This is a genomic window from Blastococcus saxobsidens (assembly GCF_002938435.1).
GTDB classification, from domain to species: Bacteria; Actinomycetota; Actinomycetes; order Mycobacteriales; family Geodermatophilaceae; genus Blastococcus; species Blastococcus saxobsidens.
This window is the reverse complement of record NZ_POQT01000029.1, coordinates 1-54,997: the sequence shown is the minus strand read 5'-3', so window position 1 is coordinate 54,997 and position 54,997 is coordinate 1. Positions and strand designations below refer to the sequence as shown.

At 72.3% G+C, this 54,997-nt stretch carries 67 protein-coding genes and 2 pseudogenes (1 of these 69 cut by a window edge); 59 read left to right on the top strand and 10 right to left on the bottom strand.

Annotated features, from left to right (window positions below; genetic code table 11):
- Positions 1-163, top strand: partial view of an RHS repeat domain-containing protein gene (locus C5507_RS16370; protein ID WP_104529576.1) — the final stretch only. 2,318 nt of this gene lie to the left of the window's left edge; 163 of the gene's 2,481 nt are visible here — the last part of the coding sequence; its start codon lies off the left edge, out of view; the stop codon is at positions 161-163.
- A gap of 1,299 nt (positions 164-1,462) precedes the next feature.
- Here the strand turns inward: C5507_RS16370 and C5507_RS16365 are convergent.
- Positions 1,463-3,132, bottom strand: a pseudogene (locus tag C5507_RS16365) (IS1634 family transposase).
- A gap of 209 nt (positions 3,133-3,341) precedes the next feature.
- Between C5507_RS16365 and C5507_RS16360 the strand changes: the two are divergent.
- The 35 genes from C5507_RS16360 to C5507_RS16185 all read left to right on the top strand — a co-directional run bounded on the left by C5507_RS16360 (position 3,342) and on the right by C5507_RS16185 (position 26,119).
- Entirely contained in the window at positions 3,342-5,078 is a 1,737-nt protein-coding gene (locus tag C5507_RS16360; RefSeq protein WP_242611110.1) for a proline--tRNA ligase, read from the top strand.
- Positions 5,079-5,082: 4 nt separating this feature from the next.
- Positions 5,083-5,424 carry a ribonuclease E inhibitor RraB gene (locus C5507_RS16355; protein WP_104529574.1) on the top strand — a complete coding sequence of 114 codons (342 nt, stop codon included), beginning with the start codon at positions 5,083-5,085 and terminating at the stop codon, positions 5,422-5,424.
- 204 nt (positions 5,425-5,628) lie between these two features.
- Positions 5,629-6,159, top strand: coding sequence for a 30S ribosomal protein S16 (gene rpsP / locus C5507_RS16350; protein ID WP_104529573.1), 531 nt, complete (start codon positions 5,629-5,631; stop codon positions 6,157-6,159).
- A gap of 3 nt (positions 6,160-6,162) precedes the next feature.
- Positions 6,163-6,399: an RNA-binding protein gene (locus C5507_RS16345; protein ID WP_104529572.1), complete on the top strand. Its 237-nt coding sequence runs from the start codon at positions 6,163-6,165 to the stop codon at positions 6,397-6,399.
- 11 nt (positions 6,400-6,410) lie between these two features.
- Complete coding sequence (rimM, locus tag C5507_RS16340) at positions 6,411-6,956, top strand: ribosome maturation factor RimM (RefSeq protein ID WP_104529571.1); 546 nt, start codon at positions 6,411-6,413, stop codon at positions 6,954-6,956.
- Complete coding sequence (gene trmD / locus C5507_RS16335) at positions 6,953-7,696, top strand: tRNA (guanosine(37)-N1)-methyltransferase TrmD (protein ID WP_104529570.1); 744 nt, start codon at positions 6,953-6,955, stop codon at positions 7,694-7,696. Before rimM ends, trmD begins: the two co-directional genes overlap by 4 nt.
- Complete coding sequence (locus C5507_RS16330) at positions 7,689-8,189, top strand: NUDIX hydrolase (protein WP_104529569.1); 501 nt, start codon at positions 7,689-7,691, stop codon at positions 8,187-8,189. Before trmD ends, C5507_RS16330 begins: the two co-directional genes overlap by 8 nt.
- Positions 8,190-8,335: 146 nt before the next feature.
- Positions 8,336-8,692 carry a 50S ribosomal protein L19 gene (gene rplS / locus C5507_RS16325; RefSeq protein WP_104529568.1) on the top strand — a complete coding sequence of 119 codons (357 nt, stop codon included), beginning with the start codon at positions 8,336-8,338 and terminating at the stop codon, positions 8,690-8,692.
- A gap of 81 nt (positions 8,693-8,773) precedes the next feature.
- Entirely contained in the window at positions 8,774-9,724 is a 951-nt protein-coding gene (gene lepB, locus C5507_RS16320; RefSeq protein ID WP_104529567.1) for a signal peptidase I, read from the top strand.
- 145 nt (positions 9,725-9,869) lie between these two features.
- On the top strand, positions 9,870-10,577 hold the full coding sequence (locus C5507_RS16315) for a LuxR C-terminal-related transcriptional regulator (protein WP_104529566.1): 708 nt from the start codon (positions 9,870-9,872) through the stop codon (positions 10,575-10,577).
- Between the two features lie 82 nt (positions 10,578-10,659).
- Positions 10,660-11,430: a ribonuclease HII gene (locus C5507_RS16310; protein WP_104529565.1), complete on the top strand. Its 771-nt coding sequence runs from the start codon at positions 10,660-10,662 to the stop codon at positions 11,428-11,430.
- The gene (locus C5507_RS16305) at positions 11,427-11,747 is read left to right on the top strand and encodes a DUF2469 domain-containing protein (protein ID WP_104529564.1); all 321 of its coding nucleotides are present in this window, start codon (positions 11,427-11,429) and stop codon (positions 11,745-11,747) included. Before C5507_RS16310 ends, C5507_RS16305 begins: the two co-directional genes overlap by 4 nt.
- Positions 11,748-11,751: 4 nt before the next feature.
- Entirely contained in the window at positions 11,752-12,900 is a 1,149-nt protein-coding gene (locus tag C5507_RS16300) for a hypothetical protein (protein ID WP_104529563.1), read from the top strand.
- Between the two features lie 102 nt (positions 12,901-13,002).
- The gene (locus C5507_RS16295; RefSeq protein ID WP_104529562.1) at positions 13,003-13,305 is read left to right on the top strand and encodes a hypothetical protein; all 303 of its coding nucleotides are present in this window, start codon (positions 13,003-13,005) and stop codon (positions 13,303-13,305) included.
- The gene (locus tag C5507_RS16290; RefSeq protein ID WP_104529561.1) at positions 13,302-14,714 is read left to right on the top strand and encodes a WXG100 family type VII secretion target; all 1,413 of its coding nucleotides are present in this window, start codon (positions 13,302-13,304) and stop codon (positions 14,712-14,714) included. Before C5507_RS16295 ends, C5507_RS16290 begins: the two co-directional genes overlap by 4 nt.
- A 17-nt stretch (positions 14,715-14,731) precedes the next feature.
- On the top strand, positions 14,732-15,319 hold the full coding sequence (locus tag C5507_RS16285; protein WP_130504241.1) for a hypothetical protein: 588 nt from the start codon (positions 14,732-14,734) through the stop codon (positions 15,317-15,319).
- Complete coding sequence (locus tag C5507_RS16280) at positions 15,304-15,891, top strand: hypothetical protein (protein WP_104529559.1); 588 nt, start codon at positions 15,304-15,306, stop codon at positions 15,889-15,891. Before C5507_RS16285 ends, C5507_RS16280 begins: the two co-directional genes overlap by 16 nt.
- 93 nt (positions 15,892-15,984) lie before the next feature.
- A complete protein-coding gene (locus tag C5507_RS16275) occupies positions 15,985-16,344 on the top strand; it encodes a YraN family protein (RefSeq protein WP_104529558.1) in 360 nt (119 codons plus the stop codon).
- Complete coding sequence (locus C5507_RS16270) at positions 16,341-16,718, top strand: magnesium chelatase domain-containing protein (protein WP_242611109.1); 378 nt, start codon at positions 16,341-16,343, stop codon at positions 16,716-16,718. The genes C5507_RS16275 and C5507_RS16270 overlap by 4 nt, the downstream gene beginning before the upstream one ends.
- Complete coding sequence (locus tag C5507_RS16265) at positions 16,648-18,027, top strand: recombinase family protein (protein WP_158657626.1); 1,380 nt, start codon at positions 16,648-16,650, stop codon at positions 18,025-18,027. The genes C5507_RS16270 and C5507_RS16265 overlap by 71 nt, the downstream gene beginning before the upstream one ends.
- 625 nt (positions 18,028-18,652) lie before the next feature.
- A complete protein-coding gene (locus C5507_RS22415) occupies positions 18,653-19,081 on the top strand; it encodes a hypothetical protein (protein WP_130504240.1) in 429 nt (142 codons plus the stop codon).
- Positions 19,078-19,719, top strand: a complete 642-nt coding sequence (locus tag C5507_RS16250; RefSeq protein WP_104529554.1) for a hypothetical protein — start codon at positions 19,078-19,080, stop codon at positions 19,717-19,719. Before C5507_RS22415 ends, C5507_RS16250 begins: the two co-directional genes overlap by 4 nt.
- Positions 19,716-19,898 carry a hypothetical protein gene (locus C5507_RS16245; protein ID WP_104529553.1) on the top strand — a complete coding sequence of 61 codons (183 nt, stop codon included), beginning with the start codon at positions 19,716-19,718 and terminating at the stop codon, positions 19,896-19,898. Before C5507_RS16250 ends, C5507_RS16245 begins: the two co-directional genes overlap by 4 nt.
- Positions 19,899-19,914: 16 nt before the next feature.
- Positions 19,915-20,154: a hypothetical protein gene (locus C5507_RS16240; RefSeq protein ID WP_104529552.1), complete on the top strand. Its 240-nt coding sequence runs from the start codon at positions 19,915-19,917 to the stop codon at positions 20,152-20,154.
- A 17-nt stretch (positions 20,155-20,171) separates the two neighbouring features.
- Positions 20,172-20,681 carry a hypothetical protein gene (locus C5507_RS16235; protein ID WP_104529551.1) on the top strand — a complete coding sequence of 170 codons (510 nt, stop codon included), beginning with the start codon at positions 20,172-20,174 and terminating at the stop codon, positions 20,679-20,681.
- A gap of 4 nt (positions 20,682-20,685) precedes the next feature.
- Positions 20,686-20,931 (top strand): hypothetical protein, encoded by a 246-nt coding sequence (locus C5507_RS16230; protein WP_104529550.1) that lies wholly within the window; start codon positions 20,686-20,688, stop codon positions 20,929-20,931.
- Between the two features lie 159 nt (positions 20,932-21,090).
- Positions 21,091-21,357 carry an HNH endonuclease gene (locus C5507_RS23540; protein WP_104529549.1) on the top strand — a complete coding sequence of 89 codons (267 nt, stop codon included), beginning with the start codon at positions 21,091-21,093 and terminating at the stop codon, positions 21,355-21,357.
- Positions 21,358-21,460: 103 nt separating this feature from the next.
- The gene (locus tag C5507_RS16220; RefSeq protein WP_104529548.1) at positions 21,461-21,754 is read left to right on the top strand and encodes a terminase small subunit; all 294 of its coding nucleotides are present in this window, start codon (positions 21,461-21,463) and stop codon (positions 21,752-21,754) included.
- 110 nt (positions 21,755-21,864) lie between these two features.
- Complete coding sequence (locus C5507_RS16215) at positions 21,865-23,259, top strand: hypothetical protein (protein WP_130504239.1); 1,395 nt, start codon at positions 21,865-21,867, stop codon at positions 23,257-23,259.
- Positions 23,260-23,304: 45 nt separating this feature from the next.
- Entirely contained in the window at positions 23,305-23,910 is a 606-nt protein-coding gene (locus C5507_RS16210; protein ID WP_104529546.1) for a hypothetical protein, read from the top strand.
- Positions 23,907-24,377 carry a hypothetical protein gene (locus C5507_RS16205; RefSeq protein ID WP_130504238.1) on the top strand — a complete coding sequence of 157 codons (471 nt, stop codon included), beginning with the start codon at positions 23,907-23,909 and terminating at the stop codon, positions 24,375-24,377. The genes C5507_RS16210 and C5507_RS16205 overlap by 4 nt, the downstream gene beginning before the upstream one ends.
- Positions 24,374-24,853, top strand: a complete 480-nt coding sequence (locus C5507_RS16200) for a GNAT family N-acetyltransferase (protein ID WP_104529544.1) — start codon at positions 24,374-24,376, stop codon at positions 24,851-24,853. Before C5507_RS16205 ends, C5507_RS16200 begins: the two co-directional genes overlap by 4 nt.
- Positions 24,850-25,155 (top strand): WhiB family transcriptional regulator, encoded by a 306-nt coding sequence (locus tag C5507_RS23535; RefSeq protein ID WP_423191794.1) that lies wholly within the window; start codon positions 24,850-24,852, stop codon positions 25,153-25,155. The genes C5507_RS16200 and C5507_RS23535 overlap by 4 nt, the downstream gene beginning before the upstream one ends.
- A 161-nt stretch (positions 25,156-25,316) precedes the next feature.
- Entirely contained in the window at positions 25,317-25,520 is a 204-nt protein-coding gene (locus tag C5507_RS16190) for a hypothetical protein (RefSeq protein WP_104529543.1), read from the top strand.
- Between the two features lie 203 nt (positions 25,521-25,723).
- The gene (locus tag C5507_RS16185; protein ID WP_104529542.1) at positions 25,724-26,119 is read left to right on the top strand and encodes a hypothetical protein; all 396 of its coding nucleotides are present in this window, start codon (positions 25,724-25,726) and stop codon (positions 26,117-26,119) included.
- A gap of 98 nt (positions 26,120-26,217) precedes the next feature.
- Here the strand turns inward: C5507_RS16185 and C5507_RS16180 are convergent, their stop codons facing one another.
- The gene (locus tag C5507_RS16180) at positions 26,218-26,508 is read right to left on the bottom strand and encodes a hypothetical protein (RefSeq protein ID WP_104529541.1); all 291 of its coding nucleotides are present in this window, start codon (positions 26,506-26,508) and stop codon (positions 26,218-26,220) included.
- A 19-nt stretch (positions 26,509-26,527) separates the two neighbouring features.
- Positions 26,528-26,836, bottom strand: a complete 309-nt coding sequence (locus C5507_RS16175) for a hypothetical protein (protein WP_104529540.1) — start codon at positions 26,834-26,836, stop codon at positions 26,528-26,530.
- Between the two features lie 71 nt (positions 26,837-26,907).
- On the opposite strand from C5507_RS16175, the gene C5507_RS16170 reads away from it, so the two are divergent.
- The 5 genes from C5507_RS16170 (at position 26,908) to C5507_RS16150 (ending at position 32,130) form a co-directional block, all read left to right on the top strand.
- Complete coding sequence (locus tag C5507_RS16170; protein ID WP_278044345.1) at positions 26,908-28,176, top strand: YifB family Mg chelatase-like AAA ATPase; 1,269 nt, start codon at positions 26,908-26,910, stop codon at positions 28,174-28,176.
- Positions 28,173-29,420, top strand: a complete 1,248-nt coding sequence (gene dprA / locus C5507_RS16165) for a DNA-processing protein DprA (protein ID WP_104529539.1) — start codon at positions 28,173-28,175, stop codon at positions 29,418-29,420. The genes C5507_RS16170 and dprA overlap by 4 nt, the downstream gene beginning before the upstream one ends.
- Positions 29,421-29,451: 31 nt before the next feature.
- Positions 29,452-30,390, top strand: coding sequence for a tyrosine recombinase XerC (locus tag C5507_RS16160; protein ID WP_104529538.1), 939 nt, complete (start codon positions 29,452-29,454; stop codon positions 30,388-30,390).
- Positions 30,391-30,482: 92 nt separating this feature from the next.
- Complete coding sequence (whiG, locus tag C5507_RS16155; protein WP_104529585.1) at positions 30,483-31,283, top strand: RNA polymerase sigma factor WhiG; 801 nt, start codon at positions 30,483-30,485, stop codon at positions 31,281-31,283.
- A gap of 70 nt (positions 31,284-31,353) precedes the next feature.
- A complete protein-coding gene (locus C5507_RS16150) occupies positions 31,354-32,130 on the top strand; it encodes a class I SAM-dependent methyltransferase (RefSeq protein ID WP_104529584.1) in 777 nt (258 codons plus the stop codon).
- A 64-nt stretch (positions 32,131-32,194) separates the two neighbouring features.
- Here the strand turns inward: C5507_RS16150 and C5507_RS23355 are convergent.
- Positions 32,195-32,509: pseudogene (locus C5507_RS23355) on the bottom strand (peptidoglycan DD-metalloendopeptidase family protein); the annotation flags it as partial.
- A 431-nt stretch (positions 32,510-32,940) separates the two neighbouring features.
- Here C5507_RS23355 and rpsB point away from each other — a divergent pair.
- The 5 genes from rpsB (at position 32,941) to C5507_RS16120 (ending at position 37,488) form a co-directional block, all read left to right on the top strand.
- Positions 32,941-33,858, top strand: a complete 918-nt coding sequence (gene rpsB / locus C5507_RS16140) for a 30S ribosomal protein S2 (RefSeq protein WP_104529537.1) — start codon at positions 32,941-32,943, stop codon at positions 33,856-33,858.
- Positions 33,859-33,948: 90 nt separating this feature from the next.
- Positions 33,949-34,764: a translation elongation factor Ts gene (tsf, locus tag C5507_RS16135; RefSeq protein ID WP_104529536.1), complete on the top strand. Its 816-nt coding sequence runs from the start codon at positions 33,949-33,951 to the stop codon at positions 34,762-34,764.
- 206 nt (positions 34,765-34,970) lie between these two features.
- Positions 34,971-35,741: a UMP kinase gene (pyrH, locus tag C5507_RS16130; protein WP_282957590.1), complete on the top strand. Its 771-nt coding sequence runs from the start codon at positions 34,971-34,973 to the stop codon at positions 35,739-35,741.
- 65 nt (positions 35,742-35,806) lie between these two features.
- Positions 35,807-36,364 (top strand): ribosome recycling factor, encoded by a 558-nt coding sequence (gene frr, locus C5507_RS16125; RefSeq protein ID WP_104529534.1) that lies wholly within the window; start codon positions 35,807-35,809, stop codon positions 36,362-36,364.
- Positions 36,365-36,390: 26 nt separating this feature from the next.
- A complete protein-coding gene (locus tag C5507_RS16120; RefSeq protein ID WP_104529533.1) occupies positions 36,391-37,488 on the top strand; it encodes a phosphatidate cytidylyltransferase in 1,098 nt (365 codons plus the stop codon).
- A 62-nt stretch (positions 37,489-37,550) separates the two neighbouring features.
- On the opposite strand, the gene C5507_RS16115 is transcribed toward C5507_RS16120, so the two are convergent.
- A complete protein-coding gene (locus C5507_RS16115) occupies positions 37,551-38,663 on the bottom strand; it encodes a GNAT family N-acetyltransferase (RefSeq protein ID WP_104529532.1) in 1,113 nt (370 codons plus the stop codon).
- A gap of 17 nt (positions 38,664-38,680) precedes the next feature.
- On the opposite strand from C5507_RS16115, the gene C5507_RS16110 reads away from it, so the two are divergent.
- Complete coding sequence (locus C5507_RS16110; protein ID WP_104529531.1) at positions 38,681-39,667, top strand: DUF2332 domain-containing protein; 987 nt, start codon at positions 38,681-38,683, stop codon at positions 39,665-39,667.
- Positions 39,664-40,314 (top strand): TrmH family RNA methyltransferase, encoded by a 651-nt coding sequence (locus C5507_RS16105; RefSeq protein WP_207225787.1) that lies wholly within the window; start codon positions 39,664-39,666, stop codon positions 40,312-40,314. The genes C5507_RS16110 and C5507_RS16105 overlap by 4 nt, the downstream gene beginning before the upstream one ends.
- Here the strand turns inward: C5507_RS16105 and C5507_RS16100 are convergent.
- Positions 40,311-41,180 (bottom strand): alpha/beta fold hydrolase, encoded by an 870-nt coding sequence (locus C5507_RS16100; protein ID WP_207225785.1) that lies wholly within the window; start codon positions 41,178-41,180, stop codon positions 40,311-40,313. The two genes, C5507_RS16105 and C5507_RS16100, sit on opposite strands and share 4 nt — an antisense overlap.
- Positions 41,181-41,242: 62 nt before the next feature.
- Positions 41,243-42,016, bottom strand: a complete 774-nt coding sequence (locus C5507_RS16095) for a polyphosphate kinase 2 family protein (RefSeq protein WP_104529581.1) — start codon at positions 42,014-42,016, stop codon at positions 41,243-41,245.
- Between the two features lie 93 nt (positions 42,017-42,109).
- Here C5507_RS16095 and rlmN point away from each other — a divergent pair, with 93 nt between their 5' ends.
- Together rlmN and C5507_RS16085 are read left to right on the top strand one after the other, a co-directional pair.
- Positions 42,110-43,297: a dual-specificity RNA methyltransferase RlmN gene (rlmN, locus tag C5507_RS16090; protein WP_104529580.1), complete on the top strand. Its 1,188-nt coding sequence runs from the start codon at positions 42,110-42,112 to the stop codon at positions 43,295-43,297.
- Positions 43,294-44,025: a VIT1/CCC1 transporter family protein gene (locus tag C5507_RS16085; RefSeq protein WP_104529530.1), complete on the top strand. Its 732-nt coding sequence runs from the start codon at positions 43,294-43,296 to the stop codon at positions 44,023-44,025. Before rlmN ends, C5507_RS16085 begins: the two co-directional genes overlap by 4 nt.
- A gap of 117 nt (positions 44,026-44,142) precedes the next feature.
- On the opposite strand, the gene C5507_RS16080 is transcribed toward C5507_RS16085, so the two are convergent.
- Complete coding sequence (locus tag C5507_RS16080) at positions 44,143-44,445, bottom strand: DUF2631 domain-containing protein (protein ID WP_104529529.1); 303 nt, start codon at positions 44,443-44,445, stop codon at positions 44,143-44,145.
- A 76-nt stretch (positions 44,446-44,521) separates the two neighbouring features.
- On the opposite strand from C5507_RS16080, the gene dxr reads away from it, so the two are divergent.
- From dxr to C5507_RS16055, 5 genes are all read left to right on the top strand, one after another.
- Positions 44,522-45,721 (top strand): 1-deoxy-D-xylulose-5-phosphate reductoisomerase, encoded by a 1,200-nt coding sequence (gene dxr / locus C5507_RS16075; protein WP_104529528.1) that lies wholly within the window; start codon positions 44,522-44,524, stop codon positions 45,719-45,721.
- 13 nt (positions 45,722-45,734) lie between these two features.
- Entirely contained in the window at positions 45,735-47,105 is a 1,371-nt protein-coding gene (locus C5507_RS16070; protein ID WP_341272918.1) for a M50 family metallopeptidase, read from the top strand.
- Positions 47,106-47,173: 68 nt separating this feature from the next.
- Positions 47,174-48,334 (top strand): flavodoxin-dependent (E)-4-hydroxy-3-methylbut-2-enyl-diphosphate synthase, encoded by a 1,161-nt coding sequence (ispG, locus tag C5507_RS16065; protein ID WP_104529526.1) that lies wholly within the window; start codon positions 47,174-47,176, stop codon positions 48,332-48,334.
- 3 nt (positions 48,335-48,337) lie between these two features.
- Positions 48,338-49,189 carry a GNAT family N-acetyltransferase gene (locus C5507_RS16060; RefSeq protein WP_104529525.1) on the top strand — a complete coding sequence of 284 codons (852 nt, stop codon included), beginning with the start codon at positions 48,338-48,340 and terminating at the stop codon, positions 49,187-49,189.
- A 77-nt stretch (positions 49,190-49,266) separates the two neighbouring features.
- Positions 49,267-51,159 carry a penicillin-binding transpeptidase domain-containing protein gene (locus C5507_RS16055; protein ID WP_242611107.1) on the top strand — a complete coding sequence of 631 codons (1,893 nt, stop codon included), beginning with the start codon at positions 49,267-49,269 and terminating at the stop codon, positions 51,157-51,159.
- A gap of 71 nt (positions 51,160-51,230) precedes the next feature.
- Here the strand turns inward: C5507_RS16055 and C5507_RS16050 are convergent, their stop codons facing one another.
- Together C5507_RS16050 and C5507_RS16045 are read right to left on the bottom strand one after the other, a co-directional pair.
- Positions 51,231-51,677, bottom strand: coding sequence for a ferritin-like domain-containing protein (locus tag C5507_RS16050; RefSeq protein ID WP_104529524.1), 447 nt, complete (start codon positions 51,675-51,677; stop codon positions 51,231-51,233).
- A 12-nt stretch (positions 51,678-51,689) separates the two neighbouring features.
- Positions 51,690-52,175, bottom strand: a complete 486-nt coding sequence (locus tag C5507_RS16045) for a hypothetical protein (RefSeq protein ID WP_104529523.1) — start codon at positions 52,173-52,175, stop codon at positions 51,690-51,692.
- A 290-nt stretch (positions 52,176-52,465) separates the two neighbouring features.
- Between C5507_RS16045 and rimP the strand changes: the two genes are divergently transcribed.
- The 4 genes from rimP to C5507_RS16025 all read left to right on the top strand — a co-directional run.
- Complete coding sequence (gene rimP / locus C5507_RS16040) at positions 52,466-53,122, top strand: ribosome maturation factor RimP (RefSeq protein ID WP_104529522.1); 657 nt, start codon at positions 52,466-52,468, stop codon at positions 53,120-53,122.
- Entirely contained in the window at positions 53,119-54,270 is a 1,152-nt protein-coding gene (nusA, locus tag C5507_RS16035; RefSeq protein ID WP_104529521.1) for a transcription termination factor NusA, read from the top strand. Before rimP ends, nusA begins: the two co-directional genes overlap by 4 nt.
- 8 nt (positions 54,271-54,278) lie before the next feature.
- Complete coding sequence (locus C5507_RS16030; protein WP_104529578.1) at positions 54,279-54,638, top strand: YlxR family protein; 360 nt, start codon at positions 54,279-54,281, stop codon at positions 54,636-54,638.
- 86 nt (positions 54,639-54,724) lie between these two features.
- Positions 54,725-54,997, top strand: a 273-nt coding sequence (locus tag C5507_RS16025; protein ID WP_211295530.1) for a translation initiation factor IF-2 N-terminal domain-containing protein, incomplete at its 3' end; no start/stop codon positions are given.

The following is a 54,997-nucleotide window of genomic DNA, read 5'->3' as shown; positions in this document are numbered from 1 at the left end:
GACCAGCGCCGGCGACCTGCGGGTCACCGAGACCACCGAGTACGGCCTCCCGTGGGTCAAGCCGGCCGCCGGCACCACTCAGGCCCGCTACGGCTGGCTGGGCACCCACCAACGCGATGCCAGCGCCATCGGCGGCCTCACCCTGATGGGCGTCCGCCTCTAAGCACCCACCCTCGGCCGGTTCCTGAGCGTCGACCCAGTCGAAGGCGGCGGCGCCAACGCCTACAGCTACCCCACCGACCCCATCAATCTCTTCGACATCAATGGTGAATTTTGGGGGAAGCTGTTCGATCGCGCCTCTACTGTCCTGGGGGTTGCAGCCATGTTCGGCTGCGCTGCTTGCGCAGCCGTCTCTGCTGGAATCTCCCTAGCGCGCGGACTCTACAAGGTCAGCCGAGGGGATCGGTCCGGCTATATGGATATAGTTGGCGCCGCTAGTTTCGGTCTCGGCAAGGGCCTGGTGCGCGCAGGGCAGGCCATCCGCGCCTCTAAGATCGGCAAGGCCCCCAAGGGCATACGCGGCATGACGGACAAGAATCGCAATAAGCGGTCGGCTGCTGCGGCATGGCACCGCAAGTACGAGCGCAACGTGATTCAACGACACAGTCGAATTGATAGGGCATATGGTCTCTTCGCCACCGGGCACGCCGCGTACGGCGAGTACAAAGACTACCGAAGAAGGTCCCGCTGATGTGGTCGTGGGTCGAGGCGACGGACAAGCTCTTATCGAGGGCGCTGGTGAGGGTCGCTGGCGGCGGTGACACATGCGCCGGAAGGAAATCGGAGCTCCGTCCGCCGCCCAGTTGGTGGTCGCGTGAGGTTCTTGCGCCAATTTACCTTGGTTTGGCTGGCATCGTAGGTGTATTGCACTTCGTTCCAGTTTCGCAGCCTTGGGGCATCGGTACCTACCTACTACTGTCGTACTTCTTCAGTCTCGCAGTCTTTCATTTGATCGCCGCCTCAAGACCTTTTGAGAGGGCTGCAGGAACTGCGCATAGGGCTTACGTCTCGCGATTGGTGCTTTCGCTTCTGGTGCTGGTCGCGTCCCTAGCTCTGTTCTCGTTCCTGCTTCCCCGAGAATTGAGTCTGCTCTATAAGTAGCGTTGACTGTGATGACTCGACCAGGTCTGCGCGGCCACCCTAAGCCTGCCGAGCTTATTTGTGATCCGTCGGAGGTCGCCGAAACCGCCCGCGCGCATAACGAGCTCTTCGAGCGGGGGGTGAGAGTTAGGACGTGGCGAGGAGCCACCGACATAGCTTTGGGTGAGTCGCGCTTTTCTGGCGTACGTCGCCCCCCGTCAACGACCAGCGATGATTGCATCCTGCAGTGGGTTGTTTGCTGGGCGGATGTGCTCGCCGACCGGTCGCATGGTCGAGCCACTCTCGGAGCCGGATTCCCTGATCGATCCGAACGAGCCCGCGCCCGACGACCGTGGCGGAGTCTCGGAACTCCCGACTTTGATCATTTGCTTAGTGCGTGACTTCGGCCTGCGGTAGCGCATCGAGGATGGCCCGCTGGGCTGCGGGGACGGCGGGGTGGAACGTCTGGGTGGCGCCATTGATCGCGACGGTGGCGGAGCGCAGTGGCCGCAGCTGGCGGATGACGTTGCCGATCGCCAGGCCGGTGCGGTTCTGGACCTCACGGGCCACGGCCAGGGCGGTGAAGACGACCGTGAGGTGGGCCTCGATGGCGTCGCGGGTGTGGTGGAACATCGGCCTGGCCCGCAGATCGGTCTTGCTCATCCGGAACGATTGCTCGACCCGCCACAGGTCGTGGTAGCTGCCGATCACCTCGGCCGCGGGCATCACGGCGGCGGGGATGTTGGTGACGTAGCCCTTCAGCCCGACCAGGCTCTGCGCTCTGGCCAGTGCGGTCGCGTCCAGAGAGCGGGCACCGTTGCTGGTCTTGACGAACCGCGGCGTGCGGGCCGCGCGTTCGCCGTCGACGACCTCCCGCGCGCGGGTCTCCTGCAGGGCGAGGGTCTTGCGGTCCCGGGCTGCGCGTTTGGCCGAGTACGCCTACACCGCCCGCCACGACCCGGTGTGCTGCGTGGGGTCCCACACGGGTTCGGCGCGGCGCGCGGTGTCGTTCTCCCCGACCTTCCCGCCCCTGGCGCGGCCGGTCTTGGGGGTGATCGTGTCGATGACCTGGCCGTCGGTGAAGGCGTCGCCGTGCCAGTGGAAGTGGGACTCCAGATCCGCCGGCGCCCGGGTCACCCGCGAGCCGACGATGAACCGCACGTGCGCCTCGTCCAGCGCCTTCAGGTTCGCCGCCGACAGCATCCCGGCGTCGGCGGTGACCGCGAGGTCGGCCAGGCCGTGCCGCTCCCGGAACTGGGTGATGATCGGGATCAGCGTGCTGGTCTCGGCCTTGTTGCCCTCGAAGCAGCCGATCTCCAGCGGGAAGCCCTGACGGTCGACCAGTAGCCCGACCACGACCTGCGGGTCGACTCGCCGTTCCTTGGAGCAGCCGACTTTCCGCAGGCCGTCCTCATGTTCGGCCTCGAAGTAGAGCGTCGTCACGTCGTAGAGGCACAAGGTCAGATCCCCGACCGTGCTGGCGCGGGCGAAGCACGCCGCTGCGACCCGGTCCCGGTAGTTGCTCTTCACCGCCTTCCGCAGGGTGCGGTTCATCGTCGGGTAGCTGGCCGGCCGACGCCCCAGGTCGGTGAGCACCCGCCCCGCGTCCAGCAGTGATGTCGGTTCCACGATCCGGGCGATGACCAAGTCGCAGAACACCTCATCGGTGGCCGCAGTGAACCCCAGCGCGGTGACCACCCCAAGCAGGGCGTCGTACAGCAGCCGCGACCCGGTCGCCAGCACCCGGCCGCTGCTGTCCCGCGCAGCCGCCGACCGGCGAGCGGGTGGGGCCGGCACCGCCGGCAACACGCCCTGCCCGCCCGGGGCCCCGGCCAGCGGCAACACCCGCGGCGTGGGCTCGACCCCCAGATCCAGCACGCCTTGGGCCGGGTCGCCCAGCAGCTCCCGGGCCCGCTGCATCAACACCCCGAGCTCGGCATCGGTGTGCGCCGAACCCACGTGCTTGACGATCTCCTGTCGCCCGGCCCGGTACGCCGCAATCTGCACGGCCGTGGCCCCAGATGCGGTCCGCACCCGCCGGATGAACGCCACACCCCGACCCTAGGCCGACCCCGTTAGTGCGTGAGACCGCGCCGAGTCCAGACCGTTCCCGCAGCTCAGCGAGCTGCAGCCGAAATGATCATGCAGCCCTGATCAAAGTCAGGTCGGAACTCGCCCCAGCGATCGGCGCTGGTCGGCTCTCCGAATCCCGTGGACGCACATCCGCAGACGCCTGGGAGACTCCTCCCGTGCTGTTGCGGATGTCTTCTCTGTTCCTGCGGACCCTTCGGGACGACCCGGCCGACGCTGAGGTCGCCAGTCACCGCCTCCTGGCCCGTGCCGGCTACATCCGGCGGGCCGCCCCCGGCGGGTTCACCTGGCTGCCGCTGGGCTTCCGCGTGTTCCGCAACGTCGAGCGCATCATCCGCGAGGAGATGGACGCGATGGGCGCGCAGGAGGTGCACTTCCCCTCGCTGCTGCCCAAGGAGCCCTACGAGGCCACCGGCCGCTGGACGGAGTACGGCGACAACCTGTTCCGCCTCAAGGACCGGCGCGGCGTCGACCACCTGCTCGGCCCCACGCACGAGGAGATGTTCACGCTCCTGGTGAAGGACCTGTACTCGTCGTACAAGGACCTGCCGCTGTCGCTCTACCAGATCCAGACCAAGTTCCGGGACGAGGCGCGTCCCCGTGCCGGGCTGCTGCGCGGCCGCGAGTTCACGATGAAGGACAGCTACTCCTTCGACGTCGACGACGCCGGCCTGGACAAGTCCTACGCCGCCCACCGTGACGCCTACATCAAGATCTTCGACCGGCTCGGCCTGGAGTACGCCATCGTCTCGGCGATGTCCGGCGCCATGGGTGGATCCAGGAGCGAGGAGTTCCTGCACCCGACCGCGATCGGTGAGGACACCTTCGTCCGCTCGCCCGGCGGCTACGCGGCCAACGTCGAGGCCGTCACCACCGTCGTCCCCGACGAGATCTCGCTCGAGGGCCTCCCCGAGGCGCACGTCGAGGACACCCCCGACACCCCGACCATCGAGACCTTGGTCGCCGTCGCCGAGCAGTTGTTCCCCGACGCTGGCTACACCGCCGCCTCGACGCTGAAGAACGTCGTCGTCACCCTGGTGCACCCCGACGGCACCCGGGAGCCGCTGGTCATCGGCCTGCCCGGCAACCGCGAGGTCGACGCCAAGCGCCTGGAGGCGCAGGTCGCGCCCGCCGAGGTGGAGCCGTTCACCGAGTTCGACAAGCACCCCGCACTGGTCAAGGGCTACATCGGCCCGCAGGTGCTCGGCAGCGAGAGCGAGTCGGGCATCCGCTTCCTGGTCGACCCGCGGGTGGTCAGCGGCAGCCGCTGGATCACCGGCGCCAACGCCCCGGGCAAGCACGTCTTCGACCTGGTGGCCGGCCGCGACTTCACCTGGGACGGCGTCATCGAGGCCGCCGAGGTGCTCGCCGGTGATCCCGCGCCCGACGGTTCCGGCCCGCTGGAGCTCGCGCGCGGCGTGGAGATGGGCCACATCTTCCAGCTGGGCCGCAAGTACGCCGAGGCGCTGGATCTCAAGGTGCTCGACGAGAACGGCAAGCTCGTCACCGTCACCATGGGCTCCTACGGCATCGGGGTCTCCCGCGCGGTCGCGGCGATCGCCGAGTCCACCCACGACGAGCTGGGCCTGGTCTGGCCCCGCGAGGTCGCCCCGGCCGACGTGCACGTCGTCGCCACCGGCAAGGACGCCGCGATCTTCGAAGCCGCCGAGTCGCTGGCGCAGGAGCTCGTGGGGCAGGGCCTCACCGTGCTCTACGACGACCGGCCGAAGGTGTCTCCCGGCGTGAAGTTCAAGGACGCCGAGCTGCTCGGGATGCCGACGATCGTCACGGTCGGCCGCGGCCTCGCCGACGGCGTCCTGGAGCTGCGCGACCGGAGGACCGGCGAGCGCGAGGAGATCCCGGTCGGCGACGCCGCCGCGCGGGTCGTCGCCGCGGTCCGGTGCTGAGGACGTGCCCCGGGACGTCGAGGAGCAGGTGGTACTGAGCGTCCAGCTGGTCGAGCAGCGCCTCAGCCTCGGCGACCGGGTGCACGAGCCGCGGCCGATCGACCAGCTCGCCGGGTTCCGCACGCGCAAGGCCGCCGAGGCAGCGGCCGACGAGCTCGTCGCCGCCGGCTACCGGATCGACGGTCTGTACCGCCGGTTGCTCACCGTGTGGCTTGAGTTCAGCGCCATGACCGCCGTCGACTCCGCCACGGCCGAGGCCTTCACCCGCGAGGTCGTCGGCATCGTGGAGCGGCACGGCGGCACCTACGACGGCTGGGGTGGCTTCCTGGTGGCCGCCGACGACTAGCTTTTCGGCCCCGTCCAGAGGCTCGCGCCCGAGCTCGCGAGGGCGGGAGGAGGACGGGGTCCTCTTTCTGGCACAATGGCTGGTCGAACACGTCGGGTGCGGCCCTCTCACCATGCCCGCGCGTGTCCATGGCTCCGCCCCGGCGTAACCCCACACGTCGCCCGGCGAGCAACCACACAGCTTTCGAGGAGAACACCACACACCGTGGCCACCAAGATCAAGCTCATGCGCCTGGGCAAGATGCGCGCGCCGTACTACCGCATCGTCGTCGCCGACGCCCGCACCAAGCGTGACGGCCGCTCGATCGAGACGATCGGCAAGTACCACCCCAAGGAGGACCCCTCCTACATCGAGGTCGACTCCGAGCGGGCGCAGTACTGGCTGGGTGTCGGCGCGCAGCCGACCGAGGCCGTCGCCGCCATCTTCCGCGTGACCGGCGACTGGCAGAAGTTCAAGGGCGAGGCCGCGCCGCCGCCCATGCGCGTCGCCGAGCCCAAGCCGGACAAGAAGGCCCTCTACGAGGCCGCCGTCCGAGCGGGCATGGACGAGCCGACCACCGAGGCGACCACCGCCAAGAAGAAGGCCGCCCCGAAGAAGGCCGCTGCCGAGGCGCCCGCCGAGACCCCGGCCGAGGCGCCCGCCGAGACCCCGGCCGAGGCTCCCGCTGAGGCTCCGGCCGCCGACGCCGCGCCCGAGGCTCCGGCCGCGGACGCCGCAGAGAAGCCGGCCGAGTAAGACGTGCTCGAAGAAGCGCTCGAGCACCTGGTCAGGGGCATCGTCGACAACCCCGACGACGTCACCGTCGACCTGCTCACCAACCGCCGCGGCAAGACCCTCGAGATCCGGGTGCACCCCGACGACCTCGGCAAGGTCATCGGCCGTGGCGGGCGCACCGCCAAGGCGCTGCGCCAGGTGATGACCGGCGTCGGCGGACGCGGCCTGCGGGTCGACGTCGTCGACACCGACGGGCGCTGAGCACGAGCTCTTTGAACGCACAGCACGAACCCACCGACACCGTGGTGGTCGGCCGTATCGGCCGGCCCCACGGTGTCCGTGGTCTGGCCACCGTCGAGGTCCGCACCGACGACCCCGACCTCCGCTTCGCCCCGGGCGCGGTGCTGCTCACCGATCCGCCCGAGCGCGGGCCGCTGACCGTCGTCGACAAGCGGTGGCACAGCGGCACCCTCCTGCTGCAGCTGGCCGGCCCGTCCGGCGAGGCCTACGAGCTCCGCGAGACGGTCGACGAGCTGCGCAACACCCTCCTGCTCGTCCCGATCGCGGACCTGCCGGAGATCGAGGAGCCCGACTCCTTCTACGACCACCAGCTGGTCGGCCTCACCGCCCGCCTGCCCGACGAGTCGGTCATCGGCGAGGTCACCGCCGTCCGGCACGAGGCGCAGGACCTGCTCGTCGTGCGCCGCAGCGAGGGCGGCGAGGCGCTGATCCCGTTCGTCTCCGCCATCGTCCCCACGGTCGACGTCGCCGGCGGCTTCCTGGTCGTGGACCCGCCCGAGGGGCTGCTCGACCTGTGAGCGGGCCGTTCCGCATCGACGTCGTCACGATCTTCCCCGAGTACCTGGCGCCGCTGCGCCAGTCGCTACTGGGCAAGGCCATCGAGCGCGGCCTGGTCAGCGTCGGCGTGCACGACCTGCGGCAGTGGACCGACGACGTGCACCGCACCGTCGACGACGCCCCCTACGGCGGCGGTCCCGGCATGGTCATGAAGCCCGAGCCGTGGGGCCAGGCGCTCGACGCCGTCCGCCCGCCCGGCACCCGGCTGGTCGTGCCCACGCCCGCCGGCCGGCCCTTCACCCACGCGATGGCCGTGGAGTGGGCCGCCGAGCCCGGCCTGGTCTTCGCCTGCGGCCGCTACGAGGGCATCGACCAGCGGGTCGCGGACTGGGCCGCCGAGGCCGGGCCGGTGTCGGAGGTGTCGATCGGCGACTACGTGCTCGCCGGCGGGGAGTCCGCGGTGCTGGTGATGACCGAGGCCGTCACCCGGCTCATCCCGGGCGTCCTGGGCAACCGGGAGTCCGCGGAGTTCGACTCGCACGCCGACGGCCTGCTCGAGGGCCCGTCCTACACCCGGCCGGTCACCTGGCGCGGCCACGAGGTGCCGCCGGTGCTGCTGTCGGGCAACCACGCCGCGATCGAGCGGTGGCGGCGCGCGGAGTCGCTGCGGCGCACCGCGACCCGGCGTCCCGACCTGCTCGCTGCCCTGCCCGAGGACGCGCTCACCGACGCCGACCGGGCGGTCCTCTCCGGTGACTGACCGGCCGGTCCAGCGGACGACGGCGCGGGTCGTCGTCCTCGACCCGGCCGGCCGCGTGGTGCTGCTCGGCGCCCGGCTGCCCGACCCGTCGGTCCCGCCGGGGGAGGTGCTGTTCTGGTACACGCCCGGCGGGGGAGTGGAGGACGGCGAGACGCTGCGCGGGGCGGGAGTCCGCGAGCTGGCCGAGGAGATCGGGCTCGTCGTGGACCCCGCCGCCCTGGAGGGGCCGGTCTGGCTGCGCCGGCACGTGGGCGCCTTCGGCGACCAGGTCTACGACACCCGCGAGACGTTCTTCGTCCTGCGCGACGTCGTCCACGAGGTCGTCCCCGGCGCGCTCACCGAGCTGGAGGTCCTCGCCGACGAGCCGCACCGCTGGTGGTCGGCCGAGGAGATCGCGGCCAGCGCCGAGGTCTTCGTGCCCGGCGACCTGCCGGCGCTGCTGGCCGAGCTGCAGGGCGGCCCGTGGACGGGGCCGCCGCGCGTCGTCGGCTGAGGATGTGGCACAGTAGAGAGCTGCTGCTGACCGACGGCCCGGCCGTCGGGAGCTCCGCACCGGAGCCGCAGCTCCCCGGAACGGACAGCCGGGGCGTTCCGCTGTCCGCACCGAGAACGACCACCTGAGACTTGAGGACTGCCGAGATGAACACCCTGGACGCACTCGACGCCGACTCGTTGCGTGACGACATCCCCTCGTTCCGCCCGGGTGACACCGTCAAGGTGCACGTCCGGGTCGTCGAGGGCAACCGCTCGCGCATCCAGGTCTTCCAGGGCGTCGTCATCCGCCGTCAGGGCGGCGGCATCCGCGAGACCTTCACCGTGCGCAAGGTGAGCTTCGGCGTCGGCGTGGAGCGCACCTTCCCGGTGCACACCCCGGTCGTGGAGAAGATCGAGGTGCTCACCCGCGGTGACGTGCGGCGCGCCAAGCTGTACTACCTGCGCGAGCTGCGCGGCAAGGCCGCCAAGATCAAGGAGAAGCGCGAGCCGGTCGCTCGCTGATCTCCCTGCGCGGACACGCGTGACAGCCGGTGCGGACCGGCTGGAACTCGGCGGGTCCCCTGCGCCGTACGCTGGCTCTCGATGAGCAGCGACCGGCCCGGGGGGCCCGCCGACGTCGTCCCGGGGGAACCGGGCGAGCCCGACCCGCAGCGAGCAGGGAACGCCGATGCCGAGTCGGCCCGCCGGCGTCGCCGTGAGGACAAGAAGAAGGGCTCGCTGCTGCGCGAGCTGCCGATCCTGCTGCTGATCGCCTTCGTCCTGGCCCTGGTGGTCAAGACCTTCTTCGTGCAGGCGTTCTTCATCCCGTCGGGGTCGATGGAGCAGACGCTGCACGGCTGCACCGGCTGCACCGGCGACCGGGTGCTGGTGAACAAGGTGCCCTACTGGTTCGGCGAGCCGGATCCGGGCGACATCGTCGTCTTCCGGGGGCCGGAGACCTGGACGCCGGAGATCACCGTCGAGGAGCCGTCCAACTGGTTCACCGGGGCCCTGCTCTGGGTCGGCCGCACGCTGGGCGTCGCGCCGCCGAGCGAGGACGACTTCGTCAAGCGGGTCATCGCCACCGAGGGCCAGACCGTGCAGTGCTGCGACGTCGAGGGCCGGGTCACGGTGGACGACCAGCCGCTGGACGAGTCCTACATCTTCGAGAACACCCCGATCGAGCAGCGCTCCTTCGGGCCCGTGACGGTTCCCGAGGGTCGGCTGTGGGTCATGGGTGACCACCGGTCGGCCTCGGCCGACTCCAAGGCCCACATGGGGGACGAGTACGCCGGCACCATCGCGGTGGACGACGTGATCGGCAAGGCGTCCCTGATCGTCTGGCCGATCGATCGCTTCGGCACCCTCGACGACCCCGACATCCAGGGGATGGAGGCGGCCGGCGCACCCGCGGCGCCGGTCGGTGGGCCGGGGTCACCGGTGGGTGCGGTCGCGGCCCTGCCGTACGCCGTCGGCCTGGCCGGTGCGGTCCCGCTGACCGCCTGGCGACGCCGGCGCCGCGAGCGCGACTGGGCAACGCATTCCCGGCAATGATTTCCCGGCGACTCCTGTGACTGGCAGAACGCTCAACCAGGTGTCGCCCTAACGGCAGAAGAAATTGCCGGAAAGCATTCAAGCAACCGTTTCACCCATCCGATGGAGACATTGCACGTTCCCGGAGAGTGAAACGGAGTTCATTGTGTCTGCACCTGTGGCGAGCACCGCCCGCGGGGTCACCCGCGTGCTCCTCCTCGCCGACGCGCCCGTCCTGCGTCGGGGGCTGGTCAGCATGATCAACGAGACCGCCGGCATGCAGTCCGTCGGCAGCCCCGGTGAACTGCGGCGTGCTCTCACGCTGGCCGAGTCCGCCCGCCCCGACGCCGTCGTGGTCGAGCTGGGCCCGGGCCGCGCGGCGACCCTCAACGCCTGCCGCGACCTGCGCCGCCGCTTCCCGCGCGTGGCGATCATCGCCCTGGCCACCTCGGAGGAACCGGCCGTGGTCAACGAGGCCCTGGCCGCCGGCATCCGCGGCTACCTGATGCTCAACACCTCGCCGACCCTGCTCGGGTGGGCGATCCTCGCCGCCCGCGCCGGCCGTACCGTCGTCGACCCGCAGATCCGCCGGGTCGAGCCGTCCGACGTCCCCGCCGCCAAGCCGTTCACGCCCGAGGTGCCGTTGACCCGGCGCGAGCAGGACGTCCTCGACGAGCTGCTGCAGGGCCAGTCCAACCGCCAGATCGGCCGCAACCTGTTCATCAGCGAGGACACCGTCAAGAGCCACGTCAAGGCCATCCTGCGCAAGCTGGGTGCCCGCGACCGGGCGCACGCGGTCTCCCTGGTGCTGTCCAACCGCGGCCCGGGCTGCACCTGCGGGGCGCACGCCCTCCAGGCGCCCGCCGACATCTGAGCCTGCTCTCCGGCACCTCGGGCCGGCCCCTCATCGGGGGCCGGCCCGTCGTGCGTCCGGGGCGTCGTACTGTCGTGCCGCCATGGCTGTTCGTCCCACCCACACCCGCTCGGCACCGGCCCGGCGCGTACCGGCCGTCGACAGGCCCGACGCGCTCTGGGACATGGAGCGCACGCTGCGCCGTCGCGGCTTCGAGTCGATCGCCGGCGCCGACGAGGCCGGGCGCGGTGCGTGCGCCGGGCCGCTCGTGGCCGCGGCCTGCATCCTCCCGGCCGGCAAGCGGGGGCGGGTCCCCGGGCTGGCCGACTCCAAGCTGCTCACCGCCGCCACCCGCGAGCGGGTCTACGACGAGATCGTGGCGCGCGCGGTCTCCTGGTCGGTCGTCGTGCTGCCGGTGGAGGACCTCGACGCGCGGGGCATGCACGTCACCAACATCGAGGCGCTGCGTCGCGCCGTCTCCATGCTGGACCCGGGGCCGGACTACGTGCTGACCGACGGCTTCCCCGTGCCGGGGCTCGCGCGACCGGGGCTCGCGGTGTGGAAGGGCGACCGGGTCGCCGCCTGCGTCGCCGCCGCGTCCGTGCTGGCCAAGGTGACGCGTGACCGGATCATGCTGGACGTGCACGAGCGCTGGCCCGAGTACGACTTCGCCGGGCACAAGGGCTACATCACCGACGTCCACACCGCGGCGCTGGAGCGGCACGGGCCCTGCCCCGAGCACCGGATGCGCTTCGTGAACGTGCGCAACGCCCGCGACTTGTACACAGCCCGGGTGACCGGTTCCGGGGTCATGGTCGATGATGGGGCCATGCGCCCTGAGTCCCGAGCCCTGACGAGCACCGAGGACCGATGAGCACCGAGGACCTCGAGAAGTACGAGACCGAGATGGAGCTGCAGCTCTATCGCGAGTACCGGGACATCGTCCGGCAGTTCACCTACGTGGTGGAGACCGAGCGCCGGTTCTACCTCGCCAACTCCGTCGACCTGCAGGTGCGGGAGGCCGGGGGCGAGATCTACTTCGAGCTGAAGCTCTCCGACGCCTGGGTGTGGGACATGTACCGCCCGGCCCGGTTCGTCCGCAACGTGCGGGTGCTGACGTTCAAGGACGTCAACGTGGAGGAGCTCGACAAGCCCGACCTCGAGCTGCCCGAAGGCCCTCGGCTCCCGTAGCCGGATGCGATCGTTCCCACCCGGCCTCGTCGTCGAGCACCCCGATTCCTGGGCCTACCTCCCCGCGGACTGGGAGCAGCAGGGTTCGTGGCGGGAGGCCATCCGCCACATCGACCGCTTCGCGACGGCCCGCGCTCGCGCCAGGGGCTTCACGAGGTGGTGGGTCCCGCTGCTGAGGGACACCGTCGACGTCGGGTGCGTGGGCGTCTTCCTCCGGGCGCCCTACGGACTGCTCGATCGGCCGCCGGCGGCCGTACGGCTCAGCCGGCACGAGCACGACCGGGCTCTGCCCTCGGCGCAGGCGATCGACGAGGTGCTGCGCGACCATCCTGGGTCGGACGGCGTGCAGCTGGCTCCTCCTCGGATCGAGCCGGTCCCGGGCTCCCGCCTCGGAGGGGTGCGCCTGCGGCAGCAGGTGGGCGTCGGGCGCCGGAGGAAGGTGCAGGAGCACGTCCGGTGGCTCGTACCCGTGACGGGCGTGGTGTGGGTCCTGTCCACCTCGTTCACCGACCCGTTCGAGGACGTGGATGGTCTGCTTCCGGAGATCGATGCGCTGGCGAACGGCATGCGCGATCCCATGCGGAACGCCGACGTGCCCTTCGTGGTCCTCCGCCCGGGTGTTCCGGAGATGAATGCCGGCAGCCGCTACGTCGCCAGGAACGTCGAAAACTGCTCCCTCGCGATCGACCGGCAGAACTCCCAGGTCACCTGGGTCGACGACGCCTTCCGGCAAGGTTGCGTCCAGCTGCCGCTGGGACCTGGTAGCGGAGAGGTGGCGGGGCTGCTGCGGGCGACCTTCCCGCCGATCAAGGCAGCACATCCGCGGTATCCCGATGTCTGGCGGTTGATGCTCGTCGACGGGGACGGCCACGTGCTCGCCCGCAGTGCGCCGCAGCGGCTGCAGTGGCGCGACACCATGTGGCCGGTCGAGTCGCTGGAGACCAGCGGCCTCCCCGTGCACGACCGGCGGTTCCGCAGCACGCGGCACATGCAGAAGGCGCACCCAGGGGCCGCACCGCTGTGGATGTTCACCGGCGGTATTCCGATGATGCTGTTCTGGGCGCTGGTCGCACACGTCCTGCTGCTCGTCGTCGGTGGCCTCGTGACCGGTGATCCCATCTGGTCGGACTGGTCGGGCTTCTTCGGTCGCTGACTCGCGCACCTGACGGTTGTCCACAGGCGGCCATCGCATGGCCGACTCCTCCTCCCGGAAACGATTACGTTCCGCCACGACGGACGAGGAGGTGGTACGGGCGTGGCGGACATCGAGGTCGATCTCCCCCTGCTCCGCGAGACCGCGGGTGGTCTCGGGATGCTCATGCACGAGTTCCAGCGGTCGGCGGACATCGTCGCGGACGCGGAGCCGGCGATCGGCCGGAACGCGCTGCTCGACGAGGTGCGCGAGTTCGTCGACGAGTGGACGTGCAACCGCGAGAAGCTCCTGGCGTCCCTGCAGGCGGTCTACGAGGCCGCGACACAGAGCCATGACGCCTACGTGCAGGTCGACAACGAGCTGGCTCACGCGATCCAGACCGCGACCGAGAGCTGTTCACCGTGACCGCCACCCCGGTGGCGCCGGCATCGTTCGAGCCGCTCGACCACCGCAACGGCGTGCCGGGCGATCCCGAAGAGCTCGCCACCCTGTCCCGACGCTACGCCGACACGGCGGCGGAGATCGAGGCGCAGGCGGCCAATCTGGCGCAGCTGACCTCCCGTTCCCAGGAGGCGTGGAAGAGCCAGGCGGGCGACAACTTCGTCGAGGTCGCGGGCGACCTCGCCGAGCGCATCGGCCGGGCCCGAGCCCGGTACGACGCCGCCGCGGACGCCCTGATGTTCTTCGCCACCGCTCTGGAGGGGGTGCAGACCGAGGCGTACGACGCGGTGCGCCGAGCGCAGGCGGCCGAGGACGCCCGGCGGGCTCTGCAGTACGGCGCGCCGGTCGCGCCCACGCCCGGCGCGACGCGCGAGCAGCTCCTCGCCGCCGACGAGGAGATGCGGGCCCACGACCGGGCGGTGGCCGCGGCGGCGGACGACCTGGCCGCCGCACGCCGGGACTACCTCGTCGCGGTCGAGGCGTACGGGCGGGCCGCGAGGACCGCGGCGGAGGTCCTGAGCGCTGGGCGCAGTGGGGACGAACTGGCCGACGACTGGTGGGACGAGAACGCCGGATGGATCGACGTCGTCCTCGATGCCGTCTCCGCCGTTGCGCTCGCGCTGGTGATCGTCGCCGTCATCATCGCCGTCGTCCTCGGTCCCGGGATCGCACTCGTCGGGATCCTCATGGCCACGAGCAGCCTCCTGAGCCTCCTGTCGGCGAGCGTGCGCCTCGACCTGTGGGCCAGTGGCAACGGTTCCTTCGAGGACGTCCTCTGGGACCTCGCGGGCGCGGCGACGTTCGGTCTCGGCAAGGGCGTCGCGGTGGGTGCGCAAGGGATGCTCGAGGTGACGTCGCGCGTCGGGGGACGCGTCGGGTCGGCCCGCGCGGGCCGGCAGGCGTTCACGGCCGCCGGCCGCTCGCCGCTGCTGTTCGACCTCGGACGACTGCCCGGCGTCCGTCCGCTGCTCGAGCTGTCGCCGGGTCTGCATGCGACCTTCGCGGCCGCGGACACAGCGGCCCTCAAGGCCCAAGCCCTGGTGACGAGTGCCTCGCAGACGTCCAGCACCGGCCTCACCCGCGCGGTCTCGTTCGCGGACGACGACATCGCGGAAGCCCTGTCCGCGATCCACCGCATCCGTCAGGCGGGCGGCGGAGGTGCTCAGCTCGGCGCGCTGACCCTCCTCGCCGACACGATGGTCGTCGGGACCGTGACCGTCCCCAACGCCGTGATCATCGGCAGGACCGGTTGGGGACTCCACGACAGCGTTCTCGTCGATCCGTCGTCAGCCATGGACCAGGTGGCGGTGGACCGGGCGAACCGGGCCCTCATCGTCGACCGGTGGTCCATGCCGCTGGGGCGTGTGCCGTGACGGCTCCCGTCGCCACGGTGACCGACTTCAGGATCCTGCTGCCACCGGGCTGGGCGCGCCTGCCCCTGGACTCACGAGCCCCGCTCCGGGTCAAGAACCTCGTCGCCGAACGGTTGCAGGCCGTGCCGGCGCACCGGCGAGCCGAGCTGCGGAGTCGGCTGACCCGGGAGCTCACCGCGGCGCTGGAGACGGCGGCGCGGCAGGGCGGGATCGACGTCCTGCTGAGCATCGACCCGGTCGCCGGCCGTCCGGTGCCGGCGTCCGGACTGGTCACGCACGTGCGCCGGCGAGCAGACGCCGGTTCCCTGGAGGGGCTGCTCCGCGCGCTGGGAAGCGCAGGGAGAGGCGTGCGCGAGCTCGGACTCGTGGACGTCGCAGGCGGCCCGGCCGCACGGCGCCTGACGTCCCGGGAGGAACGGGTGCCCGAGGAGGGTGGTTCGTCCGGCGGAGAGCTGACCGTGACGCAGGTGGACTACGTCGTGCCGGTGCCAGGAACCGACGGGCTGCTCCTGCTCACCTTCTGCACGCCCGTGGAGCAGCTGGCGCCGCCGCTGGTGAAGCTCTTCGACGTCATGGCCGGGAGCCTGCGGTGGGTGTTGACCTGACCGACGGGCCGCCGGACATCGTCGTGGACTTCTCCGCGGCGTGGACCCGAGTGCTCCCGGACGACGACATCGCGGGCTGGGCTCGCGCCGCGGCCGAGCGGACCTGGGCACTCTCCGGGGTGCAACCCTCTGCGCTCGACGCCGAGATGCTGGCAGCCGAATACACGGTCCTGGCGAGAGTGGCTCTCACGACGCCCTGCTTCGGTGCCTTCGTGTTCTGCCCCGAGCCGTCACGAGGCCCGCGCGCCTGCGTGCGCCTGATCGGGCTGCGCCACCCGGCGGGAGTGGAGGACAGGACCCTCATCGACCAGTTCCTGCTCCCGGCCGAGCGACAGCTGCTGTCGCCGCAGGTGGAGCAGGCGACCGACGCCGGGCTGCGCCGCATCCGCATCCGGCAGCGCGCCTGGTCGGCCGACACCGGCAAGGTGTCCGACCACATCGCCTACGTCTTCCCGGGCGACGAGGGCGCGTGGGCGTTGACCACGTCGCTGCCCGATCCGCGCGAAACCGAGTTGCTGCTCTCCGACCTCGACGAGCTCGCGGCGGGCGTCCGGCTGCAGGGCGCGCGATGAGGGTCGCGGCGTCCGTTCTCCACACGCATCATCACTGTCCACAGATGCCGGTGAAGCCTTCGCGGTGATCGTCCCAGGCGGCACGGTCGAGGGGTGCCTCCCACTTCTGAGCTCGGTGCCCACGGCGAACGCATCGCCGTCGCCTACCTGACCGACAGCGGACTCCGCGTCATCGACCGCAACTGGCGCTGCCGTGAGGGCGAGCTCGACGTCGTCGCGCGGGAGGGCGACGCCCTCGTCTTCTGCGAGGTCAAGACCCGCCGCGGGATCGGCTACGGCCACCCGGTGGAAGCGGTCACGGCCGCCAAGGCCGGGCGCATCCGGGTACTCGCGCAGCGTTGGCTGGCGGCGCACGACGAGCACGCGCGCGACGTGCGGTTCGACGTCGTCGGCGTGCTGGTCCGTCCCGAGCGCCCGGCCCTCGTGACGCACCTGCGCGGAGCCTTCTCGTGACGCTGGCGCGCACCTGGTCGGTCGGTCTGGCCGGTGTCCGTGGCGCGATGGTCGAGGTGGAGGTGGACATCGCTGCCGGGTTGCCCGGGGTCGCCCTGGTCGGCCTGCCGGACGCGGTGGTGCGGCAGTCGGTCGACCGGGTGCGCGCCGCGATCGCCAACGCCGGCGGCGAGTTCCCGGCCCGGCGCATCACCATCGGGTTGTCCCCGGCGTCGATGCCCAAGCAGGGGAGCGGTTTCGACCTGTCGGTCTGTCAAGTGGGACACTCTTGTCATGAGTCGTCGGGCGGTCATCTACACCCGCATGAGCAAGGATCGGGCGGGCGCAGGACTCGGCGTAGAGAGGCAGCGCCAGGACTGCGTCGAACTTGCTGACCGGCTTGGTTGGACCGTCATGGGGCATCACAGCGACAACGACCTGTCTGCGTACTCCGGCAAGCCTCGTCCTGGATACCGCGCCCTGCTGGACGACTTGGAGCAAGGCCGCGCTGACGCCGTGGTTGTGTGGCACACCGACCGCCTACACCGGCGTCCCGTCGAGCTGGAGCAGTACATCGACGTCTGTGATCCCCGCGGCGTCATCACACAGACCGTGAAGGCCGGACCAATCGACCTGGCGACGCCGTCGGGCCGAATGGTGGCTCGAATGCTCGGCAGCGCCGGACGGTACGAGGTCGAGCACATGATCGAGCGGCAGCAGGCAGCCAAGCTCCAGGCTGCCACGGCGGGCCGCTGGAAGGGTGGACGACGCCCGTTCGGTTACGAGTCCGACGGCGTGACCATCCACGAGAGCGAGGCCGTGGAGATCCGCCGGGCAACGGATGACCTGCTGGCCGGGATGAGTCTGCACGCCATCGCCCGGGACTGGAACGAGCGCGGCGTCACGACGTCGACCGGTGGGCCGTGGAAGCCGACCGAGGTCCGCAAGCTGCTGGCGCGGCCTCGGAACGCCGGGCTGATGGAACATCGGGGTGAGGTCGTCGGCAGCGCACAGTGGCCGGCGATCGTAGACGAGTCGCTGTGGCAGGCTGTCCGCGCCATGGTGTCGGACAAGAGCCGGCGCACGACGACCGGGAACGCTCGCCGGTGGCTCGGTGGGGGTCTGTACCTGTGCGGCGTCTGCCGTGCCCCCCTGAGGGCAACCACGGCCGGGACGGGCGGCAAGGGCCGCGGGTTCGCCCCGGCCTACCGCTGCCAGCATGGCGCGCACGTCGTCCGCCGCTGTGAACCGCTGGACGAGTTCGTGGAGGCCGTCACCGTGGAGCGGCTGTCCCGGCTGGACGCCGCTGACCTCATGCGCGAGCAGGCCACCGTCGACACGTCATCGCTGCAAGTTCAGAGGCTGGCACTGCAAGCGCGCCTTGACGAGCTGGTGGACCGCTTCGCGGCGGGGGAGATCACCGGCTCACAGATGGAGCGTGGCTCGAAAACGCTCCGGCGGCAGCTCGACGAGCTTGACCAGAAACTCGCCAACGCCGCAGGTGCCTCCGCCCTGGATGGTGTCGTGGGTGAGGGTGTCGCGGAGGTCTGGCCAACTCTGGATCTGTCGCGGCGCCGAGCGATCATCGAGGTTCTGATGACCGTGATCGTTCATAGGGCGCCGCGGGGACGTCCTATGGGGTGGCAGCCGGGGGGAACCTACTTTGACCCGCGGGCCATTGAGATCACTTGGAAGGCGTCGTGACGAACGTCAACGAGGAAACCCCTCCGCTCCTGGGCATCATGGCGGTCGTTTGCACTGACCGAGGGCAGCACAAGAGGACACGTTTGGGCGACGTGCGCTGGTACGCCGACGGCTGGCGTGTGACCTGGCCCGCATCGTCGAGGCATCAATCGTTCCTCCCTCCTGAGAACAAGGAGGGCGCGAACAGCAACTACATCTTCGACTGTCCTCGGTGCACTCGGACGCCCTACTTCAGCCGGGCAAAGTGGCTCGAGTTGATCGAAGGCCGCTTTCACCCCCGGAACTGGGGTGTCGGCGACCGTGCGGAATTCGACGTCAGTCTGATACCGTTCTAAGCGCGCTAGCGGTTGTAGCGTCCCTGGGGTCGTGCAGGGTTACTTCACGGCCACGCAGGCCCGCTCTTGGTGGGTGTCTTTGAGACGCCCATCGGAGTCGAAATGGCCCAAACTGCCCCCCGGCACGACGAACGCCGGGAGCACTTCCGTGAACTGCAGCGACGCTCTGCTAAGGCTCGCAGCGTTGCCTCTGTCGAACGTCGCATCCGCGAGCTCGTCGACACAGCCCCCCCGTTGTCCGACGAGCAGCGAGACCGACTTGCGGTCCTTCTCCGCGGCGGTGCTGCTGCGTGAGCGGAAGCAGAAGGCCGGCCCCTCCCCAGGTAGCCGGCCCCGCCGAAGTCGCCGCCAAGACGCTCTTCGACATTGATTCTACGGGTTCCCGCGAGAATCGCGCAGCGGCACAACTGCGCCGTCGTCGGCTCGCGTCCCTGCGATGCGAGCCGCTGGCAGACGGGCGCCGCGACCCCTTCAGCGGACGCCGGCCGCAGGTGGGGAAGCATCTCGTTGTCGAAGTGGGGAGGCGGACCGTCTGGCTGCGGGATGGCGACCGCGGTGACCGCGTCTTCGCTCTCCTTGACGCGGCCCAGATTGAGCGCCGTCAATGGGACTCCGACCGGCGCTGCTGGATGGTGCCGCTGAATCGCGCCGACGACGTACTGGCCTTCGCCGAATATTCGGACCGCTGGACGGTTGCCGTCGAGGCGGTGGATCGATGACCTGGTCGAAGTTCTCCGACGACTTCTCCGACGACTGCTGGACGTTGTCGGATCGCGCCTTCCGGCTGCACGTCGAAGGGCTCGTATGGAACGGCAGGAAGCTGCTCGACCTCCACATCCCGAAGGATGAGCTCCGTCGGTTCGCCAAGCATCCCGACGCTGTCGACGAGCTGCTCGCTGTCGGCTGGTGGAGCGAGGACGGCGATGTATACGTCATCCGCCATCACGGTGACTACCAGCGCACGCGGGAGCAGGTTCTCGCGCAGCAGTCCGCGAACGCCTCGAACGGCAAGAAGGGCGGTCGGCCGAGGAAGGTGCCGCGGGAGATCACCGAGATGCCGTCCTCGCCCTCAGAAACCCAGTCGGTTTCCCAGTCGGTTTTCGATTCGTCAACCCATCGTGGAAGCGACGGTCGCGGATCGGACGGCGGTGCCGCTGAAACCCACGCTCAGAAAACCCATTCGCTAAGCGAGTCGAGAACCGAAAGGGACAGGACAGGACAGGACAGGACAGGCAGTTACGGGAGTAGTGGGGACGACACCTGGCCGTCGGTGGTCTGCACGACCTCTGGTCACGGTGGCTGCGGTTGGCAGGTCGTCACCGAGTGCCCCGACTGCTGCGCGCTGGTCGCCCGATGACCGCGCACTACTGCCCCGACTGCGGCCTGTTCGAGGTGTCCATCCGCAAGCCCGGCAAGGACGGTCGCTGCGACTGGTGCCGCGCGCAGATCGGTCGCCGACGGCAGCCCCGCACTCACTGGCGCGACCAAGCCGACGAGCAGTTCCGCCACCTCGTCGCCGACCACAACCCCCACTGACCGAAGGAGAAGACCCATGCCCCTCAGCCACGACGAGAACCAGCGCGCCCGGCTCGAGACGAATGCTCGATCGTTCCGACCCGACCCAACGCTCGAACGCGCCTGCGAACTCTGGGACACCGACCGCGCCGCCTTCAACCGGCTGCCCCGATCGGTGATCTCCCAGCACGACATCTACCGAGACGTGCGCCAGGCCTGGCGCGACGCCCGGGCAGCCGGCGTCTACACCCCCTACACCGGCCCCGACGCCGCCTGAACCGAGGAGAAACCCACATGCCTGCGAACACCAAGACCGCCGCGACGCCTACCCGAGAGCAGATCGAGCGGGAGGTCGCCGAAGCCGAACAGCGCGCCGCGATGCTCCGGGAGCAGATCTGGCGCGAGGACGAAGCCAAGCGCCAACGCCGCGAAGACGCCGAGCGTGACTGGGACGAGCAGTTCCTCGCCAGCCACACCCTGACCAAGCTCGAGGACGGCGTCACCAAGGCCGCTCAGGCCCTCGACCAGGAGCTCGCCAGCAACCCGCTCGTGCTCGCCCTGGCCGGCTACTACGCCGCGCTGCGCCGCCGCTCGAACATCCGGCAGGAACTCAGCAGCGCACGTATGCGCGTTGGCCAGCAGCCCCTGCCCACGCAGACGATGCAGACCGAGATCACCGCGGCCGAAGTCCTCGAGCTGATTCTGCGGACCGCTGCCCGCATCGCCACCGACCAGGTGAGCGATGAGGTGGCAGGGCTGTACGCCGGCCGACAGGCAGCCGGCGCCGCCGCCGAGCAGGGCTGACCCCATGACCGTCGACGCCTACGACCCCGGACCGAACGGCGATTACCCGTACTGGCCGCGGGACGCCGCCGGGAAGCCGCTCAACACCGAGGCTGACGCCAAGGCCGCAGACAGCGGCACCCGCATGCCACACGGCACCGAGCGGTCATCCCGCCGGGACCGCGACGGCTACCGCAAGGTGCACGACCTCACCCCGCGCAAGCCCGACGGCACACCCATCGTGCCGCCCACCATCCCGCCAGCGGCTTGACCCCATGAACCGAGACAGCGCCGGCGTCAACGTCACCCCGATTGGGCGCCATGAGATCGACCGGGGATCGATGGCCGACCGAGATGCTGCGGCACTTTCTCTGCGGCAGTCGACCAGCGTCGGCGCTGTCTCACCTCGCGGGTCCGAAGCGAGACAGCCATGACGGCAACAACGCACGGCCGCAAGGGCAGACCGTGGCGACGGCTGCGTGAGCAGGTACTCCGAGAGGAACCGGTCTGCTACCTGTGCGGACGCCGGCCGAGCACGACCGTCGATCACGTTCTGCCGCTGTCACTGTTCCCGCACCTGGCGCACGTCCGGTCCAACCTGCGCGGCGCCTGTCGTCCGTGCAACGGCAGCAAGCACAACCGACTGGTGACCGCGCCACGTCGCCGACCCGCCGCGGTCACTCAGCTCAAGTGGTGAAGAACATCAAGATCACCCCCGGGGGGCGAGACCAAGGGGCAAGGCGGGGGACCCGCCAGCCCCCCGCCCCGTCCGTCCCCGCTACCCCACCCCTAGGAGAGACATGGGCACCGTTCACCCGCTGAGCCCGCCGGAGGGCGTCCTGGGGGCTGTCAGGGCCGCCGTTGATGCCATGCCGTGGCTCGGTCCTGCCGATCAGGCGATGGTCGCGCTGGCGCTGGACTACGCCCGCCGGATCGATGCCGCCGAGGACGACAAGGCCGCCGGCTACCTGGGGCAGAACCTGTCCGGGGTCCTGCGCGCTCTCGGCGGTGCCCCGGCCGAACGGAAGGCCCTCGGCGTGGAGGAGCAGGTCGCTGGGAAGCTCGCCGCGCTTCGTGGTCGGCGGTCCTCGTGACGACGGCGACCCTGCTCGGCTCGGAGGTTCCGCGGCTGGCGACGCCGCCGGCCCGTGAGCTGACCCCGGAGACGACCCGCGGGTTCGAGTGCATCGAGTTCGCCGAGGAAGTGCTCGGCCTGGAACTGATGCCATGGCAGAAGTGGGTGCTGCTGCACGGCCTGGAGCTGGCCGACGACGGGTCGTTCCGCTTCCGCACGCTGCTGGTGCTGACCAGCAGGCAGTGCGGGAAGTCGACGCTGCTGCAGGTGCTGGCGCTGTGGCGCATGTACGTCGATGGCGCCCCGCTGGTGCTCGGCACGGCGCAGAACCTCGGCCTGGCCGAGGAGACGTGGACCGGCGCCTTGCAGATGGCTGAGAGCGTCCCCGAGCTGGCCCGGGAGGTCGCGCACGTCTCCCGCACCAACGGGGACAAGTTCATGCGCCTGACCTCGGGTGAGCGTTACAAGGTGGCCGCCGCGACCCGCTCCGGTGGCCGCGGGCTGTCCTCAGACCTGGTGCTGCTCGACGAGCTCCGCGAACACCACAACTGGGAAGCGTGGTCGGCGATCACCAAGACCACACTTGCCCGCCCGGCGCCGCAGGTGCTCGGCTTCTCCAACGCTGGCGACAAGTCCTCGGTCGTGCTCGCCAGCCTCCGGGAGAAGGCGCTCGCGTCGGCCGCGGACCGCAACACGACGCTCGGCATCTTCGAGTGGTCAGCGCCGGACGGCTGCGCGCTGGACGACCGGGCCGCCTGGGCACAGGCGAACCCCGCGCTCGGTCACCGGATGAGTGAGCAGGCGATCGCGTCGGCCCTGGAGGTCGATCCGGAGGAGGTGTTCCGCACTGAGGTCCTGTGTCAGTGGGTGGAGGCAGTCGACGCGGCCATCGCCCCGGCTGCATGGGCCTCGCTCGCTGACGCCAATGCCGAACGCGGTACCGGTGCAGTGTTCGCCCTCGACGTCGCCCCCGACCACTCCAGTGCATCGCTCGCGGTCGCCTGGCGCCGCCCGGACGGTTCCTCGCACGTCGTGCTCGCCGATCACCGCGAGGGCGTGGAGTGGGTCATCGCCCGCTGCGCCGAGGTGCTGTCCACGTGGGGCGGAAAGCTGCTCGTGGAGCAGACCGGCACGGCCGCATTCCTGCTGCCACAACTTCAACAGGCCGCCCCGTCATCGTCCTCCCAGCTGTTCGCCCAGGACCGTTCCGAGATTGGCAGCTTCGGTTTTTTTCCCTCGGCCCAGGCATCGCAGGGAGGTGTCGAGGCGGTGTCGCGCCGGTTCTACGTCGACGCCTGCTCGGCGCTCGACGCGGCGGTCGCCGCCGGCCAGGTGCGGCACGGTAACCAGCCCGAGCTGAACAGCGCCGTCGCGGTGGCCCGCTGGTCGACCTCCGGTGACGCCGGGCAGCGGGTGCTTTCCCGGAAGGATTCGCGGGTGTCGCCGCTGGTGGCCGCCACGCTGGCGCTGCACGGACTGACGCTGCCGGTGCCCAGCAACGGCGGGCAATTCCTTTTCCTGTGACCGCGAAAAAACTGCTCTGCTTCGACTACTGAGAGACGAGGATCGATGTCCAAGGACGTCAAGCGCGCACCGGTGACGCCGTGTCACGAGTGCCCGTGGCGGGTGAGCAATCAGGGGCTTCCGGTTCCGCAGAAGTACGACGGCGCGTATGGCCGCACGGAGCGCGCCGCCCAGTGGTCCGCCGTACGTGACGGCAACTACGTGTCCACCTGCCATCTTTCCCTCGCCGACCGGGAGATGTTCCCGCATGGCGGCGACCCCGAGTGGATCGCCGCCGGCTACCAAGCGGTGCCCGAGCACGCTGAGAAGCGAGAGTGTGCGGGAGCGGTGGCCGCCGCCCTGCGGGAGATGCGGTTGCTGGCCGCTGCCGGCTCGTGGGATGAGTACCACCGCCAGCGCCCCCAAGGACTGTCCAAGGATGCGGCGACTCTGTGGGCGGCCCGCATCCAGGGCCATGCTGTGCCGGGCCGTCCGACGCTGCGGAAGGTTGTCGTGGACGACCGGGACATCATCGAGCCTGCGACCGATGATGGCTTCTCTGACCTCGATCTCGTGCCGCCCAAGCAGTACCGGCAGGTGGTCGAGCTCGTCGAGTGGGCAGCGCGGCAAGGCCTCCTCCCGTCAGCCGGCGCTGGGGGGCAGACGGCATGACCGGCCAGACTGTCGCTGCCTTCGACGCCGTCGGCTTCGTTGCGGGTATGAAGGCCTTACTGGCCTGCGACTGCCGGGTGTGCGTGCGGCACGGTGAGACGCACGCACAGGTGCCTCGCATGATGCTCGGGTCCACTGTGTACATCGACGTGGAGATGGCGCCGCTGATCGACGCGCTCCGCTCGGCCGGCGTCACCACGGTCGGGTCGTGCATCGACCTGGCCGACGCTGTGACCAAGCTGTGGCCCGAACACCTGCCGACCCTGCTGGCCTTCGACGGCCCTGGGGTGCACTACGGCCGGATCGTCGCCGAGCGGCTGACGTTCGTGCGGATGCTCAAGGGGCCGAACGCGGAGCCCTTCCTGGGCGCCGTCGAGGAAGCCGGCGGCAGCGTGGCTCGCGGTCGGTTCCTAGTCCAGGCAGCGTTCCCGCGGGACGTGCTCCCCGGACTGGCGGCCGTCGCGTGATCGTCAGCGCGAGATACGACAGCCCGGAGGTTCGCGGCCTACTGAACGCGCTCGCCGCCCACTACGTGACCGTGTACGGCGCCCACGATCTCGACGACGACGACCCGAACGACTACGCCTCACCGGACGGTGGCTGCCTGGTCGGCTACCAGGACGGGGTTCCCGTCGCGTTAGAGAACTGGCGCCGGTATGACGCCGACAGTTGCGAGCTGCGCCGGCTGTACGTCGAACCGGCGGTACGTGGCAGGGGCTGGGCTCGGCGGATGCTCACGGCGGCAGTGGAGGCCGCACATGCTGCTGGCTATGCGCGTGCGCTCTGCAGCACCGAGGCCGGGGAGGCGCTGGCCGCGGTCGCGGGCCTCGAGGTGCGCCCTGTCGCCCCGTTCGGCGCTGATGCAGACCTGACCGGAGTTCAGTTCTACGCGGTCAGCCTGACAACCGGGCGCCATTCCGCCTGTGACGGAACTGTCCTGTGACCGAGGGGGTGCCCGCCGGGCGGGCGGCATGGGCGATCCCACCCGGAGCGCGCACGGAGTGGCTGAGGCTGGCCGAGGTGCTGGCCGCAGCCGGCTCTGCGCCGTGCGAGGAGAACGACCCGGAGATGTGGTGGCCGGCGAGCAAGCGGGCGCCGGACCCGGTCGCCATCGCCGGCTGCGAGGTCTGCCCGGCCCGCGCTGAGTGTCTGGCCTACGCGGTAGCCGCGGATGAGCGAGAGGGGTTGTGGGGCGGGCTGAGTCGGGTGGAGCGGGTGGCTCTCCCTGACGCTGTAGCGGCGTGAAGTTGGCCCAGTTTGAGCTGCTGGCTAGCAGATGATGACGGCGTCTGTAGTCAGATCTGGTGAGCCTGCCCTCAGGGCATCCCCTCCACTAGCCGTTGTCACTGTGAGGCTGTAGACAGGTGAACGACGTACACGGACTTAGCGATGGTGAGGAGGAAGTGATGACCAGCAGTGTCTGCGACGGCGTGTCGGTCAAGGAAGTCGACCGGGAAGCCGTAATGCGCAACGTGGACAGGCTCGCCCGCCGCTTCCTCAAGATCAGCGGTGCAGAGTTCCTGCGGCGCAAGCAGCACGGGGAGCTCGACAGCTTCGGTGACTCAGCGAAGCTCCAGCGCGTGCTATCCGCCGCGACTCTCCTCGACTAGTGCCGGGCCGCACGCCTCACGACGCGGTCCGAGCCTTCTTGGAGCCCCTGCAGAGTGCACTAGCGTGCATAGCCAACGGCGTCATCAGTGCCCGCGGCGGGCTATCTCCGAAAGTTCGAGCACCTCAGCAGTGGTCACTAAACGACGGCGGCGGAGTTGAACTCCTAACGGAGCACCCGGAGGGCCTCACCCTTTACGCGTCGATGTACTGGGAAGTGATCGAAGACGACCGGGAGGGATACGGCCCGTTCCGCGTCACGACCCGCGGCTACGACTACTCCCTGGTGCGGGGCGAGGCTACCGAGCTGTGGGCCATCCACTGGCATCCCTCGGGCAACTCCTGGGAGCGACTTCCGCACGTGCACCTGGGCGATGTCTTGTTCGCCGATGGTGCGCCAGTGTCGTCCAAGAGTCACCTCCGGACGGGACGGATGACGTTCGAGAACGCAGTCCGATGGTGCATCGAGTTCGGCGGTGTACCGCTGCACGACGACTGGGACGAGCGACTCGCTCTCGCCGAGGCGCCTCACCTCCTGCACCGCACATGGAGTGCCAATCCCGACATATCGACGCCTCCAACCCCCGGCGTTTTCACCTAGCGGCCTGTCGAGGGGTCGTCCTGCCTGCGGCGACTAGCACTGAGCCCCCCGCCGATCCGTAGTCGGCGGGGGGCTCAGTGGTGTGCTGGACCCGGGCGTCAGGTGATGCGGGCACCTCCTCCGACGGCATCGGCGGCGGCGATCAGAGCTTCACCGAGCGCCCGGGCGTTGGCCGCGCTGAGCAGCGTGTCGTCCAGCATGATCTCCGTCCACGGCGGCTCGTCGTCGTCCCAGTCCAAGCGGTGAACGCGCAACTCGTACCTCGCCACCTCTCGCAAGGCCGCACGGTGAACCAAGGCGCGGTCCTCCGGGGTGCCGTCTTCGACTCGCTCGTGCTGGACACACCAAGCGGGGCAGGTGGTGGGCTGACGGTCTTCGGTAATGGTCATGGTGACGGCTCCCTCGTTCTCAGTGGATGGCGGACGTCGTAGCGGACGGGTCGGACAGTTCGGCGGCCAAAGGTGGGTAGATCAGCCGGCCGTTGACCATGCCGATCGGCACCCGGCACCCCCACTCGGGGCTGTCCTCGGCCGCCGTGAGGTGACTGGCTGGCTTGCCGCACTCGCAGCAGTCCTCGGCCGGGTCGACCGGCGGCCAGCCCGAGCCCATGCAGCGGTGCGAGGTGCTGGTCTCCCAGTGCTCGCGGACGGTGCCGTCCCGGCGCAGGGTGCGGGACGTGCCGCAGATCTGGCAGGCGCCTCGGGCGGTGGTGGACATGGGCGGTCACTCCCTTGGTTGAACGCCTGTCCTCGAACTAGGCGTGTCCCGATCGTGGCCTTGCCCTCGCCCTGGCCGCGGCCGTCCTGGCTGCGGCCGGCGCGGTGCGGCGGCGGGCCGTGGACCGGCTGGTCCTGCTGGGGGAGCTGGGCCTGGACGGCTCGGTGCGCGGCATCCGGGGCGTCCTGCCCGCCGTGCTGGCCGCTGCGCGGGCCGGGCACGACCAGGTCGTCGTCCCGGCGGCCAACGCAGCCGAGGCCGCCCTCGTCGACCGCGTCCAGGTGCTCGCGCTCGACAACCTCACCCAGCTGGTGGCCCACCTCGAGGGAACGACCCCTCTGGTGCCGTACGAGCGCGGTGCCCTGCCCGCCGAGCCCCCGGTGCCCGACCTCGGGGACGTCGTGGGGCAGACCGCCGGCCGCCGGGCCGTCGAGGTGGCCGCTGCCGGCGGGCACCACCTGTACCTGGCCGGCCCACCCGGCGCCGGGAAGACGATGCTGGCCGAGCGACTGCCCGGGCTGCTCCCGCCGCTCGACGAGGAGGCCGCCCTCGAGGTCACCGCCATCCACTCGATCGCCGGCACGCTGCCGCCGGAGGCGCCGCTGGTCACCCGGCCCACGTTCGAGGCGCCGCACCACTCGGCGACGATGGCGGCGCTCATCGGTGGCGGGTCCGGGCAGATCCGACCCGGCGCGCTGTGCCGGGCGCACCGAGGCGTCCTCTTCCTCGACGAGGCCCCGGAGTTCCCCCGCGCGGTCCTGGACACGCTGCGGCAGCCGCTGGAGCGCGGGCAGGTCACCATCCAGCGGGCGGCGGGTGCGGCGACCTTCCCGTGCCGCGCGCAGCTGGTGCTGGCCGCCAACCCGTGCCCGTGCGCCAGCGCGGCTGGGGACAGCGCCTGCACCTGCAGCCCGCTGGAACGACGGCGGTACCAGTCGCGGCTCTCCGGTCCGCTGCTCGATCGCGTCGACCTGCGCGTGGACCTGCCGCCGGTGACGCGGGCGGCATGGCTGGACGGGCTGGGGGCGCCGGAGTCCACGGCGGTCGTCGCCGAACGGGTGGCCCGGGCGCGGGCGGCTGCGGGGGAGCGGCTCGCCGGGACCGAGCTGCGGCTCAACAGCGAGGTGCCCGGACGGATGCTGCGGGAGCGGTTCGTCATCCCGCGGGCATCGCTCAGCCTGGCCGAGCGGGCGCTGGAGCGCGGCTCGCTGTCGGTGCGGGGATTCGACCGGGTCATCCGGGTCGCCTGGACGTTGAGCGACCTGGCCGGCCGGACCGTGCCCGGTCCCGACCAGGTGGCCGAGGCGCTGGGCATGCGGCTGCAGCGGGTGGCGGCATGACCACGCTCGAGGAGGACCTCGAGGACGCAGCCCGTCCCTCGGTGACCGGGGAGGTGCACCCCGGCCTGCGTCGGGCGCGGGCGTGGCTCAGCCGCGCGGTGGAGCCCGGCACCGTGGACTTCTGGCGGTACGTCGAGGACGTCGACCCGGTGGAGGCCGCCCGGCGGATCCGCACGGGTTCTGCCCCCGACCGCATCCGCGCACTGGTGGGTGCCCGCGCCGGGCAGGACGAGACCCTGGCCGACCTGCGGCGCGCCGAGCGGTGCGGTGCCCGCCTCGTCGTGCCCGAGGATGACGAGTGGCCGGCGTTCGCGCTGCACGCGCTGACCCGGGCGACCGCCGACCAGCCGCACGACCCGGAACACCAGGCCAAGCGCACCAAGGCGCTGGTGCCACCGCTGGCGCTGTGGGTGCGTGGGCGGGCACGGCTGGACGAGCTGACCGACCGCTCGGTGGCGGTCGTCGGCTCGCGCGCCTCCACCGCCTACGGCGAGCACGTGGCGGGCGAGCTCGGCCACCAGCTCGCCGGGCGCGGGTGGACCGTCGTCTCCGGCGGCGCGTACGGGATCGATGCCGCCGCCCACCGCGGCGCCCTCGCGGCCGATGGGCCGACGGTCGCAGTTCTCGCGTGCGGTGTCGACCGCCCGTACCCGGCGGGCAACGGGGCGCTGCTCCACCGCATCGCCGACGCGGGCCTGCTGGTGAGCGAGTGGCCACCGGGCGCCGCTCCGCACCAGCACCGCTTCCTGGTCCGCAACCGGCTCATCGCCGCGCTGACCCGGGGCACGGTCGTGGTGGAGGCGGCGGCCCGGTCGGGTGCGCAGGCGACGGCGAAGCGGGCGCGCGACCTCGGGCGGCCGGTGCTGGTGGTCCCCGGCCCCGTGACGTCGGCCATGAGCGTGGGCTGCCACGAGCTGCTGCGGGACCAGGAGGGCGGCGCCCGGCTGGTGACGAGCGCGGCGCAGGTCATCGAGGAGGTCGGTGGGATCGGCACCGACCTGGCACCTCCGGTCGAGCGCCCGACGTCGCCGCGGGACGGGCTCTCCGACCTCGCCGCCCGCGTGCTCGACGCGTGCCCGGTGCGCATCGGCGTGAGCCCCGAGCGGCTGGCGAGCGTCGCCGGTTGCGACGTCCTGGAGGTGCTGCGCGTGCTGCCGGCCCTGGAGCTGGCCGACCTCGTGCAGTGGACCGGAACCGGGTGGCGGCTCACACCGCCACCCCGGCCCCCCGGCGCGGCGGCTTGACCAGGGCGGATCGCCGACGGACCGTGCCCCCGTGGCCACGCCCAGCACCGCCGAGGTCCGCGCCGGGCTGCCGCTCGCGCTGGGCGAGGCGCTCGCCGGCTACGAGGAGCACCTGACGGCGCAGCGGGACCTGTCCGGGAACACCGTGCGCGGCTACGTCGGTGACGCCGTGCGGCTGCTGGACCACCTCGCCCGCCGTGGAGGGCAGCAGCCGCACGACCTCGACCTGGCCACCCTGCGCAGCTGGCTGGCGCAGGGGCGCACCCGCGGGCACAGCCGCTCGACGACGGCCCGCAACGCCGCGAGCGCCCGATCCTTCACCGCATGGCTGCGCCGAGCCGGGCTCCTCCTCGAGGACGTCGGCCAGCGCCTGGTGAGCCCGCGTCCACGGCGGACCCTGCCCGACGTGCTGGCCCCCGCCCAGGCCCGCGACCTGGTGGACTCCGCGGCCGGGGCCGAGGAACCGGTGGGCTTACGCGACGCCGTGGTCCTCGAGCTCCTGTACGCCTCGGGCATCCGCGTCAGCGAGCTCGTCGGCCTGGACGTCGACGACGTCGACCGCGGCCGGCGCCTGCTGCGGGTGCTGGGCAAGGGCAGCAAGGAGCGCAGCGTCCCCTACGGCATCCCCGCCGAACGGGCGCTGGACACCTGGCTCACCCGGGGGCGGCCCGCCCTGGCCACCCCGAACTCCGGGCCGGCGCTGCTGCTGGGCATCCGCGGCCGCCGGCTCGACGCCCGGGAGGCGCGGCGGGTGGTGCACGCCGCCACGGCCCGCGTACCGGGAGCCCCGGACATCGGTCCGCACGGGCTGCGGCACTCCGCTGCCACCCACGTGCTCGAGGGGGGCGCGGACCTGCGTTCCGTACAGGAGCTGCTCGGCCACGCTAGCCTCGCGACGACGCAGATCTACACGCACGTGACGGTCGAACGGCTCCGTGCGGTCCACGCCCAGGCGCACCCCCGTGCCTGAGGCAGGCGGCCGGGCGGCGATCCGGGCAGGCGGCAGTCATGACCACGCGGGACCACGGACTCCGAACCCGCAGCAGCACCGAGGAGCGCGACGTGTCTGAGGCAACGATCCACCGGCTCGACGAGTCCGGCGAGGACACCGACGCCATGCTGTTGGAGCTCTGGAACCGGTACGTCGAGGGCCGTGACGCCGGGCTGCGCGACCGGCTGATCCTCCACTACGCGCCGCTGGTCAAGTACGTCGCCGGCCGGGTCGGCAGCGGTCTGCCCGCGCACGTGGAGCAGGCCGACCTCATCTCCTACGGCACCTTCGGACTCATCGACGCGATCACCCGCTACGAGCCGACGCGCGAGGTCAAGTTCGAGAGCTACGCGATGGCCCGGATCCGCGGCGCGATCATCGACGAGCTGCGCAACACCGACTGGATCCCGCGGTCGGTCCGCGTCAAGGCCCGCGCCTTCGAGCGCACCGTCGCCGAGTTGGAGGCCAAGCTCCACCGGACGCCGACCGACGAAGAGGTCGCCGACGTCATGGGCATGGACGTCGAGGACATCCGCAAGTTCCTCGGCCAGCTGTCCCTGGTCAACGTCGTCGCCCTCGACGAGCTGCTCACCGACGACGACGGCGGCTCGCCGCGTCTCGGTGACACGCTCCAGGACACCAGCGCGCTCGACCCGCAGGCGATGGCCGAGCACGGCGAGGCCCGCCAGCTGCTGGCCCGCGCCGTCGAGCAGCTCCCCGAGCGGGAGAAGGTCGTCGTCTCCCTCTACTACTTCGAGGGCCTCACCCTCGCCGACATCGGCCGCGTGCTCGGGGTGACCGAGAGCCGCATCTGCCAGCTGCACACGAAGGCCGTCCTGCACCTGCGCACCAAGCTCGCCGACATCGCCTGACCGCAGCGCCTCGCCTCCGGTTGCGGAACGGGCTAGGTTCGGCTCCTCGGCTGGACACCCGGAGGTGCTCGTGGCCATCGACTTCCACGCGGAGGCCAACCGTCGCACCTACGCGGGTCGGCAGGCAGACGGCTCCTGGCGCGACGCGGTCCGCCGGCTGGTGGAGCCGCGGAACGCCGTGGTCGTGGACGTGGGCTGCGGCGGGGGCAGCTACACGCGGGCGTGGCACGAGCTCGGCGCCGCCATGGTGCTCGGCGTCGACTCCAGCGCGCAGATGCTCGACGCGGCCCGCGAGGCGAACGACGGTCTGCCCGGCCTGGACTTCCGCCTGGGGGATGCGACCGCGACCGCTCTGGCCGACGGGTGCGCCGACGTCGTCTTCGCCCGTGCTCTGGTGCACCACACGCCCGATCTGGCGGCCGTCGTGGCGGAGGCCTTCCGCCTTCTCCACGCCGGCGGCACGTACCTGGTCCAGGACCGCACCGCCGACGACGTCGCCCAGGCCGGATCGCCGACCCACCCGCGCGGCTGGATGTTCGAGGTCCACCCGCGACTGCTGGAGGTGGAGAGCCGGCGCCGGCCCGACCCTGCGGCGCTCGAGTCCGAGCTGACCGCGGCCGGCTTCGACGGCGTGGCCGCGGCCTCGCTGTGGGAGGTGCGCCGCCGCTACGAGGACCGCGAGGACTACCTGGCGGAGATCGGGGCCCGCACGGGCCGCTCGATCCTGCACGAGCTCGACGATGCGGAGCTGGCGACGCTGGTCCACGAACTGCGGGACCGGCTCCCGGAGGGGCCGCTGACCGAGACCGACCGCTGGACGATCTGGCGGGCGACGCGCCCCGCGTAGGAACGCCCTCCAGCGGGAGGAGCCGGACGCGCGGCGGCCGCAGGAGGGCCATCGGGTCGAGGTAGTCCTCCCCGCGGCGCAGGCCCCAGTGCAGGCAGGCAGCGGCCGGGCACCCCTCGTGGCCGGCGACCAGCGTGCCGATCTCCGCGCCGCGAGCCACGGACCGGCCCGCGCCGACCGACGGGTCGACCGGCTCGTACGTCGTCCGCAGACCGCCGGCGTGGTCGAGGCTGATCACCGGACGCCCGGCCACCATGCCCGCGAACACCACCACCCCGTCGCCCGCGGCCACCACCGCGAGCCCCGGTGCCCCGGCGAGGTCGGCGCCCCGGTGCCCGGGGCCGTACCGGTGCGGCGGCGCCTCGAACGGCCGGGTCACCGTCGGACCGGGCAGGGGAGCGGTCCAGAAGGGACCGGCCACCACGGGCCTTCCCGGCGCGACGTCGGCCGCCGCAGGGACCGCGCCGGCGAGCGCCACCGACAGCAGCGCGACGAGGAGAGGGCGGGAGCGCACGTCCGCCACCCTCCCGGCGGATCGCGGCGGGCAGGCCGGACGAGCGGCGGCTGTGGATCCGCGTCGCCCTGTGGACAGAGCACCGCTAAACACCACGTATGCTGTGGGACGCGGCCCGTCTCGACGGGTCGACTTCGCGCGTCCTTCTCCCGCCCATCGGCGGGACAGTCGCCACCTCGGTCCCGGCCTCGCCGGGGGAGTGGCGCAGCCAGGGCGCCAGGGCGGAGCGCCACCCGGCGTCTCCGCGACAACCGAGGAGCGCGGCCGGTGGCCGCGCGCAGATCAGAGAGGCTGCAATGGCAGTCGTCGGCATGAAGCAGCTGCTCGATAGCGGCGTCCACTTCGGGCACCAGACCCGCCGCTGGAACCCGAAGATGAAGCGATTCATCTTCACCGAGCGCAACGGCATCTACATCATCGACCTCCAGCAGACGCTGGGTTACATCGACAACGCCTACGAGTTCGTCAAGCAGACGGTCGCCCACGGCGGCTCGATCCTGTTCGTCGGCACCAAGCGCCAGGCGCAGGAGGTCGTGGCCGAGCAGGCCACGCGCGTGGGCATGCCCTACGTCAACCAGCGCTGGCTGGGCGGCATGCTCACCAACTTCCAGACGGTCTTCAAGCGCCTCGAGCGCCTCAAGGAGATCGAGGACATGGAGCAGACCGGCGTGCTGGTCAGCCTGTCCAAGAAGGAGCAGCTGGTCCTCAGCCGCGAGAAGGCGAAGCTCGACCGCTCCCTCGGCGGCATCCGCGACATGAAGAAGGTGCCCAGCGCCATCTGGATCGTGGACACCAAGAAGGAGCACATCGCCGTCGGCGAGGCGCGCAAGCTCAACATCCCCGTCGTCGCGATCCTGGACACCAACTGCGACCCCGACGAGGTCGACTACAAGATCCCGGGCAACGACGACGCGATCCGCAGCATCGCCGTGCTGACCCGCGTGATCGCCGACGCGGTCGCCGAGGGCCTCATGGCCCGCTCGGCCGCGCAGGCCAACGCCGGCCGTGAGGACGGCGGCGAGCCCGCCGTCGCCGCCGGCGAGCCGCTGGCCGACTGGGAGCGCGAGCTGCTGACCGGTGGCACCGCCGCCGACCAGGCCGCCACCCCGCTGCCCGAGACCCCGGCCGCGCCGCCCGCGGTCACCGCGAACGAGGTCGCCCCGGTCGAGGGCGTGCCCGCCACCTCCGGTGGCAAGGAGACCCTCGAGTCCTGACGGTCGCGCGCCGTCCCCCCGGGAACGGGGGGACGGCGCCACCGCCCGACCTTCGCCGACCGCACCACCGACAAGCCAAGAGGAAGAGACATGCCTGCCTTCACCGCAGCCGACGTCAAGCGTCTCCGCGACGCCACCGGCGCCGGCATGATGGACGCCAAGAAGGCCCTGACCGAGGCCGACGGCGAGTACGACAAGGCCGTCGAGCTGCTCCGCGTCAAGGGCGCCAAGGACGTCGGCAAGCGCCTCGAGCGCTCGACGACCAACGGCATCGTCGTCAGCAAGGACGGCGCCCTGCTCGAGCTCGACTGCGAGACCGACTTCGTCGCCAAGAACGCCGACTTCGTCGCCCTCGCCGAGCGCCTGCTCGAGATCGGCCTGCAGTCCAAGCCGGCCGACGCCGCCGGGCTGCTGGCGACGGACGTCGACGGCCAGACCGTCGAGAAGCTGATCGAGGGCGAGTCCGCCCGCATCGGCGAGAAGCTGGTCCTCTCCCGCTTCGCCGCCTTCGAGGGCGCCACCGCCGTCTACCTGCACAAGCGGGCCACCGACCTGCCCCCGGCCATCGGTGTCGCGGTGCAGTACTCCGGTGGCAGCGAGGACGCCGCGCGCAGCCTGGCGATGCACATCGCCGCCGCTCGCCCGCGGTACCTCACCCGCGAGGAGGTCCCGGCCGAGGCGGTCGAGACCGAGCGTCGCGTCGCCGAGCAGACGGCCAAGGAGGAGGGCAAGCCCGAGCAGGCGATCAGCAAGATCGTCGAGGGTCGGGTCAACGCCTACTACAAGGACTTCGTCCTGCTCGAGCAGCCGTCGATCACCGAGCCCAAGCGCACGGTCAAGCAGATCGTCGACGAGGCCGGTCTGACCGTGGAGCGGTTCGCCCGCTTCGAGGTCGGCCAGGCGTAGCAGAACCACCGCAGAGGACCCCGCGTCCCCCATCAGGCCCCGCTTCAGGGGCCCGCGCCGAGCGTGCGAGGCGTGGGGGGAAGTGGGGTCCTTCTGCTGTCCGGCCCCGGTCGCGACCGCGCACTCGGCAGGATCCGGGTGCCACCATGCGGCAGGATCACCCCGATCGACTCCCACCGCATCGACACGACTCCAGGGATGACGCGTTGACCGACACCACTCCGCCGCTGTCCGCTCCCAGTGCCTTCGAGCCCGCCGACGGGCACGGCTACAAGCGCGTGCTGCTGAAGCTCTCCGGCGAGGCGTTCGGCGGCGGCAGCGTCGGTGTGGACTCCGGCATCGTGCACAGCATCGCCCGGCAGCTCGCCGAGGTCGTGCACGGCGGCACCCAGGTCGCCGTCGTGGTCGGCGGCGGCAACTTCTTCCGCGGGGCCGAGCTGGCGCAGGCGGGCATGGACCGCCGGCACGCCGACTACATGGGCATGCTGGGGACGGTCATGAACGCGCTGGCGCTGCAGGCGTTCTGCGAGCAGGTCGGCCTGGAGACCCGGGTCCAGACGGCGATCGAGATGGGCCAGGTCGCCGAGCCCTACATCCCGCGCAAGGCGGTCCGGCACCTGGAGAAGGGGCGGCTGGTCATCTTCGGCGCGGGTGCCGGCATGCCGTACTTCTCCACCGACACCGTCGCCGCCCAGCGCGCCCTGGAAATCGGTTGCCAGGTGTTGCTGATGGCCAAGAACGGCGTCGACGGCGTCTACGACGACGACCCGCGCACCAACCCGGCCGCGCAGATGTACACCGATCTGGACTACGCGAAGGTCCTGGCCGACGAGCTCAAGGTCGCCGACGCGACGGCGATCAGCCTGTCGATGGAGAACCGCATGCCGATCGTCGTGTTCAACCTGCTGACGGACGGCAACATCGCGCGCGCCGCCTCAGGTGAGAAGATCGGAACGCTGATCAGCCAGCCCGCCTGACGGCGACAGCAGACAGCCCGCAGCCGAGGACGACGGCAGACGCCGTCGCGATGGAGGAGAGACCCGTGATCGACGACACCCTGCTCGACGCCGAGGAGAGGCTGGACAAGGCCCTGTCGGTCGCTCGGGAGGACCTGGGGTCGGTCCGCACCGGCCGGGCCGCCCCGTCGATGTTCGCCAAGATCTTCGTGGACTACTACGGCGCGATGACCCCGGTACCGCAGATGGCCTCCATCACCGTGCCGGAGGCGCGCATGGCGGTCATCAAGCCCTACGACATGGGCCAGCTCTCGGCCATCGAGAAGGCCGTCCGCGACAGCGACCTGGGCGTCAACCCGACCAACGACGGCCAGATCATCCGCGTGGTCTTCCCGCAGCTCACCGAGGAGCGCCGCCGCGACCTGGTGAAGATGGCCCGCTCCAAGGGCGAGGACGCCAAGGTCGCGATGCGCAACATCCGCCGCCGGGCCAAGGACGAGCTGGACCGCATCGTGAAGGACGGCGAGGCCGGCGAGGACGAGGTGCGCCGCGCCGAGAAGGACCTCGACGACCTGACCAGCAAGCACGTCGCCCAGATCGACGACGCCGTCAAGAACAAGGAAACCGAGCTGCTCGAGGTCTGACCTCGCACCCCGGCCCACCAACGCCCATGACGCCTCCCTCCGCCGACCGCCCGGGCTCCGTCCGCCCGGGTGCCGAGCCGTTCCCGCGCGTCGGTGGGCGCACGGGGGCGTCGCGGCCGGCCGGCCACGACACCGGGCCGGTGCGGGCCTCCCGTCCGGTGCCGCCATTGCCGCCGCTGCCCGCCCGTGCTCCGGTCCCCGTCCCTGACGACACCGCGGTCTTCCCGCAGGCCCAACCGCCGAGCGAGGGCGCCCCGACGTCGACGGCGATGCCCCAGGCCGAGGACGTCCAGGCGTTGCCCACTACCGAGAAGCCGGTCGGGCGGGCCGGGCGCGACCTGCGGGCCGCCATCGGTGTCGGGGTCAGCCTGGTGGCGGTCATCGTGGCCTCCCTGCTGGTGTGGCGGCCGGCGTTCCTGGCCGTGCTCACCGCGGCGATCCTGGTCGCCGTCGTGGAGCTGACCCGGGCACTGCGGACCGGCGGTTTCCACGCCCCGCTGGTGCCGCTGCTCGTGGGGACCTTGGCCATGGAGGCGCTGGCCTGGACCCGCGGACCCACCGGCCTCATCACCGCCTTCTTCCTGACCGCCCTGGCCGTCCTGCTGTGGCGGCTGGCGCCCGGACCGGCCGGCTACCGGCGGGACGCCGCGGCCGGCGTCCTCGTGGCCCTCTACGTGCCGCTGCTGGCCGGGTTCGCGGTGCTGCTGCTCGTCCCCGAGGACGGCGCCGCGCGGGTGCTGGCCTTCATCGCCACCGTGGTGGCCAGCGACGTCGGCGGCTACGTGGCGGGCGTGCTGTTCGGCAAGCACCCGATGGCGCCGTCGATCAGCCCCAAGAAGTCCTGGGAGGGGCTCGGCGGCTCGGTGCTCGCCTGCATGCTGGTCGCCACCCCGATCATCGTGTTCGCCCTCGACGGACCCTGGTGGGGCGGGCTGCTCTTCGGCGCCGCCCTCGCCGTCTCCGCGACCGTCGGTGACCTCGCCGAGTCGCTGATCAAGCGCGACCTCGGCATCAAGGACATGGGGAACCTGCTCCCCGGCCACGGCGGGATCATGGACCGGCTGGACTCGCTGCTGCCTTCGGCGGCCGCCGCCTACCTGCTGCTGTCGGTACTCGCGCCGTAGAAGGACCCCGTCCTTCCCACCCCTCGCCAGCTCGGGGCGGTGCCCTGGACGGAGCCGTTCCCTCAGCTTTCTCGGTCGGCGCCCCACATCGAGCCGACCTGCTCGAACCCGCGGCGGGCGTACCAGTGCTGCGGCCAGTCGTCGCCGGCCGCCTCGAGCACCACCAGGTCACAGCCCGCATCGCTGGCCAGCTCCAGCGCCCTGGCCAGCAGCGCATCGCCGTGCCCGCGGCCGCGGTGGCCGGGGTCGGTGAGCACCGAGTCCACCGCCGCGGTGGCGCCGTCGACCCGCAGCTGCGCCGACGCCACGACGCGGTCGCCCTCGCGGACGACGAGATCGGTGACCGCCACGACGCGGTCGTTGAGGTGCTCACGGCCCACCAGGTCGGCCACGGTGCGCTCCAGGTCGGCGCCGAGGTGCGCCAGGTTCTCCCGCCACGACCGCGCCCAGAACTCGTGCACCTGCTCCTGCGCCACGGTCTCCACCCGGGCGGCGTCGCCGGTCGGAGGAGGGCCGGAGGCCCGGCTCATGAGGACCAGCTCCTCGACGTCCCACCCCCTCCCGCGCAGCTCGGCCGCGACCGGCGACGCCCCGGCCCACGCCAGCAGCACCGCCCGGTGCGGCCAACCGGCGTTGCCGCCCACCTCGTCCGCGGCCGCTGCCACCGTGGCGGCGTCCACCGGCTCGGTGAACAGCAGCCGGTTGTTGTCGTGCGAGCGGACGTGGTCGGGATCGAGCACCGCGACCCCGCCCGGGACGTCGCCGACCCCGACCGCCCGCCGCACCGGCAGCGACGTGAAGAAGGCCCGGGCGCGTGCCCCGGCGTCGCCGGGTGCGGGCAGCCGCACCGGTGCCGGCGGCCGGTAGGGGACGACGGCGACGACCGCGGACACCGGCAGCGGTCCGTACAGGTGGGGGAACAGCATCCCGGCCGGGTCCTCGGGGCGTCCGGGCTCGAAGCGCACCGGATCGGGGAGGCGGGCGGGGTCGACGACGAGCAGCGCCAGGTCCCGGCGGCCGGGGAACAGCGCCTGCGCCGGCAGGTGCACCTGTTCCGGCGTGGAGAGGTGCACGAACCCGGCCGCGGCCGGCGACGGCGGGCGGACAACACCTGCGCGCAGGGCCTCGCGCCACTCGGCCGGCTCGATCAGGTGGAGGAGGACGTCGGGCTGCACCCTGCGATCCTGCCCGCATGACGGAGGAAGACCTCACCCGCATCGCCCGCGGATATCGCTCCTTCACCGCCGGGGCCCGGTACTCCTCGCCGCTCTACGCCGAGCTGGCCGAGCACGTCGCCGGCTCGGCGACGGTGCTGCGGTTCCTCGCGGCGCTGCCGACCGGCAAGCGCCAGCCCAACCTGCTGTTCGCCGCGCTGCAGTTCCTCGGCGGCGCCCCCGTCGACGGCGCCGAGCTGGACCGGCGGGTGGCCGACGACGCCGAACGGCTGCGCGCCACCATGCTGGCCCGCGCCACCCAGACCAACGAACCGGCGCGGTGCGGAGCGCTCCTGCCGGTGCTCGCCCAGCTGGACGCGCCGCTGACCCTCGTCGAGGTGGGCGCCTCGGCCGGCCTGTGCCTCTACCCCGACCGGTACGGCTACGACTACGACGGCGTCCGGGTCGGGCCGGCGGACACGGTCCGGATCGCCGTCACGACCTCCGGGGGCGTGCCGGTCCCGCGGCGGCTGCCCACCGTGGTGGCCAGGATCGGGGTCGACCTGAACCCGCTCGACCCGGCCGACCCCGACGACCGCGCGTGGCTGCGCGCCCTCGTCTGGCCCGGTCCGGCCGCCGACGAGCGGCTGCACCGGCTGGACGCGGCGGCGGACGTGGCGGCGGACGAGCCGGCCACGCTCCTGCACGGGGACCTGGTCGACCGGCTGCCCGACGCGCTCGGGTTCGCCGCCCCGGGCAGCACCGTCGTCGTCATGCACACCGCGGTGCTGCCCTACGTGCCCGAGGAGGTGCGCGGCCGGTTCGCCGACGCCGTCCGGGACCTGCCGGTGCGGTGGCTGGCGCAGGAACCGCCGGGCATGGTGCCGGGCACCGGGGAGCGGCCGGACGACGCCTGGGGTGCGCACTTCGTCGTCTCCCTGGACCGCCGGCCGCTGGCCCGGTCCGCACCGCACGGCGGCCGGCTGGAGTGGCTCGGCGGCGGGCTGGAAACATCCCCGGCGTGAGCGACGACGCCCTGCCCGGCCCCACCGACTGGGGGACGACGGTCGGCGTCGGCCCCTGGGCGGGCCCGTGGCCGGCGGACCAGCGCTACGACCGACAGCTGCTCGCCGAGGGGGACCGGCGCAACGTCGTCGACCGGTACCGCTACTGGACGGTCGAGGCGATCGTGGCAGACCTCGACCGGCGGCGGCACCCGTTCCACGTCGCCATCGAGAACTTCGGGCACGACCTCAACATCGGGACGGTGGTGCGCACGGCCAACGCCTTCCTCGCTGCCGAGGTGCACGTGGTCGGCAGGCGACGGTGGAACCGCCGCGGGGCGATGGTCACCGACCGCTACCAGCACCTGCGCCACCACCCCGACGTCGGTGGGCTGCTCGCCTTCGCCGCGCAGGAGGGCCTGGCGGTCGTGGCGGTCGACAACGGGCCGGGCGCCGTGCCGATCGAGACGGCCGAGCTGCCGGAGCGGTCCGTGCTGCTGTTCGGCCAGGAAGGGCCCGGGCTCACCGAGGAGGCCCGGAAGGGTGCGGCGATCACCGTCTCCATCGCCCAGTTCGGCTCCACCCGCTCCATCAACGCAGGCGTGGCCGCGGGCATCGCGATGCACGCGTGGATCCGGCAGCACGCCGACCTGGGCGCGAGCCGCTAGCCCTCGCCGAGCACCTCGCGCAGCCGTGCCGCGAAGGCCTCGGGCTGGCCGGCGTAGCCGTGCTCGCCGCCCAGGAACCCGCCGTGATGGCTGGGGAAGACCGTCAGCTCCTGACCGAGCAGCGCGGCGAGCGCCTCGCTGGTGCGCCAGGTGACCGTGCCGCGCGACTCCGTCCCGGCCGCGACGACCACGCGGGTGGATGCGGCGGTCAGCGCCTCGACGTCCGGGCGGAAGCCGGTGACCGGTGCGGAGGCGCCGGAGAGCAGGGGGTCGTCCCGCGCGCCGTCGTCCTCGGCGGGCAGGCCGAACGAGGCCGGGTCGGGCACCTCGAAGGAGTCGGGGAACTCGCCCTGCCACGAGGTGAAGGCGAGAAAGCCGGCCATGCCGGCGCCGAAACCCGAGCGCTGGTAGGCCGCGAGGAACGCGCGCTCGCCGGCGAAGGCCCGCTCCGCGTCGGGGAGCACGCCCAGCACCGGCGGTTCGTGCGCCACGAGCGTGCGCACGTCGCCGGGGTGCGCGGCCACGAGCGCCAGTGCCGTGACGGCGCCGCCGCTGCTCGCGAACAGGTCCACCGGCCCGGCGCCGAGGCTGCCGATGAGCCGGTGCAGGTCGTCGGCCTGCTGCTCTGGGTCGTGGTCGGTGCGGCCGTCGGTGCGCTCGCTGCGGGCGAGGCCCCGGGGGTCGTAGGTGACGACGGTGCGGTCGGCGACGAGGCCGGCGAGGGTGCCGAAGCCGCCGGCGTCCATCGGCTGGCCCACCATGAGCAGCGGTGGGCGGCCGTCGGCCGGGGGAAGCGGCCCGCGGACGTCGTAGGCGAGAGCGGCGCCGGGCACCTCGAGGGTGTGCGTCGACAGCATGGCGGTCATGGTCGGTCTCCTGGTCGGCTCGTCGGTCGGTCTGCCCTACAGACCCGGCAGCCACCCGGAACTCATCGGTCGTCGGTCAGCGGCGGGTCGGGGTCGATGCCCCGGGCGTGCAGCGCGGCCTCGATCGCCTCGCACACCGTGCGGACGACGGCGACCCGCGCCCACCGCTTGTCGTCGCCGGCGATCACGTGCCACGGCGCCACCGCGGTGTCGGTCTGCTCGAGCATCTCCTCGACCGCGGCCTCGTAGGCGCCGCGCTTCTCCCGGTTGCGCCAGTCCTCGTCGGTCAGCTTCCACGCCTTGTACGGGTCGGCGCGGCGCTTCTCGAACCGGCGCAGCTGCTCCTCGGGCGAGACGTGCAGCCAGAACTTGACGACGACCGTGCCCTCGGCGGCCAGCGAGGTCTCCAGGTCGACGATTTCCCCGTAGGCCCGGCGCCAGGCCTCCTCGGGAGCGAAGCCCTCCACCCGCTCGACCAGCACCCGGCCGTACCAGGTGCGGTCCAGCACGGCCATGCCGCCCCAGCCGGGCAGCACCGGCCAGAACCGCCACAGGAAGTGGTGCCGCTTCTCGTCGCGGGTGGGTGCGGCGAACTGGGCCACCCGCACGTGCCGCGGGTCCAGCTCGCCCACCAGCCGCTGGATCGCCCCGCCCTTGCCCGAGGCGTCCCAGCCCTCGAACAGCACCAGGAGCGGCGGACCGAGCTCACCGGGCCCGATCTGCCCGCCCAGCAGCAGCCGCAGGTGGACCAGCCGGTCCTGCGCCTCCTGCAGCTGCTGCTTGCCGTCCTTCTTGGACAGGCTGGCGGACAGATCGACGTCGGCGAGCCGGCTCATGCCTGCGACGATGCCAGGGTCCGGGCCCGCCCGGGTGAGTTCGGTCTCCGGACCGGCCACGGACGGCGGGGGAGTGGGACGATGGAGCACGCCATGACTGCCCTGCCCCTGGTCTTCGCCGCCCCCCGCCGCGGCACGCCGCCCCGCCACCTCGCCGATCTCACCCGCGAGGAGGCCCGCGCGGCCGTGTCCGAGCTCGGCCAGCCGGCGTTCCGGGCCGATCAGCTGGCCCGCCACTTCTACCGCGGCGTCACCGACCCCGAGCAGATGACCGACCTGCCGGCCGCGGCCCGCGAGACCCTCGTCGAGGCGCTGCTGCCGGGCCTGCTCACGCCCGTGCGGCACCAGGAGGCCGACGGCGGCCGCACCCGCAAGACCCTGTGGCGCCTGCACGACGGCGCCCTGGTCGAGAGCGTGCTCATGCGCTACCCCGACCGCGCCACCGTGTGCATCTCCAGCCAGGCCGGCTGCGGCATGGCCTGCCCGTTCTGCGCCACCGGTCAGCAGGGCCTGACCCGCAACCTGTCGGCCGCCGAGATCATCGGCCAGGCCGTGGCCGCGGCCGCCGCCATGGCGGACGGGGAGATCCCCGGCGGGCCGGGCCGGCTCTCCAACGTGGTGTTCATGGGCATGGGCGAGCCGCTGGCCAACTACGCCCGCGTGCGCAAGACGCTCGACGCGCTGCTGACCGCTGCCCCGCACGGCCTGGGGCTGTCGCAGCGCTCGGTCACCGTGTCCACCGTCGGCCTGGTCCCGGCGATCCGCCGCCTGACCGAGGAGGGGCGCAACGTCACCCTCGCCGTCAGCCTGCACGCGCCCGATGACGAGCTGCGCAACACCCTCGTGCCGATCAACACCCGCTGGAACGTGGCCGAGGTCGTCGAGGCCGCGGACGCGTACGCGAGGAAGACCGGCCGCCGGTACTCCATCGAGTACGCGCTCATCCGCGACGTCAACGACCAGCCCTTCCGTGCCGACCTGCTGGGGAAGCTGCTGGCCGGCAAGCTCGCGCACGTCAACCTCATCCCGCTCAACCCCACGCCGGGCAGCCAGTGGGACGCCAGCCCGCTGCCGGCGCAGCGGGAGTTCGTCGCCCGGCTGCGCGCGGCCGGGGTGTCGACGACGGTCCGCGACACCCGCGGCCAGGACATCGACGGCGCCTGCGGCCAGCTGGCCGCCTCCGACCAGGTCGACGGCGTGCCCAGCGTCGCCGTGGCCACCCCCACGGTCGAGCCGGCCGAGCCGCTGGTGCCACTGGGGGCCGAGGCGGACCAGGCGTGACCGCCGGCGCCCCGACCCCGCCCCCTGCCGCGGCCGAGGCGCACGAGCACGGCCACGCCGACGTCTCCGGCGGCTGGCTGCGGGCCGCCGTCTTCGGGGCCATGGACGGGCTGGTCACCAACACCGCCCTGGTCGCCGGCGTCGGTGGCGGGGGAGCGGCGCCCCGGGGCATCGTGCTGGCCGGTGTCGCCAGCCTCGTGGCCGGAGCCGTCTCGATGGCGCTGGGCGAGTACACCTCGGTGAAGACCCAGAACGAGCAGCTCGACCTCGAGGTGGAGAAGGAACGCCGCGAGCTCGAGCGCAACCCCGAGGGGGAGCTGGCCGAGCTCGCCGAGATGCTGCGGGTGCGCGGTGTCGACGACCGCCTCGCCCGGCAGGTCGCCGTCCAGCTCTCCCGCGACCCGGAGACCGCGCTGCGCCTGCACGTGCTGGCCGAGCTCGGCGTGAGCGCCGAGGACCGGCCGTCGCCCGTGGTCGCCGCCGTCTCCTCGTTCCTCACCTTCGGTACCGGCGCGCTGCTGCCGCTGCTGCCGTACTTCTTCGGCGTCTCGCTGCTGTGGGTGGCGCTGCTGTGCGGCGGCATCGGTCTGCTGACCGCCGGGGCCATCTCCGCGCGATTCACGCCGCGGCCGTGGTGGTACGCCGGCCTGCGCCAGCTGCTCTTCGGAGCCGCGGCGGCCGCGATCACCTACCTGATCGGATCGGCGATCGGCGTCGTGGTCAGCTGACCCGGCCGCCGCAGGACATCCCGGCGTCGGCGAGCGCCTCGGCGCTTCCGCCGGGGCTCTGGACGACGACGGCCGGGCCCCGTGCGGGGACCCGGCCGTCGTGTAGGTGCTGGGGCGTCAGCGACGCCAGGCGGTCTTCTTCCGGCGCAGGTCCCAGATCAGGGTCAGGGCCATGAGGCCGGCGATGCCGTAGAGCCACAGGTCCTCGACGCGGCCCTCGTGGTTGCCGATGAGGTAGGTCAGGATCACGATCGTGGCGAGCCAGCCACCGATCTGACCCCACCTGCCGGTCTCGCCGTGCCAGCCCCAGTCCTGCGGGCTCTCGTGCTCGACGGGGTGGGAGCCGGCGCGGACGACGGCCTCCTCACGTCCGGGCTGGCTGACCCGCTGGGTCGACGGGGAGTGGAATGCCTCGGTCACGCCGCCATTCTGGCAGGAGCCCGGCGGTCGCACCCTCCGAGGTGGGGCGACACGGCGGGTCGGGAAGGATGGGCGTGTGCGCGAACCCCGCGAGGTCACCCTCCTCGGCTCCACCGGCTCCATCGGCCGGCAGGCCGTCGCCGTCGCCCAGCAGAATCCCGACCGGCTGCGGATCACCGGGCTGGCCGCCGGCGGCGGGGACGTCGCCACGCTGGCCGAGCAGGCGCTCTCCCTCGGTGTGCGCACCGTGGCCGTCGCCCGGGCCACCGCCGCGCAGGACCTGCAGCTGGCCTTCTACGCCGCGGCGTCGCAGCGCGGCTGGGCCAAGGGCGAGTACGCCCTGCCCGAGATCCTCGCCGGTCCGCGGGCGGCCGAGGAGCTCGCTGCCCGCCCGGCCGACGTCGTGCTGAACGGGATCACCGGCTCGATCGGCCTCGGGCCCACCCTCGCGGCGCTGCGCGCCGGCCGCACGGTGGCGCTGGCCAACAAGGAGTCGCTGATCGCCGGCGGGGACCTCGTCCTGGCCGCCGCCGCACCGGGCCAGCTGGTGCCCGTCGACTCCGAGCACTCCGCCATCGTCCAGTGCCTGCGGGGTGGGACCCGCGGCGAGGTGGCCCGCCTGGTGCTGACCGCCAGCGGGGGCCCGTTCCGCGGGCGCACCCGGGAGGAGCTCTCCGCCGTCACCGTCGAGCAGGCGATGGCCCACCCCACCTGGGACATGGGCCCCGTCATCACCATCAACTCGGCGACGCTGGTCAACAAGGGTCTGGAGCTGATCGAGGCGCACCTGCTCTTCGGCGTCCCGTTCGCCGACATCGACGTCGTCGTGCACCCGCAGTCGATCGTCCACTCGATGGTGACCTTCGCCGACGGCGCCACCATCGCCCAGGCCAGCCCGCCGGACATGCGGCTGCCGATCGCGCTGGCCCTCGCCTGGCCCGACCGGCTGCCCGACGTGCAGCCGGCCCTGGACTGGACGGCCGCGAGCACCTGGGAGTTCGCCCCGCTGGACTCCGAGGCCTTCCCCGCGGTGCGGCTGGCGCGCGCGGCCGGGGAGGCCGGCGGCGTGATCCCGGCGATGTACAACGCGACCAACGAGGAGGCCGTCGCGGCGTTCGTGGCGGGTCGGCTCTCGTTTCCGGGGATCGTCGACCTCGTCGCGCGTACCCTCGACGCCGCGCCGGATCTCGGCGCGCCCACCTGCGTCGACGACGTCCTCGCGGCGGAGCGGTGGGCCCGGGAGCACGCCCGGGGCGTGATCGGGCGCGGCATGTGACGGAGGGGCTGAGCTGAGCGAGATCCTGCTGACGATCCTGGGGATCGTCCTCTTCGCGCTCGGCCTGATGTTCTCCATCGCCTTCCACGAGGCCGGCCACTTCTGGTGGGCCCGTCGGTTCGGCATGCGGGTCCCGCAGTTCATGGTCGGCTTCGGGCCCACGGTGTTCTCCCGGCGCCGCGGTGAGACCGAGTACGGCGTCAAGGCGATCCCGCTGGGCGGCTACATCCGCATCGTCGGGATGATCCCGCCGGCCGAGGAGGGCGAGAGCAAGCGCGCCACCCGGATGCGCAGCTTCATCGCCGAGGTCCGCGGGCAGTCGCTCAACGACGTGCTGCCCTCCGACGGCGACCGGGTCTTCTACAAGAAGCCCTGGTGGCAGCGGGTCATCGTCATGTTCGCCGGGCCGTTCCACAACCTGGTGCTGGCCGTCGTCTTCTTCACGGTCGTGCTCGTCGGCTTCGGCATCCCGGAGATCACGACGACCATCGCCCGGGTGCCCGAGTGCGTGCTGCCCGCCGGTGCGGCGTCGGCCGGCGCTGAGGACCCGTGCTCGGTCCCGATCACGCCGGAGGGCCGGTTCTGCGAGGCCGGGGCCGCCGGCTGCGCGCTGCCGCCCCGTAGCCCCGCCACCGAGGCCGGGCTCGCGCCGGGCGACACGATCGTCGCCCTGGACGGCGAGCCGGTGTCCCGCGAGACCGACGTCGGCTGGGAGCAGGTGCAGGAGGCGATCCGGGTCAGTGCCGACGAACCCGTCGTCTTCACCGTCGAGCGGGACGGCGAGCGGCTCGACCTCACCGTGACACCCACCGAGAACCGGGTCTACGCCGACGACGAGGGCGAACGGACCGAGACCGTCGGCTTCGTCGGGATCAGCCCGGCGCCGCGCGACGTGCGGCAGTCGATCACCGACGTCCCGGGCCACCTCGGCACCATCGTCGTCCGGTCGGTGGACCGGCTGATCGAGATCCCGGAGCGCGTGCCGCAGCTGTTCCGCGCGACGTTCCTGGGCGAGGAACGCGACCCGCTGGGGCCCATCGGCGTGGTCGGGGTCAGCCGGATCTCCGGCGAGGTGTTCGCGTTCGAGAAGTTCTCCGGGACGCAGAAGATCAGCTACTTCGTCCAGCTGCTGGCCGGGATGAACATGGTGCTGTTCCTCTTCAACATGCTGCCGGTCTACCCGCTCGACGGGGGCCACATCGCCGGTGCGCTCTACGAACGGGTGCGAGCCGGGGTGGCCCGGTTGCGCGGTCGGCCCGACCCGGGCCCGTTCGACATCGCCCGGCTCATGCCGGTCGCCTACGCCGTCGCCGGTCTCTTCCTGGCGCTGTCGGTCCTGCTCCTGATCGCCGACGTGGTCAACCCGGTCCGCCTGAATCTCTGACGCGGCGTCCGGGCGCAGGTCACAGCGCCGTCGGCGGCACTGTGGCGAGCGCGGGGGATACTGGGCGCATGGCGATCCCCGTCGGCCTCGGCATGCCCGCTGCGCCCCCGCCCGTACTCGCTCCCCGGCGGAAGACCCGCCAGCTCGACGTGGGCGGCGTCGGCGTCGGCAGCGACCACCCCGTCAGCGTGCAGTCCATGTGCACCACCAAGACGGCGGACATCAACGCGACCCTCCAGCAGATCGCGGAGCTGACCGCGTCGGGCTGCCAGATCGTGCGCGTCGCGGTACCCGACACCGACGACGTCGAGGCGCTGCCGATCATCGCGAAGAAGTCGCAGATCCCGGTCATCGCCGACATCCACTTCCAGCCCCGCTACGTGTTCGCCGCGATCGACGCCGGGTGCGCCGCCGTCCGCGTCAACCCCGGCAACATCAAGAAGTTCGACGACAAGGTCGGCGAGATCGCGAAGGCGGCCAAGGACGCCGGCATCCCGATCCGCATCGGCGTGAACGCCGGCTCCCTGGACAAACGCCTGCTCGCCAAGTACGGCAAGGCCACGCCCGAGGCACTGGTCGAGTCGGCGCTGTGGGAGTGCTCGCTGTTCGAGGAGCACGACTTCCGCGACATCAAGATCTCGGTCAAGCACAACGACCCGGTCGTGATGGTCCGCGCCTACGAGCTGCTCGCCGCGCAGTGCGACTACCCGTTGCACCTCGGCGTCACCGAGGCGGGCCCGGCCTTCCAGGGCACGATCAAGTCCGCCGTCGCGTTCGGCGCGCTGCTCAGCCAGGGCATCGGCGACACGATCCGCGTCTCCCTCTCCGCGCCGCCGGCCGAGGAGGTCAAGGTCGGCAACCAGATCCTGGAGTCGCTGAACCTGCGCCAGCGCGGCCTGGAGATCGTCAGCTGCCCGTCCTGCGGTCGCGCCCAGGTCGACGTCTACAAGCTGGCCGACGAGGTCACCGCGGGTCTCGAGGGCATGGAGGTGCCGCTGCGCGTCGCCGTCATGGGCTGCGTCGTCAACGGCCCGGGCGAGGCCCGCGAGGCCGATCTCGGCGTCGCCTCCGGCAACGGCAAGGGGCAGATCTTCGTCAAGGGCGAGGTCATCAAGACCGTGCCGGAGTCGCAGATCGTGGAGACCCTCATCGAGGAGGCCCTGAAGATCGCCGGTGAGCAGGCCGCCGCCGGCGAGCCCTCCGGCCCGCCGGTCGTCACCGTCAGCTGACCCGTGCTGCGAACGCCCAGCGCCCGCGTCCTCGACGAGAGCGACGAGCCGGCCGTCACCGAGCTGCTGGCCACCGATCCCGTGGCCACCTGCTGGCTGGCGGGACGGGTCGAGGCGGCGGGCACCGCGCCGATGGCCGTCGGCGCGCCGCTGTGGGGGTTCGGTGCCGGGCGCTCGCTGGAAGCGGTCTGCCTGGCCGGTGCCAACCTCATCCCCTTCGCCCTCCCCGGCGCGGAGCAGCGGTCGGCGGAGGCCTTCGCCGACCGCGCGCGGCGGGCCGGCCGGCGGTGCAGCACCATCGTCGGCCCGGCCGGCTCGGTGGAACCGCTGTGGGAGCTGCTCGCGCCGTACTGGGGCCCGGCGCGGGACCACCGGCCCCGTCAGCCGCTGCTGGCCATCGACGGTCCGCCGGCCGTGCCCCCCGAGCCGCGCGTGCGCCCGGTCTGCCCCGAGGAGATCGACACGCTGCTGCCCGCCTCGATCGCCATGTTCACCGAGGAGGTCGGGGTGAGCCCGCTGCGCTCCGACGGCGGCTCCGGCTACCGGGCCCGGGTCGCCGACCTGGTGCGGAGCGGCCGGTCGCTGGCCTGGATCGAGCACGACGCGGTGGTGTTCAAGGCCGAGATCGGCGCGGTCTCGCGGGCGGCCTGCCAGGTCCAGGGCGTCTGGGTGGCCCCGGCGTACCGGGGGCGCGGCATCGGGACCGCGGGCACGGCGGCCGTCGTCGAGTACGCGCGGGCGACCATCGCGCCGGTGGTCAGCCTCTACGTCAACGACTACAACGCCCGGGCGCGCGCGGCCTACGCCCGCGTCGGTTTCCGCGAGGTCGGGACGTACTCCAGCGTGCTGTTCTGATGGCCCCGTCCGGAGGCTCGCGGCGAGCGGAGCGAGCCGTGAGAGGGACGGGTTCCTTCTTCTGACACTGTTGACCTGTGCGGACACGACCGGCCCCCACCCTGCTGATCTCCCTCCTGCTCGCCGTCCCCGTCCTCGCCGGCTGCTCCGGCAGCAGCGAGGACGACGTGCGCTCCGCCGCGCAGGCCTTCCTGGACGACTGGGCGGGGGGTGACCTCGCCGCCGCGGCCGCCGCGACCACCGAGCCGGACGCCGCCACCGCGCTCCTCGAGCAGACGGCCGGCGACCTGCCCGACGCCGCGCTCACCGCCGAGCTCGGGGAGGTCGCGGTCGAGGACGGCGCCGCCACCGTCGACTGGACGGCCACCTGGGACCTCGTGGCCGCCCCCGACTGGAGCTACGACGCGGTGCTGCGGCTGGAGGAGGGGGACGACGCCTGGCAGGTCGTCGCCGAGCCCGCCGTGGTGCACCCGGAGCTGGGGGAGGGGCAGCACCTCGAGCTCACCCGCAGCCTCCCGGAGCGCGCGACGATCACCGGTGCCGACGGCGCCCCGCTGTTCACGCCCACCGAGGTGGTCAACGTCGGGGTGGCCAAGGGGCAGGAGACCGACCTGCCGGCCCTGGCCGCCGCGCTGTCCGGGGCCACCGGGGTCTCCGCCGAGCAGATCGTGGCGGACGTCCAGGCGGCACCCGACGGCCAGTTCGTCCCGGTCATCTCGCTGCGCCGACCGCAGTTCGAGGAGATCCGGGCCCAGGTGTTCGACCTTCCGGGGGCGGTCTTCCCGACCGAGACGCGCCTGCTGGCGCCCTCGCCGCGGTTCGCCGAGGCCCTGCTGGGCCGGGTCGGCGCCGCCACCGCCGAGGTGATCGAGGAGTCGCAGGAGGACGGCGCACCCCGGTACGCCGCCGGTGACCAGCTGGGGCTCTCCGGGCTGCAGCGGGCCTTCCAGGAGCAGCTGACCGGGACGCCCGGATTCACCGTGTCGGTCGTCAGCACCGACGAGACCACCGGCGACGCCGGACGGGAGATCGCCGCCGTGGAGCCGGTGCCGGGGCAGCCGCTGCAGACGCCCCTGGTGCCCGCGGTCCAGACGGCGGCCGACGCGGCGGTCGCCGGGGAGACGCGCCCCACGCACCTGGTCGTCGTCCGTCCGGGCACCGGCGAGATCCTGGCGGTCTCCTCGAACGAGGGCGCGAACCCGGGCAACGCGCTGCGCGGTCAGTTCCCGCCGGGATCGAGCATGAAGGCGATCACCGCCACGGCGCTCCTGTCGACCGGCGCGCTCGCCCCCGACACGGCGGTGCCGTGCCCGGGGACCACGGTCGTCGACGGCCGCGAGTTCGAGAACCAGGACCAGTTCGACCTCGGCACCGTCCCGTTCACCGAGGCCTTCGCGCAGTCCTGCAACACCACCTTCATCCAACAGGGGCTCGAGCTGCCCGACGGCGCGCTCGCCGAGGCGGCCGCCGCCTACGGGGTGGGCACCGCCTGGGAACTGCCGATCGGCATCTTCAGCGGCACGGTGCCGGCCGACAGCACGGGCACCACCAAGGCCGCCAACGCCATCGGTCAGGGGCAGGTGCTGATGAGCCCGGCGCAGATGGCGCTGGTGGCGGCCGGCATCGCCAGCGGGACGCCGGCCGCGCCGGTCGAGGTGATGGGCGCCGAGCCCGCGGGCAGCGCACCGGCGGGTCCTCCGGCGGCGGTGCTCGACGCCCTGCGGCCGCTCATGCGCCAGGTCGTGCTGACCGGGACGGCGACCGCGCTCGGCGACCGCGGCGAGGTCTTCGGCAAGACCGGCACCGCCGAGTTCGGGACCAGCACGCCGCCGGACTCCCACGGCTGGTTCGTCGGCTACCGGCTGGGCGGGGCCCAGGGGGACCTGGCGTTCGCCGTCCTGGTCGAGGGCGGCCAGTCCAGCAGTGCCGCGGTCGCCGTCACCGACGCCTTCCTGGGCGCGGTGGGCTGAGCCTGCGGCGCGGCCCGCTCAGAGAACCCATGGCCTTCGGTCGCCTCGAACGGTGGAAGTCGCCGACTCCTTCACAGCCCGGGCAGCGCCCGGGTCGTCGGGTTCTGCGCCGCGGCGGCCCGCCAGCCGACGGCCCGCACCTCGGCGGCGCCGAGCACCTCCACGGCCAGCGCGCGGCTGTCCCGCTCGTCGGCCTGGTCGAGCACCCGCACCCAGGCCGCCGAGACGCCGTCCTCCAGGACGGCGGCCAGCGCGGCGGCGTCGACCGGCGAGAGCACGGGGAAGGGCAGCGCGTAACCCCCCTCGGGGGGCACGGGCTCGGTGCCGCGGTCGGTGAGCAGCGTCGTGACCCGGTCGCGCACGTCGCGGTGCGCCTCCTCCGCCGCGGCGACGGCCTGGTCGCCGGCCCCGAGGGCGGCGCCCACGACGCCGTAGCCCCAGATCGCCGCGTGCTCGGCGGCGAGCGCCTCGTTGAGGGCGGCGGCGTCGGTGCTGCCGCCGGTGGTGTCGTCAGCCATGGGCGGGCTCCCTCATGCCAGTCGGGCCTCGTGGCCGCGCAGGCCGGCGGCGATGGAGCCCAGCAGCGCCGCCCGCGCGCCGGACTGGTCCAGGCACGCGGCCGCGTGGGAGGTGGCGGCGACGGCGACCTGCGCGCGCAGCCAGTCCCGCGCCGAGCCCGCCGGGGGAGACCCCATCGGCTCGCCGGCGGGGTGGTCCCCCGGGGCGGCGGCGCGCAGCCGCTCCAGCTGCTCCGCGGCCTGCGTCGCGAGGTCGGCGACCGCTGTGGCGAGCGCGGGGTCGGCCCCGAAGGCCATGTCGTAGGCGGCGACCAGCGTCTCCTGCACGGTGACCTGTGCGGCGAGCTCGTCGGCCTGCTCGCTGGTCAGGCTGTCCCGCTCGTCGGCCGACGAGGAGGAGGTGCACCCGGCCACGGCGACGGCGAACCCTGCGGCGGAGGCCGCGAGCAGGGTCCGGCGGGTGAACGCCCGCGGGCCGGGGGGAGCGGTGGGAGCCATCGCCCCCATCCTCGCAGCCGGAGGCGCCGGAGGCCGTGCGTGCCGGCGACTCGTTCCTCCGCGTCGCCGTTCCGGTCCCCCCGGGTCTCCCGTCCGCCCCACCCGCCCCACCGGGCGGGGCGGGGGTCGCGCGGGCGGGAGGACCGGTGCGGCGATCCGGTCCGGGTCACCGGGCGGTAGCCTGAACACTTCTCCTCGACACCGGGTCCGGCCTGCGGCGCAGGTCCACGGCGCCGGTCGACGGGGGTGCGCACGGCATCGTGCGGTCGACCGAGCCTGAGGAGGCAAGCGTGTCCGCCTCTCGCGGAACCCAGCGGAGCGACCCCGCCACCGAGCGGCTCACCGGCTGGATCCAGCCGGTCGTCACCGATGCCGGGTACGACCTCGAGGATCTCGTGGTCACGCCGGCGGGCCGGCGCAGCGTCGTCCGCGTGGTGGTGGACCGCGAGCAGGGCATCACCCTGGACGACATCGCCGAGGTCAGCCGGGCGGTGTCGGAGGTGCTGGACAGCAACGACGACGGCATGGGGCGGACGCCCTACGTGCTCGAGGTGACGAGCCCCGGCGTCGACCGGCCCCTGACCGACCCGCGGCACTGGCGCCGCAACACCGGCCGCCTGGTCCAGGTCGCCGCCGGCCCGAGCGGGTCCACCGAGCAGCTGACCGGCCGGATCACCGCGGTCGACGACGCCGGGGTGACCCTGGCCGTCGAGGCGAAGGGCAAGCCCGGCGCCAAGAAGCGCCCGCCGCAGCCCCGCCTGGTGCCCTGGGCCGAGCTGGGTGCCGGACGGGTGCAGGTGGAGTTCGGCCGGCCGGACGCCGCCGACGACGGCCACGACGCGGACGTCGACGCGGACATCGACGAGGACATCGCGCAGGACGACGCCGTGGAACTCGAGGATCTGGACGAGGCCGAGCCCGCGGACGACGACGGAGGAGAGAAGTGAACATCGACGTCACCGCGCTCAAGGCGGTGGAGCGCGAGAAGGGCATCCCGGTCGACACGGTGATCGAGGCGCTCGAGACGGCCTTGGTGACCGCCTACCGGCACGCCGACGGCGCCGCCAAGCACGTGCGGGTGCACGTCGACCGCAAGAGCGGCGAGGTCGCCGTGCTCGCCCAGGAGATCGGGCCCGGCGGCGAGGTCGTGCGCGAATGGGACGACACCCCCACCGACTTCGGCCGGATCGCGGCCAGCACGGCCAAGCAGGTGATCGTCCAGCGGCTGCGCGACGCCGAGCACGAGCAGACCTTCGGCGAGTACGCCGGCAAGGAAGGCGACATCGTCAGCGGGATCGTGCAGGCCGACCAGCGGCGCAACGCCAGCGGCCTGGTCATGATCGACATCGGCAAGGTCGAGGCCGTGCTGCCCTCGGCCGAGCAGGTGCCGGGGGAGAGCTACACCCACGGCAGCCGGATCAAGGCCTACGTCGTCGCCGTCTCCCGCACCTTCCGCGGTCCGCAGGTCAGCGTGTCGCGCACGCACCCCAACCTGGTGCGCAAGCTGTTCGCCCTCGAGGTGCCCGAGATCGCCGACGGCAGCGTCGAGATCGTCGCCGTCGCCCGGGAGGCGGGGCACCGCTCGAAGATCGCCGTCCGGACCCGGGTCCCGGGCCTGAACGCGAAGGGCGCGTGCATCGGGCCCATGGGCCAGCGCGTGCGCAACGTCATGAGCGAGCTGCACGGCGAGAAGATCGACATCGTCGACTGGTCCGAGGACCCGGCCGACTTCGTCGCCTCGGCGCTCAGCCCGGCCCGGGTGAGCAGCGCCCGCCTCGTCGACGCCCAGGCCAAGGCGGTGCGGGTCGTCGTGCCGGACTACCAGCTGTCGCTGGCCATCGGCAAGGAAGGGCAGAACGCCCGCCTGGCCGCCCGCCTGACCGGCTGCCGGATCGACATCCGCAGCGACGCGCAGACCGACGACGCGGACGCAACCCCCTCGCCGGGGGTGGGGCGTCCGCCGCTGCGCCAGGCGACCCCGGCCCACCCGGGCGGGGGACGTGACGGCGCCCCGGGTGCCCGATCGCAGGCTCCGTCGGCTGGTCAGCGGTCCGCGCCACGACGGGCGGAACATCGCGGACCGGCCACGCGCTAGAGTTGCAGATGGCCGAAACGTCGAATCCGGTCCGCACCTGCGTGGGGTGCCGGAAGCGCGCGACGGTCGACGATCTGCTACGCGTCGTCGTGGTGGCCGGGGCCCTGGTCCCCGATCCACGACGGGTGCTCCCCGGTCGTGGTGCCTCGTTGCACCCGACGGAGGAGTGCCTGCGCGCGGCGGAGAGGCGCCGGGCCTTCTCGCGGGCGCTGCGATGCAGCACCCCGCTGGAGGCCGGTCCGCTCCGGGACCACGTTCTCGACACCTCGTCCCGAGGTGCCGCGGACGCCGACCGGATCGGGCGACAGCAGTTCCCAGTCGGGCCGGCACCAGGCCGGTCCGCACGTCGACAGGACACCGTCGGATGACTCAGCCGTGAAGTTCTCACGATGACCATGCGCCACTAACGACGAGGTCGAGCGGGCAAGCCGCCGGCCTCACAAAGAGGAGACCCGTGCCAGGCAAAGCCCGCGTACACGAACTCGCCAAGGAGTTCGGTGTCGACAGCAAGACCGTGCTCGCCACGCTCAAGGAGCAGGGCGAGTTCGTGAAGTCCGCGTCCTCCACCGTCGAGGCCCCCGTGGCCCGGCGGCTCCGTGAGGCCCTCGGCGCCGCCACCGGTGGCAACGGCGGGGCGGCCCCGGCAGCCCCCGCCCGCCCCGGTGCACCCGCCGCCAGGCCGGCCGCCCCCGCGGCTCCGGCTGCCCCGCAGGCTCCCGCGGCCCAG

Excerpts from the sequence above, each read along its gene's own strand:
- C5507_RS16230 (WP_104529550.1), top strand. The coding sequence starts at position 20,686 with ATGACCGTCGACGCCTACGACCCCGGACCGAACGGCGATTACCCGTAC.
- C5507_RS16210 (WP_104529546.1), top strand. The coding sequence starts at position 23,305 with ATGTCCAAGGACGTCAAGCGCGCACCGGTGACGCCGTGTCACGAGTGC.
- C5507_RS16095 (WP_104529581.1), bottom strand. The coding sequence starts at position 42,016 with ATGAGCCGGCTCGCCGACGTCGATCTGTCCGCCAGCCTGTCCAAGAAG.
- rlmN (WP_104529580.1), top strand. The coding sequence starts at position 42,110 with ATGACTGCCCTGCCCCTGGTCTTCGCCGCCCCCCGCCGCGGCACGCCG.
- C5507_RS16235 (WP_104529551.1), top strand. The coding sequence starts at position 20,172 with ATGCCTGCGAACACCAAGACCGCCGCGACGCCTACCCGAGAGCAGATC.
- rpsB (WP_104529537.1), top strand. The coding sequence starts at position 32,941 with ATGGCAGTCGTCGGCATGAAGCAGCTGCTCGATAGCGGCGTCCACTTC.
- C5507_RS16190 (WP_104529543.1), top strand. The coding sequence starts at position 25,317 with ATGACCAGCAGTGTCTGCGACGGCGTGTCGGTCAAGGAAGTCGACCGG.
- C5507_RS16310 (WP_104529565.1), top strand. The coding sequence starts at position 10,660 with ATGGCTGTTCGTCCCACCCACACCCGCTCGGCACCGGCCCGGCGCGTA.
- C5507_RS16100 (WP_207225785.1), bottom strand. The coding sequence starts at position 41,180 with ATGACCGCCATGCTGTCGACGCACACCCTCGAGGTGCCCGGCGCCGCT.
- C5507_RS16050 (WP_104529524.1), bottom strand. The coding sequence starts at position 51,677 with ATGGCTGACGACACCACCGGCGGCAGCACCGACGCCGCCGCCCTCAAC.
- lepB (WP_104529567.1), top strand. The coding sequence starts at position 8,774 with ATGAGCAGCGACCGGCCCGGGGGGCCCGCCGACGTCGTCCCGGGGGAA.
- C5507_RS23540 (WP_104529549.1), top strand. The coding sequence starts at position 21,091 with ATGACGGCAACAACGCACGGCCGCAAGGGCAGACCGTGGCGACGGCTG.
- ispG (WP_104529526.1), top strand. The coding sequence starts at position 47,174 with ATGGCGATCCCCGTCGGCCTCGGCATGCCCGCTGCGCCCCCGCCCGTA.
- C5507_RS16180 (WP_104529541.1), bottom strand. The coding sequence starts at position 26,508 with ATGACCATTACCGAAGACCGTCAGCCCACCACCTGCCCCGCTTGGTGT.
- C5507_RS16030 (WP_104529578.1), top strand. The coding sequence starts at position 54,279 with ATGGCCGAAACGTCGAATCCGGTCCGCACCTGCGTGGGGTGCCGGAAG.
- C5507_RS16220 (WP_104529548.1), top strand. The coding sequence starts at position 21,461 with ATGGGCACCGTTCACCCGCTGAGCCCGCCGGAGGGCGTCCTGGGGGCT.
- C5507_RS16245 (WP_104529553.1), top strand. The coding sequence starts at position 19,716 with ATGACCGCGCACTACTGCCCCGACTGCGGCCTGTTCGAGGTGTCCATC.
- C5507_RS16360 (WP_242611110.1), top strand. The coding sequence starts at position 3,342 with ATGTCTTCTCTGTTCCTGCGGACCCTTCGGGACGACCCGGCCGACGCT.
- C5507_RS16240 (WP_104529552.1), top strand. The coding sequence starts at position 19,915 with ATGCCCCTCAGCCACGACGAGAACCAGCGCGCCCGGCTCGAGACGAAT.
- C5507_RS16045 (WP_104529523.1), bottom strand. The coding sequence starts at position 52,175 with ATGGCTCCCACCGCTCCCCCCGGCCCGCGGGCGTTCACCCGCCGGACC.
- C5507_RS16300 (WP_104529563.1), top strand. The coding sequence starts at position 11,752 with ATGCGATCGTTCCCACCCGGCCTCGTCGTCGAGCACCCCGATTCCTGG.
- C5507_RS16205 (WP_130504238.1), top strand. The coding sequence starts at position 23,907 with ATGACCGGCCAGACTGTCGCTGCCTTCGACGCCGTCGGCTTCGTTGCG.
- C5507_RS16250 (WP_104529554.1), top strand. The coding sequence starts at position 19,078 with ATGACCTGGTCGAAGTTCTCCGACGACTTCTCCGACGACTGCTGGACG.
- C5507_RS16265 (WP_158657626.1), top strand. The coding sequence starts at position 16,648 with ATGAGCAAGGATCGGGCGGGCGCAGGACTCGGCGTAGAGAGGCAGCGC.
- C5507_RS16305 (WP_104529564.1), top strand. The coding sequence starts at position 11,427 with ATGAGCACCGAGGACCTCGAGAAGTACGAGACCGAGATGGAGCTGCAG.
- dprA (WP_104529539.1), top strand. The coding sequence starts at position 28,173 with ATGACCACGCTCGAGGAGGACCTCGAGGACGCAGCCCGTCCCTCGGTG.
- tsf (WP_104529536.1), top strand. The coding sequence starts at position 33,949 with ATGCCTGCCTTCACCGCAGCCGACGTCAAGCGTCTCCGCGACGCCACC.
- C5507_RS16110 (WP_104529531.1), top strand. The coding sequence starts at position 38,681 with ATGACGGAGGAAGACCTCACCCGCATCGCCCGCGGATATCGCTCCTTC.
- C5507_RS16120 (WP_104529533.1), top strand. The coding sequence starts at position 36,391 with ATGACGCCTCCCTCCGCCGACCGCCCGGGCTCCGTCCGCCCGGGTGCC.
- C5507_RS16185 (WP_104529542.1), top strand. The coding sequence starts at position 25,724 with ATGTACTGGGAAGTGATCGAAGACGACCGGGAGGGATACGGCCCGTTC.
- rplS (WP_104529568.1), top strand. The coding sequence starts at position 8,336 with ATGAACACCCTGGACGCACTCGACGCCGACTCGTTGCGTGACGACATC.
- C5507_RS16175 (WP_104529540.1), bottom strand. The coding sequence starts at position 26,836 with ATGTCCACCACCGCCCGAGGCGCCTGCCAGATCTGCGGCACGTCCCGC.